The following is a 56603-nucleotide window of genomic DNA, read 5'->3' as shown; positions in this document are numbered from 1 at the left end:
GTCGCCCTCCACCGGCGTGGGGATGGTGCGCCGCGAGCGCGCGCTGCCGTTGGCGTAGACGCCGTGCAGGTACTGGTTCTCGTCGGCGGGCGAGATGTAGACGCCCACCTTGATGCCGTGCCGGCGCAGCGAGTCGGCGAACGAGCGCAGTACGTCGCCCTTCCCCTCCTGCCAACTGCTGCTCACCACACTGTGCTTGGTGTAGCGCGAGGGATAGAGCACGAAGCCGTCGTGGTGCTTGACCGTGAGGATGGCGAGCTTGAAGCCGCCGTCGCGCAGGGCCCGCGCCCACTGGTCGGTGTCGAGTCCTGACGGCTGGAAGACGTCGGGGTCCTCGTCACCCGTGCCCCATTCGAGGCCGGTGAAGGTGTTGACCCCGAAGTGCAGGAACGCGGTCTGCTCAAGGCGCTGCCAGGCGATCTGCCGTTCCGTCGGCCGGACTTGGGACGCCTTGGCGACGACCTCGTCCGGGGAGTCCTTGGAGCTGATCGGGATGCGGTAGGGCGGTTCGGGAGCGGCCACGGCGGCCCCGCCCCCGGAGCCGGGCGCCGCGAGCGCGAGGGAACTGCTCGACGCGGCGACCGCCGTGGTGACGGCGGCGGTCACGAAGAGACGTCTGCTGACAGTCATGGGGGTGCGGGTCTCCCTGTCGATTCTCTGGGCGATCTCTGGGCGATGGGATCTGATCCGGCCTGCTCTCTGGGCGCCGGGATCTGATCAGCCGGTGGTCAAGGTCCATGTCGCCGGCGTCCGTTGATCCGCCGGATACTGCTGAAGCCGCCCGTCATCGGCGACGTGCACGGACATCCGCGTGATCGCGTTCGTCAGCCGGTAGCCGCCCGCCGCCTTGTCCAGCTGCCACCGCTGCAGGGTGTTGGCCGCGTCGCACGTCTCCTGCGTGACCGAACTTCCGGGCTCCAGCGGCACGTTGAGCGTGATCTTGCCGCTGCGGGTCTCCAGGCAGGTGCCGTCCGCCGCGGACTTCAGCGTGACGTAGCCGTCCGCGGTGCGCTTGACCTCATAGGCGGCGGGCTCCGCATGCCCCTTGGTGTCCCGCAGGGTGTACGTTCCGTCCGCCACCGGCGCCTTCGTCAGGTCCCGCCAACCAGGCGCGTGTTCCACGGACTTGGCGCGTGCGGTGAAGTCGGCGTACGTCGGGTCCGGGTGCGCCGAACCCCAGGTGACCTGGGCGACATGGCTGAGCGGCATCGCCATGGAGGCCGCGACCTCGTTCTCGGTCTCGCCCTTGCCGTTGTCCGGCCACAGGCTGATCTTCGCCCCGGTGATGCCGTCCCGCGAAGCGAGCTTCTCGCCCTCGAAGCTGCGCGGGTCCCACGCCTTGTCGTACAGCGCCTTGGTGTCGGTGTGGAAGCCGCCGCGGACGAGGTAGAGGGAGTAGGCGGCGTTCTGCAACGGGTATCCCTGGCGGATGAGTTGGCTCGGCTTCGTCTTCACGTCGAGCCAGTGCTCCACGCTCGTACCCGCAGCGACCGGCACGGTGTTCGCGCCGGTCAGGCCGTCGTTCCAGATGCGCAGCTGCTTTCCCTTGCCCGCCGCGTAGGCGTGCACCCGGTTGATGAAGTCGACGAAGGCGTCCTGCGGGGTCGCCTTCTCGCCGTACTTCTTCTTCGCGTAGGCGAGGACGTGGGGGTACTTGGCGAAGTCGGAACCGAGCATGTACTCGTCGGCGCCCATGTGCCAGGACTTCGCGGGGAACACCTCGGCGTACTCGTCGATGAGGCTCGTGTAGTACGCGAAGGCCTCGTCCTTGGTGACGTCGAGGCGCGAGGGCTGCGGCTTGCCGTCGGAGTCGGTGAGCTGGAGGTCGGTGCGCTTCTCCAGCCAAGGGTCCATGTGGCCCGGCGAGTTGATCTCCGGGATGATCGTGACGTGGTACTTCTCGCCGAGCGCGACGAGACGGCGTATCTCGCTCTTGGTGTAGTAGCCCCAGGTGTTGGCCTCGGGGTGCTTCTCGCTCTTCACCTTGAGTTCGAGGAGCAGCTGGTTCTGTTTGTTGTACGCCATGTCGCGTACGAGGTTCTCGAGCCAGGGCGTCGAGACGTGGATGTAGCAGGCGCAGACGCCCACCCCGCGCTCCTTGTACTGCGGCACGTCGACCGTGTGTCCGGCCGGTACGCGGTCGCTGCGGGCGAGGAGCTGGAGGAGGGTGCGGGTCCCGTAGAAGGCTCCGGTCTCCGTCGCGCCGGTGATCTCCAGGCGTTCGCCGGCGCGCAGTTCGTACCCTTCGGCGCCGAGGGGCTTTCGTGCGGGAGCGACGTCGATCACGATGTCGCCGTCGCGCGGGGCGCCGCCGGTGACCGGCACCCTGCCCTCGCCCGCGGCGCGCAGATCGTCGGCGAGGGTGCGGGCGACCTCGCGCGCCGCCTGCCCGTGTGCGACGAGCCGGGTGCCGGGCCCGTACGTGTAACTCCCCTTGCCCGGCGTCCAGTCGGCGAGGGCGGGAACGGTGCGGGGCGGCTCCGACGCGGGCTGCGGTGTCCCGGCGGCCTGGGCCGCCGGGACGGGCGCCGCGAGCAGCAGCAGGGCCACTGCGGCGCCTCTCAGCCTGCGGAGCCGCGCACGGGGCGCGAGCATCATGCGCATGTCAGTCATGACATCCGATGATTCAAGCGCCCCGTGAGGGTGTCAATGCATTGTGCGCGGCAGGGACTTGGACATTTGCGCTGCCGCGCACCGACCCATCGGATGAATTCCGGGCCGCTTGTTCAGCCGGGCCAGACGTCTTCAGCCCGGCCAGATACCCGTCAACCGCCGTGTGGCTACAGCGCCGCCGCGGTCGACGGCCGCCTTGACCACGGCGAAGATCGCGCCCTGCAGAGTGGCCGCGAGTAGGATCTCGCCCCAGCCGCGGTCCTCATCGGTGGCATCGGGCGCGTCCTCGTCGTGTCCCGCCACCTTCCACGCCTGTTTGAACAGCCCGCCCGCGGCCACACCGGCCAGCGCACCGAGCGCCATGCCGACCGGCTTGTAGGCGATCTTCGAAGCCTTCACGCCGCGCTCCCGTGCTTGCGCCTGCGCCGCACCAGTACGTACGCGACCACCAGCGTCGCGCCACCCGCGAGGAAGGCGGTGCGGCGGCTGCGGACCTGCTCCGGCGCCTTGTCGTGCCACACCTCCGTCGCCTGTCCTGCCGCGGCCTTCACCTGCCCGGTGGCAGCGGCCGCCTTGTCCTTGACCTGGTCGGGCACCTTGTCCTGCAGCGCATGGGCGGCCTCGGTGGCCTTCGCCATCGCCTGACCGCTCAGCTCCGCGGCCTTCGTGGCCGTCTGGCCCTTGATCGCGACCGCCTTGTCCTGCGCGCGGGCCTTGACGTCAGCCTTGGCCGCCAGCGCCTCGACCGTCTCCCCCAGGTCCTGGCGGGTCTGCTCGACCTTGGCGCGCAGTTCCCCGGGGCCGGCCGTGTGCTTGTCGGGCTGGTTCATCGCTGTGCACTCTCCTTGATCTCTGCGACATCGGCCTTCACGCCGTCGATGGCCTGCTCGGGGATCGGCGGGGCGGCCCGGCCGACTTCCTTCTTGCCTGTCATGGCAAGCACCGCGGCGATCAGACCGAGGACGGCGGTGACGATCAGCCCCGCCGCCCACACCGGAAGCGGCACGGCGAGCGCCGCGATCGCGGTGGCGACGAGGGCCTGCAGGGTGAGGAAGCCGATGAGACCGGCTCCGCCGAACAACCCGCTGCCCTTGCCGTAGCGCCTGGTCTTCTCCTTCATCTCCGCCTGCGCCAGACGCATCTCGCCGCGCACCAGCTCCGTCAGCTGCTGCGACGCGCGCTGCACGAGATCACCCACCGGCTCATTGGCGGGGGCGGTCCGTCCGCCGCTGTCGCGGCCTGTGGTGTGCGGGCCTGTCTGGGCCATCGTCATCAACCTCCTGTCTGTTCTGCGGCCGAGTACCCCGATCCCCGGGATCGGCACATGGTCGAGGGCCGCGGTCCTGCCGGACGGCGGGGGCAGCCGGTGTCGGACGGTGTTCACTCCTCCATGCGCCGCCGGTCCTGCTCGTCCCACGCGCTGGTGTCGCGGGGCGGTACGTAGGGCTCCTCCTCAGGGGGAAGACCACCGGCGATGGCGCGCTGACGCGACAGCTCCGCGTCGAACTCCAGGCCGAGCAGGATCGCGATGTTGCTGATCCACAGCCACACGAGGAAGACGATCACGCCGGCCAGCGCGCCGTAGGTCTTGTTGTAGGAACCGAAGTTGCCCACGTAGAAGGCGAATCCGGCCGATGCGATCAGCCAGATCACCAGGGCGATCACGCTGCCAGGGGTGATCCACTTGAATCCGCGGCCCTTCACGTTCGGCGTCGCCCAGAACAGCAGCGCGATCATGGAGGTCACCAGCACGACGAGCACCGGCCACTTCGCGATCGACCACGCCGTCAGCGCCTGGTCCCCTACGCCCAGGGCCGACCCCACGGTCTCGGCGATGCCGCCCGTGAACACCACGATGAGCGCGCTGACGACCGCCAGCGCCAGGAGCACCACCGTCACGCCCACCCGGACCGGGAGCACCTTCCACACCGGCCGCCCCTCGGGCATGTCGTACACGGCGTTGGCGGTGCGGATGAACGCCCCCACGTACCCGGAGGACGCCCACACCGCGAGGACGATGCCGAGCACCGCCATCAGGGAGCCGACACCGCCCCGGCCCTCCAGCTGCCGCACGGCGTCGCCGATGATGTCCCGCGCCGAACCCGGCGCGAGCTCATCGAGCGTCTTGAGGAGCCAGTCGATGGCGGACTTCCCCACGACGCCGAGGAGGGAGACCACCACCAGAAGCATCGGAAACAGCGACAGGACCCCGTAGTAGGTCAGGGCCGCCGCCCGGTCGGTCAGCTCATCGTCCTGGAACTCCCGGATCACGCCGGTGAGCACTGCCCGCCATGACCGCTTCGACAACTGCGTCAGTTCATCCGGCGCGCGGTCCGCGCTGCGCTCGGCATCCGATGTCCCATTCATACTCCCCGGGGTAACCCGCATCCGCCCGGCCATGCGTTCGGGCCGGCGCCACTCCCCGCGGGGCCGCAAAACGCCGCGTGCCCCCAGCCGTGGTCGGCGGGGGCACGCGGCGAAGCGGAGGGATCAGTCGATACCGGGGAGGATGTGCGGCTCCGCGAGGTCGTCCTCGTAGCCGGCGAGGCGGATCGGTGCCGCCTTCGCCCACGAGTCCAGGTTGCTGAGCTTGCGTGGCCTGCCGGCCCGCTCGCCGCCTCGTTCCGCCGGTCGCTTTTCCTGCTTCGTCAAATCTGGTGTCACCGCGCACTCCTTTGTGTCGCGTAACGGAAGGACAAGGGCACTTCGGTCGCGGTGGCGCCGTTGTTCGGGCGGGATCGCGGCCACGGTTGCAAGCCTGTCCCAGGGCGGCATAGGGGTGCTTGTGGATCCCCTGAAGGCCGTCCGTTCGCCTCAGATTAACCAAATGAGCAGGCCCGCGCTCTATGGGTTCCGCCGAAGGGGTGGATTTCAGACAGTTGATGCCGGTGTGGGGGTGGCCGACGGGCCGGAATCTCCTCAACGGGTCGGGCCCATGGGCCTTTCCAGGCCTCCATGGGACCGTACGGAGATGACTTCTGCGCAGGCACGGGAGGGCGCGGTGGCTCTGGTGACCGGAGCCTCGCGAGGGATCGGGCTCGCCGTCGCGCGGGCCCTCGCGGAGTCCGGACATCGCCTTGTCATCACCGCCCGCGACCCGGACGCCCTCCAGGACGCGGTGGCCGCACTGCGCGCGGACGGCGCCGAGGCCCTCGGATGCGCGGGCGGCGTGGCTGATTCCGGTCAGGCGGAGGCGAGTGTGGCCCTCGCGATGCGCACCTTCGGGCGGCTCGACGTACTGGTGAACAACGCCGCCACGAACGCCCCTTACGGCGCGCTGATGGACGTCGACCTCGCCCGGTGGCGCGCCGCCTTCACCGTGAACGTCGAGGCCGCGCTGCGCCTGACGCAGCTCGCCTGGCGGGCCTGGATGGGCGAACACGGCGGCGCGGTGGTGAACATCTGCACCGAGGGCGCCTCCCATGTGGGCCCGAACGTGGGCGCGTACGGCACCAGCAAGGCGGCGCTCCTGCACCTGACCGCCCAACTGGCGGGCGAACTCGCACCCTTGGTGCGGGTCAACTCCGTGTCCCCCGGCCTCGTCCGCACCGAGATGGCCCGCTTCGTGTGGGACGGCGCCGAGGAGCAGCTCGCCGCGAGCCTGCCGCTCGGCCGCATCGGCGCACCGGAGGACGTCGCGCGGGCCGTCACGTGGCTGGTCTCGGATGCGGCCGAATGGGTGACGGGTGCCGATCTCCTGGTCGACGGCGGGACCAGGGTGCGCGCGGCGGCCGGCACCGCCGCGTACGCCGTGCACGACCAGCTGCGGTCGTCTGCGCCCGGCGAGGCCTGACGCCTACCACTTGCCGGGTGCGTAGTCCTTCATGAAGACGCCGTACAGGTCCTCGCCCGCCTCGCCGCACACGACCGGGTCGTAGACGCGGGCCGCGCCGTCGATCAGGTCGAGCGGGGCGTGGAAGCCCTCCTCGGCGAGGCGCAGCTTGTCGTAGTGCGGGCGCTCGTCGGTGATCCAGCCGGTGTCGACCGAGGTCATGAGGATGCCGTCGGTCTGGAACATCTCCTGGGCGCTGGTCCGCGTCACCATGTTGATCGCGGCCTTCGCCGCGTTCGTGTTCGGGTGGCCCGCGCCCTTGTAGCCGCGGCCGAAGACGCCCTCCATCGCCGAGACGTTGACGACGTAGGCGCGGCCGCTCGCCGCCTTCTTCGCGGCGTCGGCCATCGCCGAGCGCAGCGCGCTGATCAGGATGAACGGCGAGGTGTAGTTGCACAGCTGCGTCTCGAGGAGCTCCACCGGCGAGATCTGCTCGATGGTCTGCACCCAGGTGTTGCTGTCGACGACGTCCGGGACCAGGCCGCCCGCGTCGATGGCGGTGCCGTCCAGGTGCCGGGCGACGCTGGCGTTGCCCGCGACCAGGGCCAGGTCGGCGACCTGCTGCGCGTCCAGGCCGCTGGTGCCCGCGGGCAGCGCGGCGCTCTCGCCGAGGACACCCACCGCTCCCGAGTTGAAGTCGCCGATGACGGCGTGCGCGGGCAGCTCCCCGGCCGGCAGCGGCGCGCTCTCGCCCTCGACCAGGGCGGCGTACGCGGAGGGCAGGCGGCGCACGGTCTGCGTCGCGTTGTTGATCAGGATGTCGAGCGGCCCCGCGGCGGCGACCTGCTCGGCCAGCGCGACGGACTGGGCCGGGTCGCGCAGGTCGATGCCGATGACCTCGAGGCGGTGCAGCCAGTCCGCCGAGTCGTCCATCGCCTTGAAGCGGCGGATGGCGTCCTTGGGGAACCGGGTCGTGATGGTGGTGTGGGCGCCGTCGCGCAGGAGCCGCAGCGCGATGTACATGCCGATCTTGGCGCGGCCGCCGGTGAGCAGCGCGCGCTTGCCGGTGAGGTCGGCGCGAGCGTCGCGCTTGGACCGGTTCAGGCGGGCGCAGTCCGGACAGAGCTGGTGGTAGAAGTAGTCGACTTCCACGTACCGGGTCTTGCAGGTGTAGCAGGAGCGCGGGCGCTGGAGTATCCCCGCGAGCCGGCCCTCGTCGGTCTGCGACGAGGGCAGCAGGCCCTCGGTCTCGTCGTCGATCCGCTCGGCGGAGCCGGTGGCGGTGGCTTCCGTGACGGCCTTGTCGTGCGCGGTCTTGGCCGCCCGGCGCTCCTGACGGCGACGCTGCTTCACCGTCCGGTAGATCCCGGCCGTGGCCCGGCGCACCGCGATCGCGTCGGGGTGGTCGACGTCGAGCTTGTCCAGTTCGTCGAGCACGCTGAGGCAGACGGCGAGCCGGTCGGGGTCGATGCCGGGGCCATACTCGGCAGAACCGGCAGCCTCCAGGCTGTCCTCTGTCACCGTCATCGCCGCTGTCCTCGCGTCACTCATGCCGCGGCTGTCTGGGTGACCGCGGAAGCTCCAAAGAAGAGAACTTTACGTAGCGACGGCCCCCTCCACCAAACGCGGACGGTTCACGCACGCTTCGACGAGCCCCGCGAGCTCCTCCCGCACGCTGCGCGCGAGCACCTCCAGATCGGGCACGGCGGCCGCGTCCGCGACCAGACCGAAGTGCACCCGCCCCCGGTACGTCGACACCGCGACGGCGAGCGCCTGCCCCTGGGCGAGCGGCGCGAAGGGGTACACGGCGGCGAGCGGGCAGCCGCCGAGCCGCAGGCCGAGGCTGGGCAGCGGGACGCTGGTGACGAGGATGTCGAAGAGCAGCCGGGCGGCCTGCGCGACGACGGGGCCTCCGATGCGGTGGCCCAGCGACGGCACGTGATCGGCGAGCAGGGCGACCGCGCCCGCGCCGCGGCTGGGGCCCGCGTCCTTGTTGCGGTCCATGGCGGCCCGCACCGTCCGCAGCCGCGCGACCGGATCGGGCTCGCCGACGGGCAGCCGGACCAGATATCCGGAGAGCCGGTTGCCCGGGGGCTGTGCGCCGCGCGGCCTGCGCCGGGACACGGGGACCAGGGCGCGCGGCTCCACGCCCTCGCTGCCGTCGCCCCGCTCGTCGAGCCAGCGGCGCAGGGCTCCGGCGACCACGGCGATCAGAACGTCGTTGACGGTGCCGCCCACGGTCTTGCGCACGCGGTGCACGTCGTCCAGGTCGAGCAGTACCCCGGCGGTGCGCCGCGTGCCGGTGGCCCGGGACGTGAGGGCGGCGGACGACCGCACGCCCAGGGTGGCGCGGGCCACCGACGAGCCGATGTCCAGGGCCCGCCCCACGTCGCTGACGGTGTCGCGGACGAGGCCCGGCAGCTTGCGCGGATCGGGCAGCCAGGACCACCCCGAGGCCTCGGGCCCCACGGGCACCGGACGCGGGGCGGGCAGGTCCATGGGGTCCATGACCGCCGCCGCGAGCATCAGGGCGCGCAGCCCGTCCGCGAGGGCATGGTGGAACTTGAACAGCACGGCGAAGGAGGTGCCGTCGTCGCCCGGCAGCACATGCGCCTCCCAGGGCGGCCTGCCGCGCTCCAGAGGACGCTGCATGAGCGCGCCGGCCGCCGCGTGGAAGTCCCCCGCGGGCTCGGCGAGGCGGACGTGGTCCAGCGCGTCGAAGGCGGGCGCGGCCGTGCGGACGGCCCCGCCGACCGGCAGCCAGACCGAGCGGATCCGCAGCCGCAGGCCGGGCACGGCGGCCGCACGTGCGGCGAGGAGCTGGGCGGCGCGCTCGGCCGCGCCGGGCGATTCGGCGTCGAAGACGCCGAGGGCCCCCAGGTGCATGGGGTGTTCGGCGGACTCGATGTTCCAGAAGGCGAGGTCGAGAGGTGCGAGCAGGTCGGAGGACTCGGGGTTAGGCGTTTTCAACGGTCTGCTCTCGCGTCGAGGACGATGCGGGGGGGCGTGAACGTGCAGTCAATCGCCGTTGCGCGACTACGGTCAAGTACGATCAAGCTACGCACAGTTAACAACAGATTAAGGCCCGCCCCTCTGAGAAGGGCGGGCCTTGTGGTGCGCAAGTGGCGTATGTCCTACGTCACTTCACCAGCGGTCGGCGTACGTCACTTGAGCGCGGGCGGCGCCGCCTGCTCCGAGGTGCCCCACTCCGATGGCTTGTCGCCCACCGTGAAGGAGAGCTCGCGGGTGTCGCGGATGTCGTCGGTCGTCAGATACGTCTTGCCGTAGTCGGCGCCGTCCGTGCGCGCCGACTGGATGTACCGGGCGGTGTCCGACGTACCCGGCGCCTTCACCGTGAGGCGCCCCTTCGGGTAGTAGCGGCGGTCGAGGGTGAGGTCGACGCGCTCGAAGACGGGCGTCGACAGACCCCATGTGTCCGTGCCGGGCTGGACGGGGAAGACGCCGATCGAGGACAGGACGTTCCAGGCGGACATGGTGCCGAGGTCGTCGTTCCCCGTCATGCCGGTCGGGGTGTCCGTGAAGAGGGTGAGCGCGGCGTGCACCACGTCGGTGGTCTTCCACGGCTGCCCAGTCGACAGGTAGGTGTACGGGGCGATGAGGTCCGGCTCGTTCTGCGGGTTGTACTTGTCCGCGTTGTAGTAGTCGTAGGGACCGTTGACCCACACCTCGCGCGCGGTCTTCGCCGGGTCCTTCAGGAGCTGCTCGTACGCGAAGAAGGAGTCGAGGCGGTCGTTGGTGGCCTGCTTGCCGCCGATGAGGCCGACCATGCCGGGCAGGTCCTGCGGGACGAGCCACTGGTACTGCCAGGACGTGCCCTCGTGGAAGCCCTCACTCTTGGCCGGGTCGGCGGGCCCGGTGAAGGCACCCTCCGCGTCCCGGGCACGGAAGAACCCGGTCGATGCGTCGAAGATCTTCCGGTAGTTCTGCGCACGCTCCGCGTACCGCTTGGCGTCGGCGTCGTGACCGAGCTCGCCGGCCATCTCACCGAGCATCGCGTCCGAGAGGGCGTACTCGAGCGTCGCGGACGCACCATGGTCGTAGTCCGAGTCGCCGGGCTTGGCGTGCGGGCGGCCCTTGATGTACGGCGCGAAACCGTCGCTCAGATACTCCTTGTTGGCCTCGCGCCCTACGGGCGCCGAGTCGGCGGGCGGCACACCGTCGGCGTTCTTCTTCAGCGCGCGGTACGCCTCCTCCTCATGCCCCTTGAGCAGACCCTGCTGGTAGGCGTTGGTGAGGAAGGGGGTGACCGGGTCGCCGGTCATGATGTTCGTCTCGACCGTGCCGTAGCCCCACTTGGGCAGCCAGCCGCTCTCCTCGTCGATCTTCAGGACGGAGAGGGCCATGTCGCGGGACTCGTGCGGCGCGAGCAGGGAGAGGAGCTGCGCCTGGGTGCGGTAGGTGTCCCACAGGGACCAGTTCTGGTAGTACGTGAATCCCTTGGCGCGGTGGACCTTCTGGTCCCAGCCCGTGTACCGGCCGTCGACGTCACTGCCGATGTTCGGCGCGAGGAACGAACGGTAGAGGGACGAATAGAAGGTGCGGCGCACGGTCTCGCTGCCGCCCTGCGCCTTCACGTCGTCGAGCCGGTCTTCCCAGGCCCGCTGCGCCGCCTTCGCCACGTGGTCGTACGAACGCCCGCCCTCCGCGCGGAGATTGAGCGAGGCGCCCATGGCGTCGACGTACGAAAGAGCGGTGGTCGCCTCGACGGTGCGGTCCTTGGAGGTGTCGAACCGGACGTAGGCGCCGTTGCGCTCCTCGCCCGCCGACGACTTCTTGGAGCCCGCGGTGACGGTGTCGCCCTTCCAGGTGCCCGATGTCGTGAAGGGGCGGTCGAAGCGGGTGATCGTGTAGACCGTGTACGGCTTGGTGTCCTGGCAGAAGCCGCTGCCGGTGATCGCCGTGCGGACCGTACGGCTGTCGAGGATCTCGACCTTGGTGCTGCCCGTCTTGTGCAGCGACTGGCCCGCGTTGAGCAGGACGTTGGCCTTGTCCGTGGCGGGGAAGGTGTAACGCTGCACGCCGGTGCGCCTGGTGGCGGTCAGCTCGGCATCGATGCCGGACTTGAGGCCCACCTTGTATACACCGGGGCTCGCCTTCTCGTCGTCGTGGCTGAACTCCGCCGCGTACTTGGCGTAGTCCGTCTCCTTGACGTCGCCCGTGGTGGGAAGCACCGGCAGATCGCCGCCCAACCCGCAGCCCACCCCCGAGAGATGGACGGTCGAGAAGCCGCGGATGTGGGTGTCGGAGTGGTCGTAGCCGGTGTTGTGCCCGGTGTCGGGCGAGAACTGGACCATGCCGAAGGGCACGGCAGCTCCGGGGTAGGTGTTGCCCTCGTTCTCGGTGCCGATGAACGGGTTGACCAGGTCGGTCAGTCGACCGTCGCCTGCCGGGGCGGCCTGGGCCGCCGGTATGGCGAGGGCTCCCCCGAGGAGCGCGGCCGCGGCCACCGCCACCCCCGTACCGCGTAGCCGTTGGGTCCATCTCATAGGTGGGAACGCCTCCTTGGACAACGTTGTCAAAGCGCGGAACGCGATCATTCTTCGGGGGCGGCCTCGCATGCGTCAAGAGGTCGGAGGCCGCCGGCGCGGGGAGGACGCCCGTATATCAGCTTGATTTTATATAAGCCCCACGTGATACTCGACCCATGGACGTGTTCGAAGCTGTGGCCGAGCCCAGCCGCAGAGCCCTGCTCGACGCGCTCGCAGAGGGCGAACGGTCCGCGGGCGAGCTGGTCGAGCTGCTCCCGGAGCTGACGCAGCCCGCCGTCTCCCGGCATCTGCGGGTGCTGCGGGAGGTCGGCCTGGTCGAGGTGCGCGCGGACGCGCAGCGCAGGATCTACACGCTGCGCCCCGGCGGCCTCGCCGAGGTCGACGAGTGGATCGGCCGCTACCGCCGCTACTGGGCGGACCATCTCGGCGCCCTGGAACAGCACTTGGCGCGCACGCACAAGAAATCGGAGGGCCCCTCGTGAGCGATCGTCTCGGGGAACCGACAGGGGAACTTGCACTCGACGGAGGGCAGGCCGTCCTCACCTTCGTCCGACATCTGCCGTATCCGGTCGAGGCCGTCTGGTCCGCCATCGCCGACCCGGAGCAGCGGGCCGCCTGGTTCGGCAAGACACTCATCGAGGGCCGCGCGGGCGGTGTCATCGACATGGTGCCCACGGGTCCGGCCCACCCCGTCCAGGACAAGCGGATGACCGGCCGGATCCTCGTCTGGGATCCGCCGCATGTGCTGGAGCACGAGTGGAAGCAGGCCCTCGCCGAGGACGGCGTGGTCCGTTACGAGCTGACGCCCGACGGCCAAGGCACGGTGCTCACCTTCACCCACCGCGGCCTGAGCGTGCCCAACGCCAAGGAGTACGGGCCCGGCACGCACGCGTTCCTGGACCGCCTCGCCGCGCACCTGGCAGGGACGCGCGTCCCGGCATGGCACGAGCGCTATGCGGAAGTCGCCCCCGACTACCCGGCCTGACCCGGCCCAAGCCGACCCGACCCTGCCTGCTCTCACCCCACCGGACCCGGGACACACGAGGAGTCACACCATGCCTGACATAGACATCAACCGGCCCGGCGTCGTCGTCGCCCACCACTCGGGATGGGGGCACACCGCGGCCCTCGCCGATGCGGTGGCCGAGGGCGCTCGCCTGGCCGGCGCCACGGTCACCACGCTGGCCGTCGACCACATCACCGAGGAACAGTGGACCGTCCTCGACGAGGCGGACGCCATCGTCTTCGGCAGCCCCACCTACATGGGCAACGTCTCGGCGGGCTTCCAGACCTTCGCCGAGCTCTCCTCGCGCCGCTGCATGACCGGCGCGTGGCGGGACAAGGTCGCCGCGGGGTTCGTCAACTCCGGCTCCAAGAGCGGCGACAAGCTGAACGCGCTGATGTCCCTGGCCGTGCTCGCCGCCCAGCACCACATGCACTGGGTCAACCTCGGCCTCGTCCCTGGCTGGAACAGCTCCACCAGCAGCGAGCAGGACCTGAACCGGCTCGGGTTCTTCCTCGGGGCCGGAGCGCAGACCGACACCGACGTGTCGGCGGAGCACGTCCACAAGTCCGACGTGCTCACCTGCCGGCATCTGGGCGGCCGGGTGGCCGAGGTGACAGCGCAGCTCATCGCGGGGCGGGTCGCAGCGGCCTGAGAGCCCGCGTCAGCCGGTGTGCAGCCACACCCGCAGCGGTCCGATCGGCGTGAACCCCTGGCTCACCGCGGCGTCCAGGCTCTCGCCGCTCTCGTAACCGACGACGGGCAGGTCAGGCCAGAGCCGGGCGACCTCCGCCAGGCAGCCCGCCCAGGCCGACTCCTCGTCGGCCGATGTGAACAGGTTGGAGACACCGACCACCGACGTGCCGGGGCTCGCGATGGCGCCCGCCACGATCCGTCCCTCGGCGTAGGCAGCGAGGAAGGTCGTGCCGCCGGACAGCAGCCCCGGACGGAAGAGGCCCGTGCCCTCTTCGCCGTCGTTCCACGCCCTCTCCCACGCGGGCAGGGAATCGGGGCTCTTGATCGGCTCCCAATTGAGGCTAGTGGCAACGGGAGTTGGTCCCGCTTCCCGGCGGATCCACTGAGCCTCGAACAGCACCTCGAAGCCCCATGGCTCCAGATCGAGGCAGGCGAAGCTGTCCTTGACGGAGCAGCCCCGTGACGCCGTGTCGATCCGGGCCACCAGGTCGGCCGCCGACGCGTCGGGGGTGAGCGACACGGCATCGGGATACAGCGGCGGAGTCCGGCGCGCGCTGCTCCACGTCCCTGCGCCGAACTCCCCCCGCAGCCCGTGCGCGCGGCAGACCGCGTCGCACCACTCGGCGTTGTTGCGGGCCGCGGCCCCTGCCCACTCGCTGTCGATGATCACGGCGTGATCGTGTCAAGCGGGCAGGCCCGCGTCCACGGGTTACGTGCTCCGGCCCACCGGGCCGGAGCACATAACGCCTCGTCAGGAGCCGGAGCACCCTGCCGGGTCCGGCCGCGACGCGTCGCCGATCAGGGCCTCATGTGCTGCCTTGAGCCGCTTCACGTCGGGCTTGACGACCCTGCGGTCGTACGTCACCAGGCCGTTCAACTCGCCCTCCACATCGGAGATCTGCGTGTAGACCGCGCCGTTGCCGCCCTTGCAGGCCAGCTTGTGCACCTCGTCGAGCTTCGTGAGGTAGTCGTCCGTGTACGTCGCCGGGTCCACGTCGACGTAGCTCTGCTGGACCGACCAGGCATGGCCCGGTACCGCGAGTCCCAGACCGCCGTACTCCCCGTTGATCAGGGCCCGTTCACCGTCGGGCTTGGGTGGGAGTGCCGGGCTCGGGTAGCCGTGCTCGTCCATGATGTCGCCGGTTCCGCCGTCGGCACCGAGGTTGAGGCCCGACATGCCGTTGACCAGGCGGGTCGGGTCCCAGGACTTGGCCTGGGTGGCGATGCGGCCCTGGTCGTACTGGCCCCAGCCCTCGTTGAAGGTGACCCACATGACGATCGACGGGTGGTTCGCGTGCTCGTCGATCATCTGCTTCATCTCGCTCTCGTACTGAGCGCGAGCGGCCGTGCTCGGGTTGCGGTCCGAGCGCATCGAGGGCATGTCCTGCCAGACCATCAGGCCCAGCTTGTCCGCCCAGTAGAACCAGCGGTCCGGCTCCACCTTGATGTGCTTGCGCACCGAGTTGAAGCCCATCTCCTTGTGCATCTTGAGGTCGTACGCGAGTGCCTCGTCGGTCGGCGCCGTGTGCAGGCCGTCGGGCCAGAAGCCCTGGTCGAGCGTGGCCATCAGGAACTGCGGCTTGCCGTTGAGCATCGTGCGCGGGGTGCCGTTCACCTTCTCCACGGCGATGGTCCGCATCCCGAAGTAGCTCTTGACCTGGTCTCGGCCGACGGTCACCTTCAGGTCGTAGAGGAAGGGATCGTCCGGCGACCAGAGGCGCGGATCGGCGATCTTCAGCTTGAGCGGTGTGCCCGTGCGTCCGCTCGCCTCGGCGACCTTCTTCTTGCCTTCGTACGCGACCGCCTTGACCGGCACTCCGTCGCGTACGCCCTTCGGCTCGACGGTGACCTGCTTGGTGGCCACGTCGGGCGTGATCTTGAGCGAGTCGGCGTGGTCGGCTGCCACCGGCTCCATCCACACCGTCTGCCAGATGCCGGACGACGGGGTGTACCAGATGCCGCTGGGGTCCAGGCGCTGCTTGCCGACGGGCGGGTTCTCGCCGTCCTTGGAATCGGTCGGGTCGTAGACGCCGACGATCAGCTCCTGGGTCCTGCCCGGCTTCAGGGCGTCGGTGATGTCGGCGCTGAACTTGTCGTAGCCACCCTTGTGTTCGGCGACCTTCTTGCCGTTCACGAACACCTCGGACTGCCAGTCGACCGCGCCGAAGTTGAGCTTGAGGCGCTTGCCGTCGCCGACCTTCCAGCCCTCGGGGACGGTGAAGGTCCTGCGGTACCACATGCGGTCCTCGTGCCGTTCCAGGCCGGAGAGCTGGGACTCCACGGGGTAGGGCACGAGGATCTTCTCGGCGAGCTTCTTGCCGACCGGGGGCTTCTCGCCGGCCTTGGCGGAGGCGAACTGCCAGGAGCCGTTGAGGTTGCGCCAGGCGTCACGGGTCAGCTGGGGGCGCGGGTACTCGGGGAGCGCGTTGTCCGGGCCCACCTTGTCGGCCCACTTGGTGCGCAGCTGGTGCTCGGAGTGGTTGGGGCCGCTGCTCCAGAACGCGGCGACCGCTTTGCCGTCGTCGCCGCTCAGGCCGCCCTTGCCGTCGTAGCGCAGGTCGGCGGTGCCCTTCGCGGTGCCCGTCTTGTTGCCGACGACGGGTTCCTTCAGTCCCACGAGGAGCGCGCGCGGGTCCTTCGGGTCGGGCTTGACCGTGCTGATGGGCCACTTGGCGCCGCCGATGACCGCCTCGATGTGGGTGGCGAGATCACTCGGGGGCGCGGCCAGCTCCTGTGCGAAGTCGAGCTTCAGGGTCCGGCCGTCCTTGAGGACGGTGGCGGAGGTGGCTCCGTCGTACTCGAAGCCGTCGGGGAGGCGGAAGGCCGACTGCGGGACGGCCTCCTTGGTGCCGCCGGGCTCGGTCCAGCGCAGGTGGAGGTTGGAGCCGCCGTAGTGCTCGAAGTACTCGACCTTGATGTCGTAGGCCTTGCCCGCGGTCAACTCGACCGGCTTCGCGGTCTGTTCCTTGTCCCAGTCGTCGACCCAGTGGTCGATGGCGAGCTCGCCGTCGATCCAGAGCCGGAAGCCGTTGTCGCCGATCATGGAGAAGGTGTGGGATCCGGTCTTCTCCGGGACGACCTTGCCGGTCCAGCGGACGGTGGCGTCGTCGGCCTTCCCGGTGGCGAAGGTCAGGCGCGGGTCGAGATTGTCGAAGTCGATGCGCTGGTCGAAGCCGGTGGCCTTGAGCTCGTGGAAGTCGAAGGCTCCGGGGGCGGACTGCGTGTAGTACTCGCCCTTCAGGCCGTGGACCTCGGGGGGTTCGTCGGCGGCGGTCGCGGTCGGCACGGCGGTGAGTCCGGCGAAGGCGAGGGCGACGGTGAGCAGCAGTATCAGCTGCCTGCGGAGTCGTCTGTGACGGATGGGGCGCACGGATCCTCCTTTGCTTGAAGCGGTGCTCGAAGGCTGAGGAAGGGTGGCGGCTCGCCGCTCCAGTCGGTACAACGAGTCTGTACAACGTTGGAAGGAACGGCAGTTGGCATGACAGCACGCCCCTCGGCGCGCTGTCCAGGGCCATGACAAACACCCCAGCACCAGGGGTCCACGTCGACGCAGGGAGCTGCACGTGCGGGTTAGCCTCAAAGACGTCGCGGAGCACGCGGGCGTCTCCATCAAGACCGTCTCGAACGTGGTGAACAAGTATCAGCACGTCACCCCGGCGATGCGGGCGCGAGTCCAGGAGGCGATCGACGAGCTGGGCTACCGGCCGAACTTGACGGCGCGTCACTTGCGAAAGGGCCGTACGGGAATCATCGCGCTCGCCGTCCCCGAGCTCGGCAACCCGTACTTCGCCGAGCTGGCAGGCGCGGTCATCGACGCGGCGGCCGAGCACGATTTCACCGTCCTGCTCGACCACACCCGCGGCGAACGCGAGCAGGAGGTGCTGGTCAGCCAGGGTTTCCGGGCCCGGGTGATCGACGGTCTGATCCTGAGCCCCCTCGAACTGGAGGCGGCCGACCTGCTCGGCCGCGAGGACGACGTACCGCTGGTGCTGCTCGGCGAGCGCCAGTACGACCTGCCGTACGACCACATCGCGATCGACAACGTGGCCGCGGCCCGCATGGCGGTGCGCCACCTCATCGGCCGCGGCCGCTCCCGCATCGCGTATCTCGGAGCCCGCACGGACTCCGCGAACCGTCCCGCGAACCTCCGGCTCCAGGGCTGGCGCGAGGAGTTGACGCAGGCGGGGATAGCGGCGCCGGACAATCTGGTGGGCCCGGTCGGCGGCTGGAACCGCTGGGACGGTGCGAAGGCGATGGCGCGGATGCTGGACGCGGGAGTGCGGCCCGACGCGGTCTTCGCGTACAACGACCTGGTGGCGATCGGCGCCATGCGGGTGCTGCACGAGCGCGGTCTGCGCGTGCCGTGGGACGTGGCGGTGGTCGGCTTCGACGACATCGCCGAGGGCCAGTTCGGGGCGGTCACGCTGACCACGGTCTCGCCGGACAAGCAGGCCATCGCCCGTCTCGCGGTGGCCTCGCTGCTGCGCAGCCTGGAGGGCGCGGGCGAGCCCGAGGGCCGTGAACTCACCGCGGAATTCCGCCTGGTGGAGCGCGAGAGCACGCTGGGCCGACGCTGAGCACTCGGCGGTCTTCGCTTGCGCGGAGGGTTTACAGCCCCCTTCCAACGATGTAAAAAGCTCCCCGTACCGCCGAGTTGACCGTAAGTGCCGATCCTCCCGTGAGCGCTCTCAGCGCCGGGGCCGTGCCGTTTTGGGGACTCCATGAAGCCGACCACACGCCTTAGCCGCACCTCAGCCAGGACCCTCCTCGCCGCCGGTCTCGCCGCGAGCCTCGCGCTCGCCACCGGATGCGCCAAGTCCGAGGACGACGGCGACAAGAGCTCCGCGTCACAGGACCAGGGCGACTCGGGCCAGGTCGTCTCGGAGCCGAGCGAGGGCAGCGGCCCGACCTGCGCGATAGACGCCTACGGAGGCAAGAAGCTGGACCTCAAGTCCGCCACCGTCGGCTTCTCCCAGTCGGAGAAGGAGGCCAACCCCTTCCGCATCGCGGAGACGGCGTCCATCAAGGCCGAGGCGAAGAAGCGCGGCGTCAAGCTCCTCACCGCCAACGCCCAGTCGCAGTTCTCCAAGCAGATCAGCGACGTCCAGGACCTCATCGCCAAGGGCGCCGACCTCCTGGTCATCGCACCGCTGAACTCCGACGGCTGGGAGCCGGTCCTTCGCGCGGCCTCCGCCAAGCACATCCCGATCGTCACCATTGACCGCAAGATCAACGCCAAGGCCTGCAAGGACTACGTCAGCTTCATCGGCTCGGACTTCGTCGAGCAGGGCAAGCGCGCGGCCGACCAGATGATCAAGTCGACGGGCGGCAAGGGCAAGGTCGCGATCCTGCTCGGAGCGGCGGGCAACAACGTCACCACCGAGCGCACCAAGGGCTTCCAGGACCGCATCAAGGAGAAGGCCCCCGACCTGAAGGTCGTCTTCAAGCAGACCGGCGAGTTCGCCCGTGAGAAGGGCCAGCAGGTCACCGAGCAGCTCATCCAGTCCAAGCCGGACATCACCGGGATCTACGCCGAGAACGACGAGATGGGCCTCGGCGCCGTCAACGCCCTCAAGGGCGCAGGCAAGAAGGCCGGTGACGTGAAGATCGTGACGGTCGACGGCACGCGCAACGCCGTGCAGGGCATCGTCGACGGCTGGATCGACGGCGTCATCGAGTCGAACCCGCGCTTCGGCCCGCTCGCCTTCCAGACCCTGGACACCTTCACCAAGGGCACCAAGGTCTCGCAGGACATCGTGATCAAGGACAGCGCGTACACGAAGACCAACGCCAAGGCGGACCTCGGCAAGGCCTACTGAAATGCCTGACGTCCTCTCAGTGAGCCGTCTCACCAAGACATTTCCGGGAGTACGAGCCCTCGACGCGGTCGACTTCACCGCTCGCGCCGGTGAGGTGCACGCCCTGATCGGCGAGAACGGCGCGGGCAAGTCCACCCTGATCAAAGTACTCACAGGCGTCTACGCACCGGACACCGGCGACCTGACCTACAACAACCGCCAAGTCGCCTTCGCCACACCCCTGGAGGCCCAGCACGCGGGCATCTCCACCATCTACCAGGAGGTCAACCTCGTCCCCCTGATGAGCGTGGCCCGCAACCTCTTCCTCGGCCGCGAGCCGCGCGGCCGCCTGGGCCTCATCGACTTCCGCCGCATGCACCGCGAGGCCGACGAGGCCCTGCAACGCCTCGGCATATCCGTCGACGTACGCCGCCCCCTGCGCGAACTCGGGGTGGGAACCCAGCAGATGGTGGCCCTGGCACGCGCCGTCTCGGTCGACGCCCAGGTCGTCATCATGGACGAGCCGACGTCGTCCCTCGAACCGCGCGAGGTCCAGACCCTGTTCGGCGTCATCCGCATGCTGCGGGACCGCGGCATCGCGGTGATCTACGTCAGCCACCGCCTGGAAGAGCTGTACGAGGTGTGCGACACGGTCACGGTGCTCCGCGACGGCAAGCTGGTGCACACGGGCCCGATAGCAGAGCTCGACCGACTCCACCTCGTCTCCCTCATGCTGGGCCGCGAGGTGGGAGAGGTCCGCGAAGAGGGCGCGACCAAGTTCTCAGGAGACCACGCCCCGGACACCCGGCCCATCCTCCAGGCAGACAACCTCACCATGCGCCACCACCTCCACGACGTCTCGGTCGAGATCCGCCCCGGCGAAGTGGTGGGCCTGGGCGGCCTGCTCGGCTCGGGCCGCAGCGAGACGGCGAAGGCGATCGCAGGCGCGCTGACCCCCGACTCCGGCAACGTACTGATCGCCGGAGCCCCGATCCGCACCGGCTCACCCCCGGCGGCCATCCGTGCCGGGATCAGCCTCCTCCCCGAGGACCGCAAGGCGGAGGGCATAGTCCCCGGCCTCTCGGTCCGCGAGAACATCGCACTGGCCGCACTCCCCCGCCTCTCCCGCTTCGGCCTGGTGAACGAGGCAGCCATCGACTCGATCGTCGACACCTTCATGAAGCGCCTGCGCATCAAGGCCTCGGGCCCCCACCAGAAGGTGGGCGAACTGTCGGGCGGCAACCAGCAGAAGGTCCTCCTGGCCCGCTGGCTGGCCATGAACCCCAAGGTCCTCCTCCTCGACGAGCCCACCCGAGGCATAGACATCGGCGCGAAGGCCGAAGTCCAGAAGCTGATCGACGAGTTGGCCAACGACGGCCTGGCGGTGCTCCTCATCTCCTCCGACATGGAGGAACTCATCGAGGGCTCCGACCGAGTCATAGTCCTCAAGGACGGCACGGTGATCGAAGAACTGACGGGCCCCCAGGTCACAGAGGACGCCTTGATGCGAGCGATAGCAACAACGGGGAGCCCCAGTGACTAGCCCCCAACTCGCCTGCGGCCGCCGAGCCGACCGGAGGGGACGTGCCGGTATGTCCGCCCGGAGCACGGTTCGCGGCACTCCAGCAGCGAAGCAGCTACGCGGCCACCGGACGATGGCGAGGACGGACATACCGGCACGGCCCCGCCCCACAGACACGCCAAGGCGCACCCGACGCCCCGCCGCCGGCAGGCCCCCGCTCCCCCGGAGTACCCATGACTGACCTCGCCCTGGGAGGCAAAACAGCCGACCGCGAGCGCATCCTCCACTACCTCCAGTCCTACGGCGTCTACCTGGGCGTAGCCGTCCTCCTGCTCCTCAACATCGCCGTGACCCCCCACTTCCTCTCGGCCGAGAACTTCCGCACCCAAGCGGTCCAGGTGGCCCCGGTCCTCATCGTCGCCCTCGGCATGGCGCTCGCCATCGGCAGCGAAGGCGTGGACCTCTCCGTCGGCTCGGTCATGGCGCTCTCCACGTCCCTCCTCTCCCTCTACCTCGGCTACGGCACATGGATCGCGCTCATCGTCGCGATCATCGGCGGCGCGGCCATCGGCGTCGCGAACGGCTCCCTCATCGCGTTCATCGGCGTCCAACCCATCGTCGCCACTCTGGCGTTGATGGTCGCGGGCCGCGGCCTCGCCCTCGTGCTGCTCCCCCAGCTCAAGGACGTACGCGACCCGACCATGGCGTCCCTCGGCTCCGGCGACGTCCTGGGCATCCCCTACCTCGTCCTGATCGCGGCGGCACTCGCACTCCTCGTCGCCTTCGTCGTCCGCCGCACCACCTTCGGCCGCCAGCTCCTCGCCATCGGCGACAGCCGCCCGGCAGCCCGCCTCGCCGGACTCCCCGTACGACGTGTCCTGATCCTGGTCTACGTCTGCTCAGGCGCGCTCGCCGCCATCGCGGGCGTCCTGGCGACGGCCCGCCTCACCGCCAGCGACCCGACATCCCTCGGCAACCTGATGGAACTGTCCGCGATCACCGCGGTCGTGGTCGGCGGCACACCGCTCAGCGGCGGACGCGTACGGATCGGCGGGACCGTCGCGGGCGCCGTACTGATCCAGCTGCTCACCGCCACGCTCATCAAGCACGATCTGCCGCCCTCATGGACACAGATCGCCCAGGCCATAGTGATCATTCTGGCCGTCTACGCGGCACGGGAGAGGGGCAAGCGGTGACAGGCACCGTCCTATCCGAGGCGAACCCCATGAAGACGAGCGGCGACGACGAACCGACAGGCGCGACCCGCTCCGAGCGCATCAGCGCACTCGCCCAGCAGCACGGCGCCCTGGTCACCCTGGTGGTCGCCGTCATCGCGGCGTCGCTCAGCTTCGACACGTTCATGACCACCGACAACCTGGAGAACATGGCGGTCTCCTCCGCGTTCCTCGCGGTCGTCGCGCTCGGCATGACGTTCGTGATCATCACCGGCGGAATCGACCTCTCCGTGGGCTCGCTCTTCGCACTCGGCGGGGTACTCGCGGCGTGGGGCTCCCAGTACGGGACGGCGGTGGCCCTCCTCCTGCCCCTGGCCGTCTGCGGTCTCATCGGCCTCGTCAACGGCCTCCTCATCGCCCGCTCCCGCCTGGCCCCCTTCATCGTGACGCTGGCCGCGATGCTGGGCGCGCGCGGCATCCTCCTGTCCATCACCGACGAGGGCTCCAAGACCTACCTGGTCGACAAGGACTCCTTCTTCGCGACACTCGGCCAGGGAAAGCTCCTGGGCATCGGAGCCCCGGTCTGGATCACCCTCGCCCTGTTCGTCGCGGGCGCCGTGGTCCTGCGCCGCAGCCGCTTCGGCCAGTACGTGTACGCGGTCGGCGGCAACGAGGACGCGGCGGCCCTCATGGGCGCCCCCGTGGCCCGCACCAAGGTCACCGTCTACACCCTCTCCGGCCTCTGCGCGGGCCTCGCGGGCGCGCTCAACGCGGCCTGGCTGGTCTCGGGCGTCACCATCCTCGGCTCGGGCATGGAACTGGAGGCGATCTCCGCGGTCGTCATCGGGGGCACCCTGCTGACCGGAGGATTCGGCTTCATCAGCGGTTCACTCGTCGGCGTACTGCTCCTGAAGGTCATCCAGAACGTCATCAACCAGATCGGCTCGCTCGACTCCGCCTACCAACAGGTGGTCAGCGGCGCCTTCTTGGCGCTCGTCGTGATCGCCCAGACGTGGCTGGGCCGCAGACGCAGGGTCCTGTAGCGGACGGAGCCGCCGACGAAGGGCCGCAGACGAAGGGCTACATCGGAACGGCCTGCCCCTTCCCCAGCGCGATCACGCCGCCCTTCGACACCGTGTAGAGCTCTTCGTCCCGCTCCGGGTTGACCCCGATGGTCGCCCCGGGCGGGACGTCCACGTTCTTGTCCAGCACGGCACCCCGCACCACCGCGCCCCTGCCCACGCGTACGTTGTCGTGCAGCACCGAACCCTGCACGACCGCCCCGTCCTCGATCGTCACACCGGGAGACAGCACGGAGCGCGTGACCTGCCCCCGGATGACACACCCCGGGCTGACGACGGACTCGCTCGCGATGCCGGCCGCGCAGAACTTGGCGGGCGGCAGGCCGCCGGAGTTGGTGTAGATGGGCCAGCGCCGGTTGTCCAGGTTGAAGACCGGCTGGTCGGAGATCAGGTCCATGTGCGCTTCGTAGTACGCGTCGAGCGAGCCGACGTCACGCCAGTAGCCGTGATCGCGCGCGGTCTCCCCAGGCACGTGGTTGTCGTCGAAGTCGTACACCTGGGCCAGGCCCCGCTCGGTGAGCATGGGCAGGATCGAACCGCCCATGTCGTGCACGGAGTCGTCGTCCTCGGCGTCCTGCTGGATCGCGTCGACGAGGGTCTTCGTCGTGAAGACGTAGTTGCCCATCGAGGCGAACACCTCGTTCGGCGATCCGGGAAGACCCGGAGGGTCGGTGGGCTTCTCCAGGAAGCGGTCGACGCGTGTGCCGTCCCGCGCGGGCGTGATGATCCCGAAGGACGCCGCGTCCGCGCGCGGCACCTTGATCCCCGCGACCGTGACCCCGGCACCGCTCTCGAAGTGCTGGTTGAGCATCTGCCGGGGGTCCATGCGGTAGACGTGGTCGGCGCCGAACACCGCGATGTAGTCGGGCTGTTCGTCGTGCACCAGGTTGAGGGACTGCAGGATCGCGTCCGCGCTGCCCAAGTACCAGCGCGGGCCGAGGCGTTGCTGCGCGGGGACCGGGGTGACGTAGTTGCCGAGGAGGCTGGACATGCGCCAGGTGGTGGTGACGTGCCGGTCGAGGGAGTGCGACTTGTACTGGGTCAGTACGCAGATCCGCAGGATGTCGCCGTTGACGAGGTTGGAGAGCACGAAGTCGACGAGGCGGTACGTGCCGCCGAACGTGACCGCTGGTTTGGCCCGGTCGGCCGTGAGGGGCATCAGGCGCTTCCCCTCACCGCCCGCCAGGACGATTCCGAGCACCGAAGGTCCACCGCGCATCGCGCCGCCCCCTTAACTGGGATCACTTGGACTCGAGTAACTCCTCGTACAGGCCGGTCGTGCGTCGCGCGACCGCGTCCCAGCCGAACTCCCCGACGGCGCGGTCGCGCCCGGCCGCGCCCATGCGGGTCGCGGCGCGCGGATCGGCGGCCAGTTCGTTCAGGGCCTGCGCGAGCTGTGCCTCGAAGGCCGCCGGCTCCTTCTCCTCGTACGGGACCAGGAGCCCCGTGCTTCCGTGGTCGACGACCTCGGGGATGCCCCCGACGTCCGATGCCACGACAGGGGTGCCGCACGCCATGGCCTCTAGGTTGACGATGCCGAGCGGCTCGTACACCGAGGGGCAGACGAACACCCGCGCATGCGTGAGGAGTTGCACGATATGGGGGCGCGGAAGCATCTCCGGGATCCAGTGGACTCCCCCGCGGGACCGGCTCAGCTCCTCGAAGAGGGTGCGGAACTCGGCGTCGATCTGCGGGGTGTCGGGGGCTCCGGCGCAGAGCACGAGCTGGGTCGCCGGGTCCAACTCCTTGGCGGCGCGCAGCAGATGGGGCACGCCCTTCTGCCGGGTGATGCGTCCGACGAACAGGACATAGGGCCGCCCGGGGTCGATTCCCAGGTGTTCGAGGACGTCCGTGCCAGGGTCGGGGCGGTACAGGGCGGTGTCGATGCCGTTGTGGACGACGTGCACCTTCGCCGGGTCGATGGCGGGGTAGCAGGCGAGGATGTCGGCCCGCATGCCGCGCGAGACGGCGATCACGGCGTCCGCGGCCTCGACGGCGGTGCGCTCGGCCCAGCCGGAGAGGGCGTACCCGCCACCGAGCTGCTCGGCCTTCCAGGGGCGCAGGGGCTCCAGGGAGTGTGCGGTCATGACGTGCGGGATGCCGTGCAGGAGCTTGCCGAAGTGGCCCGCGAGGTTGGCGTACCAGGTGTGGGAGTGGACGAGATCGCACCCCGTGAGAGCGGCCGCCATGGAGAGGTCCACGGAGAAGGTGCGCAGGGCGTCGTTGGCGCCGTCCAGGGCGTCCCAGGCCCGGTGGCGCACGGTTCCGTCGGCGGCGGCGCCGTTTCCCCAGCAGTGCACGTCGACGTCGACGAGGGCCTCTAACTCCCGTGCGAGGAACTCGACATGGACTCCTGCGCCGCCGTAGACATCCGGCGGATACTCCCGGGTGAGCAGTCCCACTCGCACGCAGCACCCCCCGTCCGTCCGCCCCAGCCGCCGGTCGCCCGCCCCCTCATGGTCACCCAGAAGCGCCCGGTGGGGAAGAGCCACGCACCGACCTCTGGGGCGGCCGGTCGAAGCAGCAGTCCCCGCACACACCGCCGTCGGGACAGCGGTAGAAGAGGCAGCAGCTGCGGCGCCGGAACGCGGTGCCGCGCAGGGTTCCGGTGGAACGCAGGTCGGGATGGTCGAAGAGTTCGACCGCAAGGGCCCGTGCGCGCTCTCCCACGTCGGTACGTCCGTTGCGCCGCGCCCAGGTGTCCAGTTCGCGGGCCGCGCCGGCGAGCGCGGAGCCCGCGTTGCCCCACAGCAGTGCCGCGGAGATCCGGAACCGCGTGCGCAGGGCGTCGGCCAGGGGCGCCAGATGGGCGTTCTGCACGACGTCCCGGATGCTCGCGGCGTCGGCGGGCCGCGTCGTCAGCTCCGTCAGCCACAGGTCGTCGGGCGATGTGCCGTCCGCGTCCCAGTGCAGCAGCTCCGGGGCGAGGTCCGGCACTTCTCCGTGCAGCACGGCCGAGCCGAGCGTCACGGACCACAGCCGCGCCGCGAGCCCGAGCTGCGCCACGGACACGGCGATGCGCGTGTCGGGCGCTCCCAGCCGGGCGGCGACCTTGTCGACGCGGAACGCGAGGGGCCCGCCGTCCCCGGCGTACACCCGCGCCAGGGGCGCCACTTGGGCACCGCCCGGCGGCGCTCCCGTGCGCAGGGCGAAGAATCCGCCGACGGAACCGACTTCTGTCAGGTCGAGAGGGGCTTTCACGAGAGCAGAGCCTAGGCGTCCGGGCAGAGCCTGGGCGTCCCGGCGTATGAGCGGGCGAGGGTCGAGGGTCGAGAATGCGATCGGAAATCACAAAAGACCAGGTCAGACGGCATGGATGGACGTCCGCATGCGCGCGTTCGCGGAGACTGGAGCACACTGGAGGTGCAGCACCTCGTACGAGGCGCGCGCAGGCGCGTCCTCGCCGCGCCCAGTGGCCTGGACGGGGGCGTTCCGACGGGCCTTCACGTACGAATTTTCGAGACTCTGGATGATCCACCGAACCGCGGCGTAACCCACCCGGGGGAGGACATCTCCCGCGTCGTACTCCATCGGTAGTAGGACCCAATGCCTGCTGAGGTACGACGACGTGGAGCGAAATCCGCGAGATCGTAGTGAGTATGGAAGCCGACCGTTCGCCGCACCGGCCGCCCCGGGCCCGCCCGGGGGCGCAGCGCCAGCCGTGGAGCACCTCATGAGTGCCCTCACGCTGGCCGTGGTGCTCTCGATCATCTCCGCCGTGGCGTATGCGGGCGGGGCCATTCTGCAGGAGCGCGTCGCCGTCAGCACGCCGGAGCGGCGGTACGCCCCGCTGCGCCGCGGCGTCTGGTGGGTCGCGATCGGGCTCAACGGCCTGGGTGCGCTGCTTCACGTGGTGGCGCTCGCCTACGGACCGCTGAGCCTCGTGCAGCCCCTCGGCGCGCTCACCATCGTCTTCGCCCTGCCGATGGCCGCTCTCTTCGTGCGCCGCAAGGCAGGCGCCACCGCGTGGCGCGGCGCGATCATGGCGACGGTGGGCCTTGCCGGTCTGCTCTCGCTGACGCAGTCGGCCGACGCGCAGTCCCTGAACAACGCCGAGCGGGTCATGGTGGCGCTGGTGACCGCGGGCGCCGTGGTGACGCTCATGGTCGTGGCGCACGCGGTGCACCGGCACCCGGTGGTGCGCAGCGTGCTGCTCGCCAGCGCGGCGGGCGTCGCCTTCGGCATCGCCTCGGTCTTCACCAAGACGGTGGCGGTGGACTGGGAGGCGAACGAACCTCTGACGCACCAGGCGCCCAGCCTCGCCGTGATCGCGGTCCTGGCGGCGGCCGGTGTGCTGATCTCGCAGGCCTCGTACCGCGGCGCGGGCCTGGCGGCGCCGCTGTCGACGGTGACGGTCGTGAATCCGGTCGTGGCGGCCGCGGTGGGCCTCACGCTCTTCGGCGAATCGTTCCGCTACGGCTCGGCGGGCACCGCCGTGGCCCTGGGCTTCGGCGTCGTCGCGGCGGGCGGTCTGATCCTGCTGACCACGGAGCGCATCGGCGCGGCGCAGGGCGTTGCGACGCCGACGGTGACGGTGGCCAAGGGCGGCCCTGTGGCGGCGGACGCCGTGGCCCCCGAGGCGCGGCCGGACGAGCTGCCCGCGGTGCCCTCTCAGCCCCAGGCCGCGACCGGACCGCACCGGCGGGTGCTGTTCCGCCACGGCCACGGCCGCGAGCGCATCGGCTCCTGAAGCGCTCTGGAGCGAGCCGAGCACGTCCTGCTGAAGCCCCCGGGGAATCCCCAGGGGCTTCAGTCGTTCCCGAAGCGCTTCGTCCGCGTCAGATCCGGACGCCGCCGGCCCGCAGATACGCGAGCGGATCGACGTCGGAGCCGAACCCCGGCCCCGTCCGCACCTCGAAGTGCAGATGCGGGCCCGTGCTGTTGCCCGTGGACCCCGAGCGCGCGATGCGCTGCCCCGCGCCCACCTTCTGCCCGGTCTTCACGGTGAGCGCCGAGAGGTGGCCGTACTGGGAGTACTTTCCGTCGGCGTGCCGGATCACCACTTCGTAGCCGTACGAGCCGCCCCAGCCCGCCGACACGACCGTGCCCGCGGCGACCGACTTGACCGAAGTGCCGGTGGCCACGGGGAAGTCGACGCCCGTGTGGTAGCCCTTCGACCAGGATCCGCCCGCGGCGCGGTAGGGGGTGCTCGGCGATGCGGCCACCGGTGCGGAGAAGCCCTGCGCGGCCTGGGCGGGCTTCGCCTTCTTCGGCTCGGCCTTCTGCTGCGGCTTCGGCTTCGCCTGCTGCTTCGGCTCGGTCCGCTGCTTGGGCTCGGCCCGCTGCTTGGACTCCGTGCGCGGCTTGGGCGTGGCCTGCGGCTTCCCTGCCTTCTTCTGCGAGGCCTGCAGCGCGAGCCGCTGGCCCGGCGTGATCAGGTCGGGGTCGCCGCCGATCGCCTCGCGGTTGGCCTCGTACAGCTTCTGCCAGCCGCCGCTGACCCGGCGCTCGTCGGCGATCCCGGAGAGCGTGTCGCCGCGGACGACGGTGTACATCTGGCCGCGGCCCGCGGTGGACTGCGGGGTCACTTCCGGCTTGACGTCCTTGACGTCGCGCTGGGGGGCCTTCGGCGCCGCCTTCTTGGCCGCGCTCATCGGTGTGACGTCGGGGGCGTCGCCGCCCCGCGTCAGGCCCGCCCGCTCCGAGCAGACCGGCCAGGCCTGCGGGCCCTGTGCGTCGAGGACCTTCTCGGCGACGGCTATCTGCTGGTCCTTGGTCGCGCGGTCGGCGCGCGGTGCGTAGGCGGTGCCGCCGTACGCCTCCCAGGTGGACTGCTTGAACTGGAGCCCGCCGTAGAAGCCGTTGCCGGTGTTGATGCTCCAGTTGCTGGTCGACTCGCAGGCCGCCACCTTGTTCCAGGTGTCGACGTCGGCCGCCTCTGCCGTGCCGGTGCCGATCAGTGGCAGCGCCATCCCGGCGCCGCCCGCCGTGACGGTCAGCGACGCACGGTTGATCCGGTTCGGCTGATACCGGCGGTGCCGACCGCGTAAGGCCATGGGAGCCCCCTCCGTCACACACTTCACAGTCACGTCAGAACAGTCACGTCAGACACACGACAAGGCGGCAAGTTAGCCGCTCTGACCAGACCGTGACAAGAGTGCGTGACCGAGGGGGCTCCCGTTCGGTCAGCCCTTCAAGTGCTCCGGGATCCACCGGAGTTGGACACTCTGCTGGTAGGGGCCACCGCCCTCGTGATCGTTGAAGGAGTACACCTCCATCGAACGCTCCGACCCGGCATAGGAATTGTGGGCCGCGAACACGGTGGACGGCGGGCACGTCATGTCCTCGAGAGCCGCCGAGAAGAGCGCGGGCGCCGAGCCACGCGCCGCGAAGTGCACGCCGTCGAAGTAGGAGAGCGTACGGAAGACGCGCTCCTCGCAGCCGCGCTTCGCCTTCATGTAGAGCGCGATCTCCCGATAGGGCGGCCGGTCGGTGAGCGCCGCCGCGCGCGGGAAGTCGCACAGGAACGGCACGTCGGGCGCGATCGCCGCCAGGTCGTGGACGAGTCCGCCCACGGCGAGCGTGATCCCGCCGCCCTGGCTGCCGCCGACCGCGGCGACGCGCGAGGAGTCCACCAGCGGATGCGCGCGGGCCGCCTCCACGGCGCGTACGCCGTCGGTGAAGACGCGCCGGTAGTAGTACTCGTGCGGGTCCTCGATGCCGCGCGTCATGTAGCCGGGGTAGGCGGGCCCACTGCCGACCGGGTCGGGGGTGTCGCCCGCCGAACCGCCGCTGCCCTGCCCCCGGGTGTCCATCACGAAGTGCGCGAAGCCCGCCGCCGACCACAGCAGGTGCTCGTGCGGCAGTCCGCGGCCACCGCCGTACCCGATGTACTGCACGACGGCGGGCAGCGGCTCGGTCGTCCCCGCGGGCAATATCAGCCAACCTTTGACCGGATGGCCGCCGAACCCAGCGAAGGTCACGTCGAAGACGTCGACCGTGCTCAGGTGCGCGTCGACGGGAACGAAGCAGGCATCCAGATCGTGCTCACGTGCGGCCGAAAGGGTCTTCTCCCAGAAAGCGTCGAAATCCTCGGGCTCGGGCGCTTCGGGCCGGTAGCGGCGCAGTTCGTCCAGCGGCATGTCGAAATGAGGCACGGGCGGCTCCTCCGTCGGACACAGTGTCGGAATGTCACGCTACGCCGCGGGGCAATACTGGCGAACACCACCGGCACTTCCACTTCCAGGAGCCACGGCATGAGCAGCACGTCAGCCCAGATCGGTGTCACGGGCCTCGCGGTCATGGGGCGCAATCTGGCCCGCAACTTCGCACGCAACGGCTACACCGTCGCCCTGCACAACCGCACGGCGGCCAAGACGCAGGCATTGGTCGAGGAGTTCGGTCACGAGGGCGAGTTCATCGCCACCGAGACCGCCAAGGAGTTCGTCGCGGCCCTGGAGCGCCCGCGCCGCCTGGTCATCATGGTGAAGGCGGGCGAACCCACGGACGCCGTCATCAAGGAGTTCGCGCCGCTCATGGAGCCGGGCGACATGATCATCGACGGCGGCAACGCGCACTTCGCGGACACACGGCGCCGCGAGCGCGAACTGCGCGAGCAGGACATCCACTTCGTCGGCACGGGCGTCTCCGGCGGCGAGGAGGGCGCGCTGCTCGGTCCGAGCATCATGCCGGGCGGCTCGCAGGAGTCGTACGCCTCGCTCGGCCCGATGCTGGAGAAGATCTCCGCGAAGGCGAAGGACGGCTCCCCGTGCGTCACCCACGTGGGTCCGGACGGCGCGGGGCACTTCGTGAAGATGGTGCACAACGGCATCGAGTATGCGGACATGCAGCTGATCGCGGAGGCGTATCAGCTGCTTCGTGACGTGGCGGGCTACTCCCCCGCTCAGATCGCGGACATCTTCCGCACCTGGAACACCGGCCGCCTCGACTCCTATCTGATCGAGATCACGGCCGAGGTCCTGAAGCACGTGGACGCCGCGACGGGCAAGCCGTTCGTGGACGTGGTCCAGGACCAGGCCGAGCAGAAGGGCACCGGTCGCTGGACCGTGCAGATCGCCCTCGACCTGGGTGTTCCGGTGTCGGGCATCGCGGAGGCGGTGTTCGCACGCTCCCTGTCGGGCCACACCGAACTGCGGGCGGCGTCAAAGGAGTTGGCGGGCCCGACGGCGCGCGCGCTGAGCGAGGCCGAGGCCGGGGCATTCGCCGACCAGGTCGAGCAGGCGCTGTACGCCTCGAAGATCGTGTCGTACACGCAGGGCTTCCACGAGGTCGCCGCGGGCAGCGAGGAGTACGGCTGGGACATCGACCTGGGCTCGGTCGCCGCCATCTGGCGCGGCGGCTGCATCATCCGCGCCGCCTTCCTGGACCGCATCCGCGCCGCGTACGACACGCGCGCGGACCTGCCGAGCCTGCTCTCGGACAAGACGTTCGCGCAGGAGATCGGTGCGGCCCAGGACGACTGGCGCGCGGTCCTGGTCGCGGCCACCCAGCAGGGTGTCCCGACGCCGGGCTTCTCGGCGGCCCTCGCCTACTACGACGCACTGCGCGCGGACCGCCTGCCGGCCGCGCTCACGCAGGGGCAGCGGGACTTCTTCGGGGCGCACACCTATCGGCGTACGGACCGCGAGGGGTCGTTCCACACCCTGTGGGGCGCGGACCGCTCGGAAGTGCAGGCCTAGCAAGGACTGGCAAGGCCTGGCAAGGCCTGGCGAGGCCTGGCGCCTGTCTGCCTCTCCCGCCGTCAGACCGGCTTCGGCTCGGTCTCGGGTTCAGGTCCCGGCGGCGGGAGCGGGGACGGCGGCGGGGTCGGCGTGGGAGGACGCGGCACGGGGCCGGGGCCGGGACCCGGCACGGGACGCTCGGGGTCGGGCACCGGGCTCGGCCCGCCCGGGTCGGGGATCGGGCTGGGCGGCGTGGGTTCGGGGTACGGGACGGTCATGTCTCCTCCATCGAGTCGGAGATGGTCGTGACCACTCTCTCCCGCCTCGCGTGCCCACGCCTGCCGAGTCGACACGTCCCCGAGCCGTCCGGCTCAGTCCCGGGTGCGGCTGAGCCGCATGACGGGGATGTCGCGATCCGTCTTGGCCTGATAGTCCGCGTAGGGGGCGAACAACTCGACGAGGCCCGGCCAGACCCTGGCCTTGTCCTCGGCCGACAGGGTCTCGGCGCGGGCGTCGAACCGCTCCTCGGTGCCCACGCGGAGCCGTACGTCGGGGTTCGCGACGAGGTTGCGATACCACAGGGGGTGCTCGTCGGCGCCGCCGTTCGAGGCCACGATGAGGTAGTCGTCGCCGTCGCGGCCGTAGATGAGTACGGTGCGGCGCAGCTGCCCCGTACTCCGTCCGCGGTAGTCGAGCAGCAGGCAGGGGACACCTTGCACCCCGGTGCCCTTCGTGCCGCCCGACTCCTCGTAGAGCCGGGCCTGGTCGGCCACCCAGCCGGTGGGGCTGATGACGGCCTCTTCGTCCTGCTGCGCCATGTCCGCTCCTGTGGAGTCGAAGGGGTACGCGGGAGGTGAGCGATCACTCATCTCCCGCGCTCAGCCTACGACTTGACGTCCGCGCCGAACCGGAGAACGGCGGCGCGCAGCCCGGGGCGCGGGCTGGAGACGACCGGCACGGGCAGAGTGGTGCGGTCCGCGGCCCCGGCCATGGAGGCCTGGGCGAGGACCACGGAGTCGACGCCGTCCAGGGCGTCGACGGCGTCCGCGATCAGGCGTACGTGCCCTTCCCCGTCACCGGCCTCGAAGCGCTCCCAGGCGCCCTCCACCAGGACTGTCGTGACGTCGACGGTCCGCCCGGCACGGGCGGCCTCCTCCTCGACCAGGGCGCGGGTCGGTCCCAGGGTGCTCTCCAGGGTGGCGACGACGGCCACGGACCGCCCAGCGGCCACGGCGGCGGCCGCCATGGGCCGGTCCACCCGCACCAGGGGGATGCCGACGGCCGCGGCGCGGGCCTCGGTGACGGCGCCGATCGTCGAGCAGGTGCAGAGCACGACGCCCGCCCCCTCGGTGACGGCCGCCACCAGCAGCTCCTGGATGTCGTCGGCCACCGCCTCGGGCCCCTCGGCACGGGCCCGCGCGAGCAGGTCCTCGTGGACGAGGTGGCGCAGGGCGAGCCCCGGGTGGTCCTGGTCCCGCAGCCCCTCGAAGACGGGGACGTGCACGGGCGAGGTGTGCAGCAGGGCGAGCGTCGGGCTCACCATGCGGCCGGGTCCGACTTCACCTTGTCCAGGGCGGCGGCGACCAGCTCTCCGGAGGGGACGGGCGCCTCGTCCGGGTGCCGCTCGGCCCACTTCACGACGTACGGACACAGGGGCGCGACGGCGATGCCTTCCCGCGCCGCCATCGCGTACAGCTCCCTGGCCAGCGAACCCGCGATGCCCTCGCCCTCGTGCGCGGGCACGACTTCGGTGTGCACCGGGACGAGGGCGGGCTCGGGCCGGTCGAGCATGAAGTAGACGATCTGCCCGACGACCTCCCTGTCCGCCAGGGCTTCGAGGACGTGGCGCGCCCGGTCGTCACGGATCTCGATCCCACTGCTCATCGGCTCTCCTCAAGGGCTGGCACGGCCTGCGGGCTGCGCGCCATGTCATCGGCGCCCGGCACCGGCGCGGCCGCGTCGTCACCGAGGGCCACGATGCGATTGTCCGCGCCGTCGACGTGCACGACCTTGGGCCGCAGGGTGCGCGCCTCGGCGTCGTCGACCTGGGCGTAGCTGATGATGATCACCTTATCGCCGGGGTGGACGAGGTGCGCGGCCGCGCCGTTGATGCCGATGACGCCGCTGCCGCGTTCGCCCTCGATGGTGTAGGTCTCCAGGCGGGCGCCGTTGGTGACGTCGACGATGTGCACGAGCTCGCCGGGCAGCAGGTCGGCCGCGTCGAGGAGGTCGGCGTCGATGGTCACCGAGCCCACGTAGTGCAGGTCCGCCTGGGTGACCGTAGCGCGGTGGATCTTGGACTTGAACAGAGTACGCAGCATTTGGACTCCTGAAAGACGGCTCCCTGCCAGCTTTCTGCAGGTCAGGGGCGCCTTTCAATGTACATCGGCCAGCCTTCGAATCGAGGGCTTCCCGCAACATCGTGCGCCGCAGCGAACAGGCAGCACCCGAAAGCTCTCCTCAGCGGTCCACGCGCTTCTCGTGCGGTCCTGTGTCCGGGACCTCGCCCACCTCCGCCGCCGCAGGATCGAGTACGCGCGCCAGGAACGTCCGGGTCCGCTCGTGCTGCGGGTCGCCCACCACACGTTCGGGCGTGCCCTCCTCGACGATCACTCCGTCGTCCATGAAGACCACCCGGTCGGCGACCTCGCGCGCGAAGCTCATCTCATGGGTGACCACCAGCATCGTCATCCCCTCCTGGGCGAGCGAGCGCATCACCGCGAGTACGTCCCCGACCAGTTCGGGGTCGAGCGCGGAGGTCGGCTCGTCGAAGAGCATCAACTCGGGGTCCATGGACAGCGCCCGAGCGATCGCGACCCGCTGCTGCTGGCCGCCGGAGAGCTGCGCCGGATAGGACTGCTCCTTGCCGACGAGGCCCACCCGCGCGAGGTTGGTCCGCGCGATGCGCTGCGCCTCCTCCTTGCCGCGCCGCAGCACACGGCGCTGCGCGATGGTCAGGTTCTCCAGCGCCGTGAGGTGCGGGAAGAGGTTGAAGGACTGGAAGACCATGCCGATCCGACGGCGTACGCGATCGATGTCCACATCAGGGTCGGTGACTTCCGTTCCGGCCACCGTCACCGTGCCCGACGTGGGCTCTTCCAGGAGATTGACGCAGCGCAGCAGGGTCGACTTGCCGGAGCCCGAAGGGCCGATGACACAGACCACGTCACCGCGCCCGACCGTGAGGTCGATGCCCTTGAGCACCTCCAGATCGCCGAACGACTTGCGCAGCTCGCGCACCTCGATCGCCTGGCCCGAAGGCGCGGGCGCGTCGGGTGCCTTGTCCTGCTTCATGGCGCTCACCTGGCTTTCGCCGTACGGGCCTCGAGCCGCCGCACCAGATGGCCGAGCGGGAGGGTGATGACGAGATACAGCAGTCCGGCGATCAGGATCGGGGTCAGGCTCTTGTGTTCGTTCAGCGCGTCCCGGCCGAAGTTGGCCAGCTCGAACTGGCCGAGCGAGAGGCCGAGCAGATACACCAGCGAGGAGTCCTTGGTGAGCAGGATCAGCTCGTTGGTCAGCGGCGGCAGCACGATCCGGAATGCCTGCGGCATCACGATCGACACCATCGCACGCCCCGGTGACATGCCGAGCGAACGGGCCGCCTCCGTCTGCCCCTTGGGCACCGCCAGAATGCCCGCGCGGATCGTCTCGGCCATATAGGCGGCGCCCACCAGGCCCAGGGACAGCATCACGGTGATGTCCATGTCGAGCGCGACCTCGAAGGCCAGCGGCACACCGAAGCCGAGCGCGATGAACACCAGCAGGGAGGGAATGCCGCGGAAGAACTCGATATAGGCGATCGCGATCCAGCGGTACGGAGGCACCGTGGACAGCCGCATCAGCGCAAGCACGATGCCGAGCCCCAGGCCGAAGCCGAAGCCGAGCAGTGTGTAGTAGGCGGTGTTGACCAGCGCGGTGGTGATCACCTCGGGAAACAGCGCCTTGGCGATCTCCACGTCGAAGAACGCCTGGCGCAGTGTCCCCCAGTCGGCCACCAGCGCGAACACGGCTATGGCGACGATCAGCACGGCGTACTGGACGCCGCGGAACAGCCGTGCACGCCGCCGTCGGGACATGGACATACGTGCAGAACTCCTCTGGTCAGCCGTTTGAATGCTTGAGGTCAGCTCTGCGGAGTGGTGCCGAACCACTTCTTGTAGATCTTGTCGTAACTGCCGTCGGTCCGGGCTTCCTCGAGGACCTTGTTGACCTTCGTGCGCAGTGAGTCGTTGCCCGTGCGGAAGCCGATTCCGTACTTCTCACCGGTGTCGAACTCCGCGGTCACCTCGGTGTCCGGGTTGTCCTTGATGTATTCGAAGAGCACGCCGTTGTCGTTGATGCCCGCGTCGACTTTGCCGGCCTTGACCGCCGTGAGCAGCAAGCCGACGTCCTCGTACTCCACGAGCTCCATGTCGAGGCCCTTGCTCTCCTTCTTGGCGTAGATGCCGCCGGTGGTGGCCTTCTGATAGCCGAGCTTCTTTCCCTTGAGATCCTCGAAGGTCTTGTAGGGCTGCCCCTTCTTGGTGATCAGCGCCTGGGTGGCGTTGAAGTAGGGGTCCGAGAAGTCCATGACCTTGTCGCGCTCGTCGGTGATCGTCATGCCCGCGGCGGCCAGGTCGCACTTGCGGATGTTGAAGTCCTGGCCGGTTTCGATGCCCTCGAAGGGCGTGTTGACGATCTCCTGCTCGACCCCCAGCTCCTTGGCGACCAGGTCGACCAGATCCACGTCGAAGCCGACGATCTTGCCGTCCTTCTTCGACTGGAACGGCGGATAGGGCAGATGCGTGCAGGTCTTGATCTTGCCGGACGAGACGAGCTTGATCCCCGAGGCGCCCTTGTCGCCGTCGCTGTCGGACTTGGTGCTGGTGCAGCCCGCCATCAGCAGGCCGGCGACTGCTGTCAGGGCTATGACAGCCACCGGGGAACGAACGGACTTCTGGGGACGAGCGGACACAGGACCTCCAGGGCAGGCTCGAACCAGGGCGCAAGCGAGATCAACAGCGCTGTGTGCTGCGCAAGTTGCGGTGCATCCTGCCACCGGCCAGGGCTCTTGTCCTGCCCTCGGGATTGCGTATGGGTAACACACTCGATCTCCACTGCATCAAATCCCCTATGTGAACGGTCACTTGCTGTGCGTCAGCTTCCGAATCGACGCCGAGGGGCGGCCGGGGCGCCGAGAGGCCGCGCCCCCGCAGCGCCCGGCACGACGAGCCCCGAACATCCGGCTGACATGGGTCTTCACCGTCTCCTCGGTGACATGCGGCCGGTCGGCGATCTCCGGGTTGGTGAGACCTCGGCGATCAGTTGCAGTACCTGGCGCCGGAAGCCCGTCCACTTTGCGTGGAGGGCAGAGCGCCCTCTACGCTTTTCGGGTTCTGTCGGCTCCGCCTCTTCTGGACCCGGCCTTTCACATGTCGAGGAGAATCCGATCCGCCAGGCCCTGTAGCCGCTCGTCTTGAGGCTCTTTCCCAGTCGTCCGCCACGGCGGACCTCTGACGCATGCCTCGACAGCGGTGCCCTTCATGGCCTGGGCCCGTTGCACCCTCACCTGCTTCGACCTGTCGCGCTGCTCGCGGTCAGGGGCCTGCCCAGGCCCGCCTCTGTCCCGACCCTCCGCACGCGAACAGGAACCCTCCGTGTTCACCCATCGCCACACTCAGGTCGACCCGCGCCCCGCGAGGGCCGACCGCAGCACCACGGTCATTCTGGCCGTGGTGCTGATCGCCGAGCTGATGAACGCGCTCGACGCCTCCATCGTCTACACCGCATTGCCACTGATCCAGGCGGACACCGGCGCCTCCAGCGCCGCGATGCAGTGGATCCCCGCCGCTTACGCACTCACCTTCGCCCTCGGCCTGATCACCGGTGGACGCCTCGGCGACCTCTACGGACGCAAACGCGTCTTCCTCGCCGGGACCGCCGCCTTCACCCTGGCCTCCCTGCTGTGCGGGATCGCCACCGGGCCGGGCTTCCTGGTGTCGGCCCGCGCCCTGCAGGGCGTGGGGGCGGCGGTGATGGTGCCGCAGGTCCTGGCCACCATCGCGGTCACCTTCCAAGGGCCCACCCGTGCCCGCGCGTTCGGCCTGTACGGCATGGTCATGTCCCTCGGTGGAATCCTCGGCCCGGCCCTGGGAGCCGTACTCACCGCCGCCGACATCGCAGGACTGGGCTGGCAGATGATCTTCGCAGGAAGCATCTGGTACGGCATCGCCGCCCTGAGCGTGATGTGGGCCCTCATGTTCGCGCTGCCCAAACCGGCCAAGGCAACCTGACCAACCCACCCAACCTGCCCACCAAAGCCGGCCCGGGAGCGACGGATGCGGCACCCGGCCTACCAGGGAGGGGGAATTCGCCGGACCGCATCGGCCGGGTGGAGCCCCCGGGTCCGGCTGACTTGCGTGGTGCACATACGGGGCGGCGCGCCGGTAATTCACCGGCCCCGCCTGAGCGTTCTGCCCGTCCCGACCCCTCCAGCCGGGCCGGGGCGGGCAGCAGCCGACGGACCGACCGAGGTCTGCCGGGCTTCAGCCATCAGGATCAGGCGTCCTCGACGCCCACTACTCGCCGCACCGCCTGCTGGGCAGCGTAGAAGTCGGTGTCAGAGACTCCGGGGTCGTCCTCGACCTGGTCGAGCCATTCCGAGATCTCCTCAGCCGTCCAGAGGTCGAAACCCTTTGGAATGTCGAGCGTCGTCGTACTCCCCCGCAGTTCCTCGGCAACGGCCGCTTCCGTGACGCTGCGTGTGCTCACTTCGATCATCGTGACTCTCCCTTCGGAACGTGTGGGGCACCGGACGGGCGACCCTGCCAGAGGCCCGCCACCGATGTCCAACGCGTCGCTGTTGCGTTCGCACATCGCCGTACTGCACGACGGGGGACGACCGGACGATCCCGCGGTCCGCTACCACCCCGCCTCGGCATCTCCGGCGGCTGCCCCCCACGTCGACGAGACCGGCATCCCCAGCGATGCGCTCGGGTTCATCCACGCCACGCCGAGCGGTTGGTCCGTCATCGTCGCGCAGCCAACGCGACCAGTGGCGCGAACTCAACGTCCGCGCACGCGGCGTGTTCGCGGTGGCCGACTCCGGCGAATGGTCCGACGAGGCGTCCTCCGGCCGCAGACCGCGAAGGTCCTCGTCTTCTTCTGGGTGATCGACAGATTCCAGCTCCACGCTTCCTGAGGCGGTTGAAGGTGCGCCCTCTGTGCCGCAGGTCAACCGGCCGCTGAACTGGGCGAGCACGGAGCGCAGCCGCCGCGACCGCAAGATTGCGATCTGCGGAATCCGCAGATTTTTCCTCGATCTCGACGAAATCAGTTATTCAAAGGCTTCTCTTCTACTGGATACCATGCCGATCAGCGATTCCGCTTCTGAATCCGCATCCACTCGTGGGGGTTGGGCATGTCCAGATTCAGCGATCGAGAACTCGGTATGGGCGCGAGAATCACGCGGCGGGACTTCCTGGACGGTGTGGCGGTGGGTACCGCGGCAGTGGCTGCGGCGACCGCGCTGCCCGCAGCGGCACACGCGGCCGGCGGTCCTTCCACGCACCGAGGGCAGGCGGGCGCCCACCACGACACCACGGCCTACCCGCCCACCGAAACGGGCCTTCGGGGCCAGCAGCCGGGGGCCTACGACGTGGCGCACGCGGTGCGCGACGGTGAGTTCGACCCGGGCAGGATCAAGGACACGCGGGAGAGCTACGACCTGGTCGTGGTGGGCGGCGGACTCAGCGGCCTGGCTTCGGCCTACCTTTACCGCAAGGCCGCAGGGCCGCGCGCCCGCGTCCTGGTCCTGGACGCCCTGGACGACTTCGGCGGTCATGCCCGGCGCAACGAGTTCCACGTCGGCAGGACCCTCTTGCTCTCCAACGGCGGCACCGTCAACATCGACACCCCGAGCACCTGGTCCCGCCAGGCCCACGACCTGCTGACCAAAGACCTCGGCGTGAACCTGAAGGCGCTGGAAGCCACCGTCAAGGACGACGCGTACGCGCCCTACGGACTGCGCAGCGCCACGCTCTTCGACGCCGAACGCTGGGGCGAGGACCGGCTGGTGGTGCGGGAGCCCGGTGAGTCATGGGCTTCCTACGCCGCCAAGCTGCCGATGGGTGAGGCCAGCCGGGCCGCGCTGGTCCGCCTGTACACGACATCGGAGGACTTCTACCCCGGGCTGACGGACGCCCAGAAGAAGGAGATCCTCGCGCGGACTCCGTACGAGACGTATCTGCGCGAGAAGCTCGGCCTGGACGACGACGCACTGGAGGTCGTCAAGCGGGGCACCAACGGGCTGTGGGGTGTGAACGTGGACCGGGTCGCATCGGCCGACGCGTGGGCCACGGGCCAGCCGGGCTTCGACGGTCTGGGGCTGGCCTCGACCTCGTGGCCCGGCGCCGGACTCACCCCGCTCATGCACCTCAACGAGACAGAGGAAGACGGCAACTTCTACTTCCCCGAAGGCAACGCCTCCCTCGCCCGGCTCCTGGTCGCCCGGCTCATCCCGGACGTCTTCGACGGCCGACGGCCCGACTGGCGTGAGATCGTCACCGCGAAGGCCGACTACTCCCGTCTCGACGACCCCGACAACCGCGTCCGGATCCGCCTGTCGAGCAGCGCCGTCGACGTGCGCAACGAGGGACGGCACGGCGCCTTGGTGACCTACTCCAAGGGCGGACGGACCTACCGGGTGCGCGCCAAGGGTGTCGTCATGGCCTGCTGGAACTCGGTGTCCTCCTACGTCATGCCCGAACTTCCGCCGGAACAGGCCACGGCGATGCGGTACGGCGTGAAGGTGCCCCTGGTGTACGCGCGGGTGGCTCTCAAGAACTGGCGGTCCTTCGCCTCGGCCCGTGTGTCACGCGTGAGCACGCCCTCGGGATTCTTCAGCAGCTTCGGACTGCCGACCGTCACGGAGATCGGTGACTTCACGATGCCGCGCCGTCCCGAGCTGCCCACCGTGATCTCCCTGTCCGCGACGCCCAATCAGCCCGGTCTGATCTGCCGCGAACAGCACAAGGCCGGCCGTCGCACACTGATCAAGATGCCGTTCGAAGACTTCGAGCGGGAGATCCGGGACTCCATGGCCCGCTCGCTCGGCGACCACGGCTTCGACCCCGCACGCGACATCACCGCACTCACCGTGAACCGATGGGCGCACGGCTACGCCTACGAGTACAACTCACTCGACGATCCCGCCCTGTTCCAGCCGGAGTCCCAGCGGCCCTACAGCAAGGCCCGGCGTCCGGTCGGCCGGATCGCCATCGCCAACTCGGACACCGAGGCCTTCGGCTACACCCACGCGGCTTTCGACGCGGCCCACCGCGCCGTGGCACACCTGACCTGACACACCCGAACGCGCGGGCCCGGCCGCATGGGACGGCCGGGCCCGAGGGGAATGCGTGAAAGCGATCAGGATTCAAGAAGCGCCGGTCACCGGACCGCGGCTAGCGTCGACGACATGACCTCCATCGATTGCATCACCCTTGAAGTGGCGGACCCCGCGGCCGCCGAGCGCTTCTACTCGGACGCCTTCGGGCTTGACAAGCAGGTACGCCTGCGGGCCTCCGAGGCGGAGACGTCCGGCTTCCGCGGGTTCACCGTCTCGCTCGTGGTCTCCCAGCCCTCGATCGTCGACGGCCTGGCGGGCGCCGCACTGGACGCGGGGGCCACGGAGCTGAAGCCCGCCAAGAAGTCCATGTGGGGCTACGGCGGCGTCGTACAGGCTCCTGACGGGACGATCTGGCAGCTCGCGAGCTCGTCGAAGAAGGACACAGGGCCGGACAGCCGGCAGATCGACGAGATCGTCCTGCTCCTCGGCGTCTCGGACATGGCCGCGACCAAGCGGTTCTACGTCGACCGCGGCCTGACCGTCGCGAAGAGCTTCGGCAGCAAGTACGTCGAGTTCGACGGTTCGTCGAGTCGCGTGAAGCTGTCGCTGTACGGGCGTCGCGGGCTCGCCAAGGTCGCCGGTGTCTCGCCGGAGGGCGGCGGCTCGCACCGGCTCACGGTCTGCGGCGGCTCCGAGGCCTTCACCGACCCGGACGGATTCGCGTGGGAGCCCGCGGCATGAAGTTCCGGACGTACGTCGAGCCCCCCGAGCCCATGAAGGGCTTGGAGGTGCCTCCCGAGGTCGTGGAGGCTCTCGGTGGCGGGAAGCGGCCGCCGGTGATCATCACGGTCAACGGGCACACGTGGAAGAGCAGGGTCGCCATCATGCGCGGCCGCTGTCTGCTCGGCCTCAGCAAGGCCAACCGCCTTGCGGCGGGCGTCGGCCCCGGCGAGGAGGTCGAGGTCGACCTTCAGCTCGACACCGAGCCCCGCGTCGTCACCGAACCCGAGGACTTCAGCCGCGCGCTGGACGCCGACCCGGCTGCCCGCGCGGCCTACGACCGCCTGCCCCAGGGCCGGAAGCGGCAGCACGTGCTCGCCGTCGACGGCGCGAAGAGGCCCGAGACGCGAGCGCGGCGCATCGAGAGCGCCCTGGCCTCGCTCCGGGACGAAGCGGACCGTTAGCCGCGGGTCTCCCGCGGCACCCACCCGTTCGTGCTGTTCACCGCACGGTCAGTCGCTGTGCAGCGCCCCCCGCAGCTCGTCCTCTGCGGACCGCTTCGCCGCCTTGCCCGCCACCCGTGCGGCGGTGGTGTCGACGACCACCTCGTGCACGGTCCCCCGCCAGGGGAACGGGGGCCGGTAGTGCCCCGCATCGACCGGCAGCCCCCGGTCCTGGCCGACGCACAGCCCCGTGCCCCCGTGCTGGAAGGTGTACGGGAACGGGCCGCCGAGCGGGACCGTCGCCACGTCCTCGCCGTCCACCCTGAGGCTGAAGGTCCCGCTGCCACCCTCTCGATGCTCCGCGTCGAACCGCACGCCCACCTGGTGCCGCCCCGCGGTGAGCGGCTCGCTCGCCACCACGCGGTCCAGGTCCCCTGCCCGTGAGCAGGCGAAGGTGAGGCGGCCCTCCCGCGCGTACAGGACGAACCCGCCGTTGAGGTCGCCGAGCGCGCACAGCACCCCGGATGCCGCCGTGCCGTCCGGCACCTCGGCGTCGGCCGTCAGCGTGAATCCGCCGAAGAGCAGCGGCAGCGCCTCGTCGTGGACGGGTGTGCCGCCCGGCACATAGGCCGCGCGGGCGGGCGGCGGCCAGGCGGGCGGGATCATCGCGGTGAGGCGTTCCTGCATGCGGTCGTCCAGGGGCAGCACGCCGTTGCGTACGGCCTCCTCGTCCCACAGCGCGGCCAGCTTCCGTACGACGTCGGGGTGCTGATCCGCCACGTCGCGCGCCTCGGCGAAGTCGTCCGCGAGGCGGAAGAGCGACCAGCGGTCCGCCGCGAAGTCGCGGCTGCCGGGCAGGAGGCGTTCCTCGTCCGCGACTCCGCGGGAGACGTGGTCGGTGGTCGCCTTCCACTCGCCGTGCACGAGCGAGCGGGAGCCCAGCATCTCGAAGTACTGGGTGGGGCTCGGCGGTTGATGACCGGGGTCGTCCATGGCGGGCAGCAGGCTGCGGCCGTCCACCGGCTGCTGGGGCACGCCGTCGACCTCCGTGGGCACCCGGACCCCGCACGCGTCGAGGATCGTCGGCATGAGGTCGACGGCGTGCGCGAACCCGGAGCGGACGGCTCCCGGGTCCTGGACGCGGCGCGGCCAGTGGGCGATGAGCGGGGCACGGGTGCCGCCGAGCCAGGTGTAGCGCTTCCACAGCCGCAGCGGGGTGTTGCCCGCCCAGGCCCAGCCCCAGGCGTAGTGCGGGTAGGTCGCGGGGCCTCCCCAGTCGTCGAGCGCGGCGAGGTTGCGGGCGGCACTGTCGCCCGAACGGGCCGTGAAGCGGTGTTCGTTGAGGGTGCCGAGGCTGCCGCCCTCCGCGCTCGCCCCGTTGTCGGAGAGGACGAGGACGAGGGTGCTGTCGAGGCGCCCGGTGCGGCGCAGGAAGTCGGTCAGGCGCCCTATCTGGGCGTCGGTGTGGGTGAGGAACCCGGCGAACACCTCCTGCATGCGGGCGAAGACCCGCCGCTCGTCCCCGTCGAGCCCGCGCCAGTCCTGGATCCAGGGCGGGCGGGGCGAGAGCTCCGTGCCCTCCGGTACGACGCCGAGCGCGGTCTGCCGTGCGAACGTCTCCTCGCGCCAGCGCTCCCAGCCCTGGTCGTACCGGCCCCGGTAGCTCTCGCTCCAGGCGCGGGGCACATGGTGCGGTGCGTGTGTCGCGCCGAGCGGGAAGTAGAGGAAGTACGGCTTGTCGGGGGTGGCCTGCTTCTGGTCGAGGATCGTGCGGATCGCCGAGTCGGCCAGGTCCTCGCTGAGGTGGTAGCCGTCGTCGGGGCCCGCCGGGGGCTCGGTGTAGTGGTTGTCGCGCACGAGCTGCGGGGCGTAGTGGTTGGTGTCGCCCTGCAGGAATCCGTAGAAGCGCTCGAAGCCGTAGCCGAGCGGCCAACGGTCGAACGGCCCCGATGCCGTGCGCTCCCAGCGCGGGGTGAGGTGCCATTTGCCGACGGCGAGTGTGGAGTAGCCCGCGTCGCGCAGCAGTCGTGGCAGCGGCGCCGCGGACTTCGGCAGGCGCGCGGTGTAGCCGGGGTACGCGATCGGCAGGTCGACGAGGAAGCCCATGCCGACGGCGTGGTGGTTGCGGCCCGTCAGGACACTGGCGCGGGTCGGGGAGCACATCGCGGTGACGTGGAAGCGGTTGAAGCGCAGCCCGTCGGTGGCGAGGCGGTCCATGTGCGGGGTGGCCATGTCGGAGCCGTAGCAGCCGAGTTGGGCGAATCCCAGGTCGTCGAGGACGATGACGACGACGTCCGGGGAGCCCGGGGCGGGGCGGGGGGCGGCCGGGGGGACGGGGCCGAGCCTCGACGTACAGGGCCTGCGCGACGAAGTCACGTCGGCAAGTGTGGGCACCTTGCCCCGTCGACGCAAGTGCGCCGAAGACTGAACTCACGCTATTTCAAAGCGACTTGATGGACCGTCACTTGAGACAACGATGCGCTGGCTGAATGGGGCAGGGAACGGGACACGAAAGCGTCCTGCCCCGTCGTGGACCGACGGGGCAGGACCGGAGGAGCCGGAGATGAACCCGCGCGCCTACGCCGCCACCCCCGCCTTCTCCGCGACCGCGTTCACCGTCTTCTCCGCCTTCTCCGTCTCCTCCGTCTTCTCCGCCTTCCCCGCGAACTGCGTCCGGTACAGCTCCGCGTACCGGCCCTCCTCCGCGAGCAGTTCGTCGTGCGTCCCGCGCTCCACGATCCGCCCGGCCTCGACGACGAGGATCTGGTCGGCGGACCGCACCGTCGAGAGCCGGTGCGCGATGACGATCGCGGTGCGGCCCTCAAGGGCCTCGGCGAGCGCCTCCTGCACCGCTGCCTCCGAGGTGTTGTCCAGGTGCGCCGTGGCCTCGTCGAGGATGACCACCCGCTGCTGGGCGAGCAGCAGCCGGGCGATGGTCATCCGCTGGCGCTCGCCGCCGGAGAGGCGGTAGCCGCGCTCGCCGACCACCGTGTCCAGGCCGTCGGGCAGGGAGCGTACGAGGACTTCGAGGCGGGCCCTGCGCAGGACGTCCCACAGGTCGTCCTCGGTGGCATCGGGCCGGGCGAGCAGCAGGTTGGCGCGGACCGACTCGTGGAAGAGGTGGCCGTCCTGGGTGACCATGCCGAGCGTCTGTCGCATGGATGCCGCCGAGAGGTCGCGGACGTCGATGCCCCCGATGCGTACGGCCCCGCCGTCCGTGTCGTACAGCCGGGGAAGCAGTTGCGCGATCGTCGACTTGCCCGCGCCGGACGATCCGACGAGCGCCACGGTCTGGCCGGGCTCGGCGCGGAAGGAGAGGCCGTGCAGGACTTCGTCGCCGCCTCGGGTGTCGAGGGAGGCGACCTCTTCGAGGGAGGCCAGGGAGACCTTGTCGGCGGACGGGTAGCCGAAGCGGACGTCGTCGAACTCCACCGTCACCGGGCCCGAGGGAACCTCACGTGCGTCCGGCTTCTCGTCGATCAGGGGCTTCAGGTCGAGGACCTCGAAGACCCGCTCGAAGCTGACGAGCGCGCTCATGACCTCGACCCGGGCTCCGGCCAGGGAGGTCAGCGGCGCGTAGAGGCGGGTCAGGAGCAGGGCGAGGGAGACGATCGCGCCCGCTTCCAGGGTGCCGTTGAGTGCGAAGTAGCCGCCGAGGCCGTAGACGAGCGCCAGGGCGAGGGCCGACACCAGGGTCAGCGCGGTGATGAAGGTGGACTGCGCCATGGCCGTGCGGACGCCGATGTCCCGCACCCGGCGGGCCCGCGTCGCGAACTCCTCGGACTCGGCGCCGGGACGCCCGAAGAGCTTGATGAGCGTGGCGCCCGGAGCGGAGAAGCGCTCGGTCATGCGCGTGCCCATCGCCGCGTTGTGGTGCGCGGCCTCGCGCTGGAGCTTCGCCATCCGCGAGCCCATGCGGCGGGCGGGCACGATGAACACGGGCAGCAGGACGAGCGCGAGGAGCGTGATCTGCCAGGAGAGCGTCAGCATCACGGCCAGGGTCAGGAGCAGCGTCACCACGTTGCCGACGACGCCGGAGAGCGTGTTGCTGAACGCGCGCTGTGCGCCGATCACGTCGTTGTTGAGGCGGCTGACCAGGGCGCCGGTGCGGGTCCGGGTGAAGAAGGCGACGGGCATGCGCTGTACGTGGTCGAAGACGGCCGTGCGCAGGTCGAGGATGAGCCCCTCCCCCAGGTTCGCCGACAGCCACCGCCCCAGGAGGCCGAAGCCCGCCTCGGCGAGGGCGATGGCGGCGATGAGCAGGGCGTACCGGACGACGAGGGAGGACTCGCCGTCCGAGACGATCGTGTCCACGACGCTGCCCGCGAGGACGGGGGTCGCCACGGCGAGCAGTGCGGTGACGATGCTCAGGAGCACGAAGTGGACGATGCGGCGTTTGTGCGGGCGGGCGAAGGTGCCGATGCGGCGCAAGGTGGCGCGGGCGAAGGGGCGGCGGTCCTGCTCGGCGTGCATGACGCTCTGCAGCTGGGTCCAGGCTGTCGTTTCCATGCTCATGAGAAGAACGTAGAACCTCAAGTTTCCTTGAGGTCAAGCATCCGGGGAAAGACAGGCGCATGTTCGGAACAAGCGCCCCGCGCGTCCCTGCCGCATCCCTTGACCTGCATGTAACAGGAACGTACTTTCGCTTCAACTCTTGTGGCCATCACAGAGGTTGTCGACTTCCTGATGCGAGAAGGCGAACACATGCGAGAGCTACGAAGGCGTACTCTGCTGTCCGCGATCGGCGGCACTGCCGTCGCGGGAGGCGGCTTCACGGCCGCCGGCACCGGAATCGCCCAGGCCGCGCCGCAGCGCCCGAGCGCCCCGAACCCCCCGAGCCCTCTTGACCCGAAGATCAAGAAGCTGCTCGACCGTATGACTGTCGAAGAGAAACTGGGGCAGCTGCAGCAGCTCCCCTGGGCCGTCAGCACGGGTCCCGGCGGCAGCGAGACGAAGGACGTCGAGGACGCGGCGCGCGCCGGACGGCTCGGTTCGGTCCTGAACATCTTCGGCGCCAAGAGCAGCAACGCCCTGCAGCGCATGGCCGTGGAGGAGTCCCGGCTCGGCATTCCGCTGCTCTTCGGCCTCGACGTGATCCATGGCCTGTGGACGACGTTCCCGATTCCCCTCGCCCAGGCGTCGAGCTTCGACCCGGAGGTCACCAGGCTGGACGCCGAGGTGTCGGCGAAGGAGTCCCGCTCGAACGGCGTGCACTGGACGTTCTCGCCGATGATGGACGTCACGCACGAGCCGCGCTGGGGCCGCATCGCCGAGGGCTGCGGCGAGGACCCGTACCTCACGACGGCGTTCGCCGTGGCCAAGGTGGAGGGCTATCAGGGCGCGAAGGGTTCGGGTCTCGAAGCCAAGGACCGCATCGCCGCCTGCGCCAAGCACTTCGTCGCGTACGGCGGGGCCGAGGGCGGCCGGGACTACAACACGGTCGACGTCTCGGAGTCGCGCCTGCGCAACCACTATCTGCCGCCGTTCAAGGCCGCGCTGGACGCGGGCGTGGCCACGGTGATGGCCTCCTTCAACACCATCAGCGGCGTCCCGGCCCACGGCAACTCCCACACGCTGACCGACATCCTGTACAAGGAGTGGGGCTTCGACGGCTTCGTCGTCAGCGACTGGAACGGCGTCGACGAGCTGATCGCGCACGGCTTCGCCGAGGACGGCGCCGACGCGGCCCGCCTCGCCCTGAACGCCGGCGTCGACATGGAGATGGCCAGCACGGACCTGGCCAAGCACGGCAAGAAGCTGCTGAGCGGCGGCCGGATCAGCGAGAAGCGCCTCGACGAGGCCGTCGCACGCATCCTGCGCCTGAAGTTCGAGCTCGGCCTCTTCGAGCATCCGTACGTCGACGAGGACACCGCCATCGACAAGCCGTCCGCGGAGGCCCGCAAGGCCGCACGCGAGACCGCCGCCCGCTCGATGGTGCTCCTGAAGAACGACGGCAAGGCGCTTCCGCTCAAGAAGTCGGCCGGGTCGATCGCGGTCGTCGGCCCGTTCGGCGACTCCGAGGACCTCCTTGGCACATGGGCGTTCCCCGGCGCGGCGAAGAGCTTCCCCTCGGGCAAGGTCCTCGCCGCGGTGAAGGCGGCGGCTCCGCGGGCGAAGGTGACGTACGCGAAGGGCGTCGACCCCGAGGGCACGGACACCAGCGGTATCCCGGCCGCTGTCTCCGCGGCCAAGAGCGCGGACGTCACCGTCGTCGTGGTCGGCGAGCCCCCGGCGATGAGCGGCGAGGCGGCGGCGCGCAGCGACATCGGCCTGCCGGGCGCACAGGAGAAGCTGATCGAGGCGATCGCAGGGACGGGCAAGCCGTTCGTGGTGGTCCTGGTCAACGGGCGCCCGCTGACCGTCGGCGGCTGGCTGAAGTCGGCGCCCGCCGTACTGGAGGCCTGGCACCCGGGTCTCGAGGCGGGCAACGCGATCGCCGACGTGCTGTTCGGCAAGGTCAATCCGGGCGGCAAGCTGCCCGTGTCGTTCCCGCGCACGGTCGGCCAGATCCCCGTCCACTACAACCACGAGTCGACGGGCCGCCCCTACAACGCGGACAACAAGTACACGTCCAAGTACCTCGACCTGCCCCCGGACCCGCAGTTCGCCTTCGGCCACGGGCTCTCCTACACGGACTTCGAGATCGGCGAGCCGAAGCTGAGCCGCGACCGCGTGTCGGCGCGGGAGCTGCGCAAGGGCGACACCCTGGAGGTCTCGGTCACCGTCCGCAACACGGGCGGGCGCGCGGGCGACGAGGTCGTCCAGCTGTACGTCCACGACATCGCGGCGAGCATCGCCCAGCCGGTGCGCAAGCTGCGCGGGTTCCGCCGGGTGACCCTTGAGCCCGGCAGGTCGCGAACCGTCCGCTTCCGGCTCGGCGCCGACGACTTCGGGTTCTGGACGAACGCGGAGAACGGTGAGTTCCGTGTCGAGGAGGGGGCCGTGGACATCTACGTGGGCAACAGCTCCGAGGCCAAGGACAAGAAGAGGCTGACGATCACGTGACGACCGGAGACACCGGAGGCAGCTGAACGGGAGGGCCGGGTCCCGGTGGGGCCCGGCCCTCGCCTCCCTCAGCAGCGTTCGATCCTCAACCGCGTTCGATCCTCAGCCGCGTTCGGTCCTCAGCCGAGTTCGAGCGTGGTCACACCGAAGATCCGCTCCTGGGCCAGCTCCCGCACCGGGCCGGTGTACATACGGGCGGTCTCGAACGTGGGCTTCATGCCGCGCGTCTCGGCCAGGGCGACGGCGTGCGGCTGGGACTCGGGGACGTCGATGACGACGGGTACGCCGTCCGCATCCGCCGTCAGCGCGTCGAAGAGCTCCTCCGCGTCGGCGCGCGTATCGGCGAACAGGGGTCCGATGCGCAGGGCGCCGTGGGCCGGACGCAGCACGCCGTATCCGGTGATGCGGCCGTCGACGATACGGGCGAGCGCGCGGTGCCCGGGAGCGGTGAGCCAGGACTCCAGGAAGCGCGGGCGGTCGGCGGGATAGCTCTCGGCGTCGTACGCGGTGATCGCCCGCAGGCCCGCGGCCTCGACCGGCAGGATCTGCGGGGGGCGTGAGGCGCCTTCGGGCACGGTGCCCGCGTAGCGGATGGTGCGGTGGGCGAACTCGAAGCCCGAGCGGCGGTAGTTGTCCTGCTGGGCGACCACGCCGTCCAGGCCGACGGTACGGTTCCCCGCGTGGGCGAGCGCGGTCCGCCAGGTGGCGAGGCCGTGGCCGTGGCCGCGCAGGTCGGGGCGGACGAGATAGAAGCCGAGGAAGGCGTACAGCTCGCCGTAGTTCACGACCGAGATCGCGGAGACCGGCTCGCCCTCGATGCGGCCCAGGAAGAAGCCTTCGGGGTCCTGCGCGAAGAAGGACGGGCCGTCCCGCAGGCCCGGGTTCCAGCCCTCGTCCGCCGCCCATCCGCTGACGACCCGCCATTCGTCGGGCGTCGCCCGCGAGACGGTGAGCTCCCCAGGGACCGAATCTGTCATCGCTGCACCCTTCGTACGCCGGAGGGGACCGTCCCTCGCGCCGGAACCATCCTTCCCGACTCCTGTCCCCGCCACTCGAGACATAAGCGCTCCTTTCAGGGGTGCTTGGCTCCGGTATTGGGATGATTTGAGCCCGATTTCTGTTGTGGAGGCAATTCCCGGAACAGGCCTGGGACGGTGGTCCCAGGGTGCGGGGGCCCGTGTTCGTCCACTTCCGGCCTTTTCTCAACTTCCCTTGAAAAACGATGACTTGCGGTCATGGAACAACGCGAAGACGATCGGCGCCGAATGCCATCGCGGCAGCCACGAAAGACCGTTCTTCCAGGAGGTTCCAGTGAACGACCGGCTCGCACTCGGCCCGGATGCCGCACGGCAACTGGCGACGACCACCAAGACCACTCCGCAGATGCGCGGCATCACGCCGCGGTATCTGCTGCGCGCCCTGCCCTGGGTGGACGTCGAGTCGGGCACCTACCGGGTGAACCGCCGCCGGACGTTCGTGCTCGGCGACGACCGCATCACCACGTACGAGGAGAGCGGCTCGCAGCGGGTCGTGCCGGGCGACTTACGCGAGGTGCCCTACCTCCGCGACGCCGACGACGCGCTGCTCGCGGAGCTGGCCGGTGCCTTCACCGAGGTCACCTTCGAGGCCGGGCAGGTCCTCGCCCAGGAGGGCGACCCCGCCGACCGGCTGTGGGTGATCGTGCAGGGCAAGGCCGAGAAGCGGGTGACCGGGCGGTACGGCGAGGACGCACTGCTCGAAGTCGTCGGCGACGGCCAGTTCTTCGACCTCGGCGCGTGGACGCGGACCGCCGCGATGCCGTACCGCGTCAAGGCGCTCACCCCGGGTGTGGCACTCTGCGCCGACCGCAGCGCGCTCGCGGGGCTCGCCGACCGGGACGAGGCGCTGGGGGGTGCGATCACCGCGTACTGCGACGGGGACGGCATGACACCCGGTGCCGAGGTGCCGGTGGACCTGAGCGCCGGGCACGTGGGTGAGCCCGATCTGCCGGGGACGTTCGTCGACTACGAGGACGCGCCGCGTGAGTACCACATGACGCTCGCGCAGACGGTGCTCCGCGTGCACACCCGGGTCGCCGACCTCTACAACGGGCCCATCGACCAGACGCGCGCGCAGTCCAACCTGACCATCGCGGCGCTGCGGGAGCGGCAGGAGTCCTCGCTCCTCAACCACCCGGAGTACGGCCTGTTCCACAACGTCTCGGCCGGGCAGCGGGTCCAGGCGCGCACCGGCGCCCCCACCCCCGACGACATGGACGAGCTGCTGACCCGGGTCTGGAAGCAGCCCGGCTTCTTCCTGGCCCACCCGAGGGCGATCGCCGCCTTCGGCCGTGAATGTACGCGTCGGGGCGTGCCCCCGGTGACGGACAACCGCTTCGGCAGTCCGCTCCTGACCTGGCGCGGCGTTCCGCTGATCCCTTCGGACAAGGTGCGGTTCTCGAACGGCATGGGCGCCGGCGTCGGCACCACCGAGATCCTGCTGATGCGGACGGGCGAGGCCGAGCAGGGTGTCGTGGGTCTGCGTCCCGCGGGCGTCGCGGACGAGGTCGAGCCGGGCCTGTCCATGCGGAACATGGGCGTCGACCAGAAGGGCATCACGTCGTACCTGATGACGGCGTACTTCAACACGGCGGTCCTGGTCGAGGACGCCATCGCCGTCCTGCAGAACGTCGAGGTGTCGAACTACCATGACTACTCCTGACGTCACGGCGCGCGGGCTCGGCGTTCCGGGGCTTTCGGGTGTGACGGGGGTGCCAGGGGTGCCGGGTGTGCCGGGTGTGCCGGGTGTGCCGGGACCGTCCGGCATGGGTGCGGGTGCGGCTCCGACGGGGCTGCCGGGGTCGACGGGGTCGACGGCGGTGCTGCCGACGGCCCCCGCGGAACCCGCTTCCCCGGCCGCGGCCCCCGGTCCGGGCGCGCTCCCGCAGCTCCAACCCCCGGGGTTCTCGCCCGAGTCGGCGCGCCAGGACATCCCGATCCTGCACCGCACCGTGAACGGCCACCCCCTCGTCTGGCTCGACAACGGCGCCACCACGCAGAAGCCGCGCCAGGTCATCGAGGCGCTCGGCGCCTACTACGGCGCCGCGAACTCCAACATCCACCGGGGCGCGCACACCATGGCGCGCGAGGCGACGGAGATGTACGAGGCGGGGCGTTCGGCGGTCGCCCAGTTCCTGGGGGCCGGGTCGCCGGACGACATCGTCTTCGTACGCGGCACGACCGAGGCCATCAACCTGGTCGCCCAGAGCTGGGGGCGGGGCAACCTCGGTCCCGGGGACGACATTCTGGTGGCCACCCTCGAACACCACTCCGACATCGTTCCCTGGCAGTTGATCGCGAAGGAGACCCGCGCCAGGGTCGTCCCGATCCCCCTCACACCCGAGGGAGCGATCGACCAGGACGCCTACGCCGACCTCCTCTCGTCCCGCACCCAGCTCGTCGCCGTCAGCCACGCGTCGAACGTCCTCGGCACCGTCCCGCCCGTGAAGGAGATGACGGCCCTCGCCCACCGGTACGGCGCCAAGGTCCTGGTGGACGGGGCGCAGGCCGTCGCGCACTTCCCGGTCGACGTGCAGGATCTGGACGCCGATTTCTACGCCTTCTCGGGGCACAAGCTCTTCGCACCGACCGGCATCGGCGCGCTCTACGCGAAGCCGGAGATCCTGCAGGCCATGCGGCCCTGGCAGGGCGGCGGCAACATGATCGAGTCGGTCGACTTCACGCGGACCACGTTCGCGCCGGTCCCGCACCGCCTGGAGGCGGGGACGGGTCACATCTCGGGCGTGGTCGGCCTGCTGGCCGCGCTGAACTGGTTCACGTCCTTCGACCGGGACGCCGTCGCCGCGTACGAGACCGCGCTCATGACGTACGCCCAACAGGCGCTGGCCACGGTGCCGGGCCTTGAGGTCCTCGGTTCGGCGCCCGAGCGGATCGCGGTCCTCACGTTCACGCTCGCGGGCCACGACCCGGCCGGTGTCGCCGACTGGCTCGACCGCGACGGCATCGCCATCCGCGCGGGCCACCACTGCGCCCAGCCTGCGCTGGCCCACTACGGCCTGGAGTCGGCGGCCCGCGCGTCGCTCGCGCTCTACAACACGTCGGAGGAGGTGGATCAGCTGGTGGCGTCCTTGCGGCGGCTCCAGGAGGCGCCCGAGGCCGAGCAGCCTCAACGGCCCTAGCCGCGACGCCAGTCGCCGCGCACCATACAGGACGGGCCGGATGTTCCGGCCCGTCCTGCACGTCCGTCCCGTCCGGCACGCGCGGACCGGGGTGTCGGGGGCAGGGTTCATCGGGGTGTCCAGTTTCCGGGGAGCATGGTCGGATAGGCGACGTACATCGACTGAGCTTCAGGAGGCCGGATGTTCGTCCCGTTCGGGGCCCTTGATTTTCTGGACCGCGCCACGGCCGTGTACGGCGACCGGGTCGGCATCGTCGACGAGCCCGACCAGCCTGCCGAGCCCTGGACAGGTCTCACCTACCGGCGCGTGGGTGAGCTGGCGCGGGCACAGGCCGCCGGTCTCGACGCGCTCGGGGTGTCGCACGGCGCCCGGGTGGCCGTGGTCTCGCACAACAGCGCGCGGCTGCTGACCTCGTTCTTCGGCGTCAGCGGCCACGGCCGGGTCCTCGTGCCGGTCAACTTCCGCCTCTCGCCCGACGAGGTGAGCTACATCGTCGCCCGGTCGGGGGCGAGCGTGCTCCTTGTCGACCCCGAGCTGGAGGACCGCCTCTCGGAGGTGGCCTGCAAGCACCGCTTCACGCTCGGAGCGGAGGCCGACGCGGAGCTGTACCGGTTCGACACCGAGCCCGAGCCCTGGGAGCACGACGAGAACGCCACCGCGACCATCAACTTCACCAGCGGTACGACCGCGCGCCCCAAGGGCGTACAGATCACGCACCGCAACATCTGGGTGAACGCCCTGACGTTCGCGCTGCACGCCGGGGTCACGGACCGGGACGTCTATCTGCACACCCTGCCGATGTTCCACGCGAACGGCTGGGGCATGCCGTTCGCGATGTCCGGCATGGGCGCGCGCCAGATCGTGCTGCGCAAGGTGGACGGCGCGGAGATCCTGCGCCGCGTGGCCGAGCACGGGGTCACGGTGATGTGCGCGGCGCCCGCGGTGGTCAACGCGGTGCTCGCCGCCGCGCGTTCGTGGGAGGGGGAGATCCCGGGCCGGGACCGGGTGCGCATCATCGTCGCCGGGGCTCCGCCGCCCACCAAGACGGTCGAGCAGGTCGAGTCCGAGCTGGGCTGGGAGTTCATCCAGATCTACGGCCTCACCGAGACCTCTCCCCTGCTCACCATCAACCGCACCCGCGCCGAGTGGGACGACCTCACCTCGCAGCAGCGCGCGGAGAAGCTGGTCCAGGCCGGTGCCCCGGCCCTGGGCGTGACGCTGCGCACGTCGGACGAGGGCGAGGTGCTCGCCCGGTCGAACGTGATCCTGGAGGGGTACTGGGAGCAGCCCGAGGAGAGCGCGCAGGCCCTGGAGGGCGGCTGGTTCCACACGGGCGACGGCGGGTCGATCGGCGCGGACGGACATCTGACGATCAGTGACCGCAAGAAGGACGTCATCATCACCGGCGGTGAGAACGTCTCCTCGATCGAGGTGGAGGACGTGTTGTTCAGCCACCCCGCTGTCGCCGAGGTCGCGGTCATCGGAGTGCCGGACGAGAAGTGGGGCGAGACCATCAAGGCCCTGGTCGTCCTCGCCTCGGGCGCGCACGCCACGGAGGAGGAGCTCATCCGGCACTGCAAGGAGCATCTCGCCGGCTTCAAGGCGCCGACCTCGGTGGAGTTCCGCGCGGAACTGGCCCGCACGGCCACCGGGAAACTCCAGAAGTACAAGCTGCGCGGGCCCTACTGGGAAGGGCACGAGCGGGGCGTCAACTGATCGGCGGCACCACCACCTGCCGGAAGCGCTACCAGTCGACGCTCGTGTGCGTCTCGCAGAGCTCGAAGACGGCCTCCCCGGTCTCCGGATCGGACCCGGCCACGGGCCGCACACGCGCGCCGACCCACACCAGATGCGGTGAGGCGCCCACGACGCGGCAGCGGAACACGAACCCTTCGGGGAAGCGGACGAGGGACTCGTTGCGTGCGGTCCCCGTGTAGCGGTTGACCACGCTGGACTGGACGACGACGCCTTCGCCGTCGCTCTGCTCGGCCGCCAGATCGCTGGACGCGCACACCGGACACAGCATGCGCCGGAAGGACGCGGTGCCGCACCATCGGCAGCGCTGGTAGATCATGCCGGTTCGCTCGTGCTCTGTCGGAGCGATGCTCAATTCCTGCTGGGACATGACTCGACCCCCTGCATTGACCTGCACTCGGCTCGGATGCGCCGCGCTCGGCGTCGACGCATCCGCACCATATGGCACTGAGTGCCAGAAGGTAAAGGTACTGAGTGCTGCTTTGCTCAGTCCTGGCCGAGGGCCGACTCGACGCGCTGCACCACGCGCCACATGGGGGCGCGCTTCGAGACCACCATGACGACGACCTCGTCAGCGGCGTCGGCGTCCGCTCCCCCGCTGGTGGCGGCGCTCCCCCACCCGTCCCGCACGAGCCCGAGCGCGTGGTCCACCGCGGCCTCCGCGTCGCCGTCGCCGCCCGAACGCAGCCAGGAGCGCAGGGCGTTGTTGTGCGCGGCGACCACGGCGGCGGCGATCACCTCGGCGCGCAGGGAGCCGTCATCGGCGTCGGCGTAGCGAGCGCGGAGGTAGCCGGCCATGGTGCGTTCGTAGCGGCGCACCACGGAGAGTTCGTACGTACGCAGGCCGGGGACCTCCTGTGTGAGGCGGTAGCGCTGCACGGAGAACTCGGGGTTCGTGGCGTACATCCGGAGCACGATCCGGGCCGCGTCGCACACGGCGTCCACGGGATCGGCGCCGTCGGCCGCTTCCAGGAACGCCGTCATGTCGGCCAGGCAGCTCTCGTGGTCGGGGAAGACCGCGTCCTCTTTCGACGGGAAGTACCGGAAGAAGGAGCGGCGCCCCACACCGGCCCGCGCCACGATGTCGTCCACGGTGGTCTGCTCGAAGCCGCGCTCCAGGAACAGCTGGAACGCCGCCTTGGCGAGCACCTCCCGCATGGGGGCCTTCTTCGCTGCTCCGCGTGCCTCAGTCATGCGGGGAACGTAGCATCGTGAAGGCCTATCTGGCACTACGTACCTTTACAGGGGGTACTGAGTGCCATACCGTCGTCATAACGAACCGCACCAGGTAGGAGAGCCGGCGTGAGCTTGAGGATCGTTGTCACCGTGAAGTACGTGCCCGACGCCACCGGCGACCGGCACTTCGCCGATGACCTGACCGTC

At 70.0% G+C, this 56603-nt stretch carries 51 protein-coding genes and 2 pseudogenes (1 of these 53 running past the window's edge); 21 read left to right on the top strand and 32 right to left on the bottom strand.

What is annotated here, in order from left to right; genetic code table 11:
• The 7 genes from AC07AG_RS00265 to AC07AG_RS00235 form a co-directional block, all read right to left on the bottom strand.
• A protein-coding gene (locus AC07AG_RS00265; protein ID WP_478750296.1) for an alpha-L-fucosidase crosses the window boundary here: on the bottom strand, window positions 1-630 show its start. 1017 nt of this gene lie to the left of the window's left edge; only the first 630 of its 1647 coding nucleotides appear in the window; it begins with the start codon at window positions 628-630; its stop codon lies beyond the left edge, outside the window.
• A gap of 87 nt (window positions 631-717) precedes the next feature.
• A complete protein-coding gene (locus tag AC07AG_RS00260; RefSeq protein WP_478752140.1) occupies window positions 718-2604 on the bottom strand; it encodes a family 20 glycosylhydrolase in 1887 nt (628 codons plus the stop codon).
• 141 nt (window positions 2605-2745) lie between these two features.
• Entirely contained in the window at window positions 2746-3012 is a 267-nt protein-coding gene (locus AC07AG_RS00255; protein ID WP_478750294.1) for a DUF4235 domain-containing protein, read from the bottom strand.
• Window positions 3009-3443 carry a DUF3618 domain-containing protein gene (locus AC07AG_RS00250; protein WP_478750292.1) on the bottom strand — a complete coding sequence of 145 codons (435 nt, stop codon included), beginning with the start codon at window positions 3441-3443 and terminating at the stop codon, window positions 3009-3011. Before AC07AG_RS00250 ends, AC07AG_RS00255 begins: the two co-directional genes overlap by 4 nt.
• Window positions 3440-3880 carry a phage holin family protein gene (locus AC07AG_RS00245; protein ID WP_478750290.1) on the bottom strand — a complete coding sequence of 147 codons (441 nt, stop codon included), beginning with the start codon at window positions 3878-3880 and terminating at the stop codon, window positions 3440-3442. The genes AC07AG_RS00250 and AC07AG_RS00245 overlap by 4 nt, the downstream gene beginning before the upstream one ends.
• Before the next feature lie 113 nt (window positions 3881-3993).
• Window positions 3994-5001, bottom strand: coding sequence for a YihY/virulence factor BrkB family protein (locus tag AC07AG_RS00240; RefSeq protein ID WP_478750288.1), 1008 nt, complete (start codon window positions 4999-5001; stop codon window positions 3994-3996).
• Window positions 5002-5103: 102 nt separating this feature from the next.
• Window positions 5104-5277, bottom strand: coding sequence for a hypothetical protein (locus tag AC07AG_RS00235; protein ID WP_167828876.1), 174 nt, complete (start codon window positions 5275-5277; stop codon window positions 5104-5106).
• 307 nt (window positions 5278-5584) lie between these two features.
• On the opposite strand from AC07AG_RS00235, the gene AC07AG_RS00230 reads away from it, so the two are divergent.
• A complete protein-coding gene (locus AC07AG_RS00230; RefSeq protein ID WP_478750286.1) occupies window positions 5585-6406 on the top strand; it encodes an SDR family oxidoreductase in 822 nt (273 codons plus the stop codon).
• A gap of 3 nt (window positions 6407-6409) precedes the next feature.
• On the opposite strand, the gene AC07AG_RS00225 is transcribed toward AC07AG_RS00230, so the two are convergent.
• The 3 genes from AC07AG_RS00225 to AC07AG_RS00215 all read right to left on the bottom strand — a co-directional run bounded on the left by AC07AG_RS00225 (window position 6410) and on the right by AC07AG_RS00215 (window position 11892).
• Window positions 6410-7912 carry an SDR family NAD(P)-dependent oxidoreductase gene (locus tag AC07AG_RS00225; protein ID WP_478750284.1) on the bottom strand — a complete coding sequence of 501 codons (1503 nt, stop codon included), beginning with the start codon at window positions 7910-7912 and terminating at the stop codon, window positions 6410-6412.
• A 69-nt stretch (window positions 7913-7981) separates the two neighbouring features.
• Entirely contained in the window at window positions 7982-9355 is a 1374-nt protein-coding gene (locus AC07AG_RS00220; RefSeq protein ID WP_478750282.1) for a wax ester/triacylglycerol synthase family O-acyltransferase, read from the bottom strand.
• A gap of 194 nt (window positions 9356-9549) precedes the next feature.
• Window positions 9550-11892, bottom strand: a complete 2343-nt coding sequence (locus AC07AG_RS00215; RefSeq protein ID WP_478750280.1) for a GH92 family glycosyl hydrolase — start codon at window positions 11890-11892, stop codon at window positions 9550-9552.
• Between the two features lie 158 nt (window positions 11893-12050).
• On the opposite strand from AC07AG_RS00215, the gene AC07AG_RS00210 reads away from it, so the two are divergent.
• From AC07AG_RS00210 to AC07AG_RS00200, 3 genes are all read left to right on the top strand, one after another.
• Complete coding sequence (locus AC07AG_RS00210) at window positions 12051-12377, top strand: ArsR/SmtB family transcription factor (protein WP_478750278.1); 327 nt, start codon at window positions 12051-12053, stop codon at window positions 12375-12377.
• Window positions 12374-12880, top strand: a complete 507-nt coding sequence (locus AC07AG_RS00205; RefSeq protein WP_478750276.1) for an SRPBCC family protein — start codon at window positions 12374-12376, stop codon at window positions 12878-12880. The genes AC07AG_RS00210 and AC07AG_RS00205 overlap by 4 nt, the downstream gene beginning before the upstream one ends.
• Window positions 12881-12950: 70 nt before the next feature.
• Window positions 12951-13553: a flavodoxin family protein gene (locus AC07AG_RS00200; protein ID WP_478750274.1), complete on the top strand. Its 603-nt coding sequence runs from the start codon at window positions 12951-12953 to the stop codon at window positions 13551-13553.
• A 9-nt stretch (window positions 13554-13562) separates the two neighbouring features.
• Here AC07AG_RS00200 and AC07AG_RS00195 read toward each other — a convergent pair whose 3' ends face one another.
• On the bottom strand, window positions 13563-14264 hold the full coding sequence (locus tag AC07AG_RS00195; protein WP_478750272.1) for a hypothetical protein: 702 nt from the start codon (window positions 14262-14264) through the stop codon (window positions 13563-13565).
• Between the two features lie 81 nt (window positions 14265-14345).
• Window positions 14346-16955, bottom strand: coding sequence for a PA14 domain-containing protein (locus AC07AG_RS00190; RefSeq protein ID WP_478752138.1), 2610 nt, complete (start codon window positions 16953-16955; stop codon window positions 14346-14348).
• Window positions 16956-17157: 202 nt separating this feature from the next.
• On the opposite strand from AC07AG_RS00190, the gene AC07AG_RS00185 reads away from it, so the two are divergent.
• The 5 genes from AC07AG_RS00185 to AC07AG_RS00165 all read left to right on the top strand — a co-directional run bounded on the left by AC07AG_RS00185 (window position 17158) and on the right by AC07AG_RS00165 (window position 23132).
• Window positions 17158-18171, top strand: a complete 1014-nt coding sequence (locus AC07AG_RS00185) for a LacI family DNA-binding transcriptional regulator (RefSeq protein ID WP_478750270.1) — start codon at window positions 17158-17160, stop codon at window positions 18169-18171.
• A 144-nt stretch (window positions 18172-18315) separates the two neighbouring features.
• A complete protein-coding gene (locus AC07AG_RS00180) occupies window positions 18316-19413 on the top strand; it encodes an ABC transporter substrate-binding protein (protein WP_478750268.1) in 1098 nt (365 codons plus the stop codon).
• A 1-nt stretch (window position 19414) separates the two neighbouring features.
• Entirely contained in the window at window positions 19415-20935 is a 1521-nt protein-coding gene (locus AC07AG_RS00175) for a sugar ABC transporter ATP-binding protein (RefSeq protein WP_478750266.1), read from the top strand.
• Between the two features lie 212 nt (window positions 20936-21147).
• Window positions 21148-22110 carry an ABC transporter permease gene (locus tag AC07AG_RS00170; protein WP_478750264.1) on the top strand — a complete coding sequence of 321 codons (963 nt, stop codon included), beginning with the start codon at window positions 21148-21150 and terminating at the stop codon, window positions 22108-22110.
• 29 nt (window positions 22111-22139) lie between these two features.
• Entirely contained in the window at window positions 22140-23132 is a 993-nt protein-coding gene (locus AC07AG_RS00165; RefSeq protein ID WP_478750262.1) for an ABC transporter permease, read from the top strand.
• Window positions 23133-23169: 37 nt separating this feature from the next.
• Here AC07AG_RS00165 and glgC read toward each other — a convergent pair whose 3' ends face one another.
• The 3 genes from glgC to AC07AG_RS00150 are packed head-to-tail and all read right to left on the bottom strand — an operon-like array spanning window position 23170 to window position 26372.
• Window positions 23170-24390, bottom strand: a complete 1221-nt coding sequence (gene glgC / locus AC07AG_RS00160) for a glucose-1-phosphate adenylyltransferase (protein WP_478750260.1) — start codon at window positions 24388-24390, stop codon at window positions 23170-23172.
• A 22-nt stretch (window positions 24391-24412) separates the two neighbouring features.
• Entirely contained in the window at window positions 24413-25579 is a 1167-nt protein-coding gene (glgA, locus tag AC07AG_RS00155) for a glycogen synthase (protein ID WP_478750258.1), read from the bottom strand.
• Between the two features lie 52 nt (window positions 25580-25631).
• Window positions 25632-26372 carry a (2Fe-2S)-binding protein gene (locus AC07AG_RS00150; RefSeq protein ID WP_478750256.1) on the bottom strand — a complete coding sequence of 247 codons (741 nt, stop codon included), beginning with the start codon at window positions 26370-26372 and terminating at the stop codon, window positions 25632-25634.
• A gap of 472 nt (window positions 26373-26844) precedes the next feature.
• Here AC07AG_RS00150 and AC07AG_RS00145 point away from each other — a divergent pair, with 472 nt between their 5' ends.
• On the top strand, window positions 26845-27861 hold the full coding sequence (locus AC07AG_RS00145; protein ID WP_478750254.1) for a DMT family transporter: 1017 nt from the start codon (window positions 26845-26847) through the stop codon (window positions 27859-27861).
• A gap of 88 nt (window positions 27862-27949) precedes the next feature.
• Here the strand turns inward: AC07AG_RS00145 and AC07AG_RS00140 are convergent, their stop codons facing one another.
• Together AC07AG_RS00140 and AC07AG_RS00135 are read right to left on the bottom strand one after the other, a co-directional pair.
• Window positions 27950-29167, bottom strand: a complete 1218-nt coding sequence (locus AC07AG_RS00140) for a transglycosylase family protein (RefSeq protein ID WP_478750252.1) — start codon at window positions 29165-29167, stop codon at window positions 27950-27952.
• A 129-nt stretch (window positions 29168-29296) separates the two neighbouring features.
• Complete coding sequence (locus AC07AG_RS00135; RefSeq protein WP_478750250.1) at window positions 29297-30268, bottom strand: acetylxylan esterase; 972 nt, start codon at window positions 30266-30268, stop codon at window positions 29297-29299.
• A gap of 99 nt (window positions 30269-30367) precedes the next feature.
• On the opposite strand from AC07AG_RS00135, the gene gndA reads away from it, so the two are divergent.
• Entirely contained in the window at window positions 30368-31810 is a 1443-nt protein-coding gene (gene gndA, locus AC07AG_RS00130; protein WP_361040999.1) for an NADP-dependent phosphogluconate dehydrogenase, read from the top strand.
• A 62-nt stretch (window positions 31811-31872) separates the two neighbouring features.
• Here the strand turns inward: gndA and AC07AG_RS00125 are convergent, their stop codons facing one another.
• From AC07AG_RS00125 to AC07AG_RS00085, 9 genes are all read right to left on the bottom strand, one after another.
• A complete protein-coding gene (locus AC07AG_RS00125; protein ID WP_478750248.1) occupies window positions 31873-32070 on the bottom strand; it encodes a hypothetical protein in 198 nt (65 codons plus the stop codon).
• Between the two features lie 93 nt (window positions 32071-32163).
• A complete protein-coding gene (locus AC07AG_RS00120) occupies window positions 32164-32610 on the bottom strand; it encodes a nitroreductase family deazaflavin-dependent oxidoreductase (RefSeq protein ID WP_478750246.1) in 447 nt (148 codons plus the stop codon).
• A 65-nt stretch (window positions 32611-32675) separates the two neighbouring features.
• Entirely contained in the window at window positions 32676-33335 is a 660-nt protein-coding gene (locus AC07AG_RS00115; RefSeq protein WP_478750244.1) for an aspartate/glutamate racemase family protein, read from the bottom strand.
• Window positions 33329-33676 carry a GNAT family N-acetyltransferase gene (locus AC07AG_RS00110; protein ID WP_478750242.1) on the bottom strand — a complete coding sequence of 116 codons (348 nt, stop codon included), beginning with the start codon at window positions 33674-33676 and terminating at the stop codon, window positions 33329-33331. The genes AC07AG_RS00115 and AC07AG_RS00110 overlap by 7 nt, the downstream gene beginning before the upstream one ends.
• Complete coding sequence (gene panD / locus AC07AG_RS00105) at window positions 33673-34113, bottom strand: aspartate 1-decarboxylase (RefSeq protein WP_478750240.1); 441 nt, start codon at window positions 34111-34113, stop codon at window positions 33673-33675. Before panD ends, AC07AG_RS00110 begins: the two co-directional genes overlap by 4 nt.
• 139 nt (window positions 34114-34252) lie before the next feature.
• A complete protein-coding gene (locus AC07AG_RS00100) occupies window positions 34253-35086 on the bottom strand; it encodes an amino acid ABC transporter ATP-binding protein (RefSeq protein WP_478750238.1) in 834 nt (277 codons plus the stop codon).
• A gap of 5 nt (window positions 35087-35091) precedes the next feature.
• Complete coding sequence (locus tag AC07AG_RS00095; protein WP_478750236.1) at window positions 35092-35877, bottom strand: amino acid ABC transporter permease; 786 nt, start codon at window positions 35875-35877, stop codon at window positions 35092-35094.
• A 41-nt stretch (window positions 35878-35918) separates the two neighbouring features.
• Window positions 35919-36674: an ABC transporter substrate-binding protein gene (locus AC07AG_RS00090; protein WP_478752136.1), complete on the bottom strand. Its 756-nt coding sequence runs from the start codon at window positions 36672-36674 to the stop codon at window positions 35919-35921.
• A 243-nt stretch (window positions 36675-36917) separates the two neighbouring features.
• Window positions 36918-37130, bottom strand: coding sequence for a LuxR C-terminal-related transcriptional regulator (locus AC07AG_RS00085; RefSeq protein ID WP_478750234.1), 213 nt, complete (start codon window positions 37128-37130; stop codon window positions 36918-36920).
• Between the two features lie 301 nt (window positions 37131-37431).
• On the opposite strand from AC07AG_RS00085, the gene AC07AG_RS00080 reads away from it, so the two are divergent.
• Entirely contained in the window at window positions 37432-38067 is a 636-nt protein-coding gene (locus AC07AG_RS00080; RefSeq protein WP_478750232.1) for an MFS transporter, read from the top strand.
• A gap of 265 nt (window positions 38068-38332) precedes the next feature.
• Here the strand turns inward: AC07AG_RS00080 and AC07AG_RS00075 are convergent, their stop codons facing one another.
• Window positions 38333-38554, bottom strand: a complete 222-nt coding sequence (locus tag AC07AG_RS00075) for a hypothetical protein (RefSeq protein ID WP_478750230.1) — start codon at window positions 38552-38554, stop codon at window positions 38333-38335.
• A gap of 163 nt (window positions 38555-38717) precedes the next feature.
• Between AC07AG_RS00075 and AC07AG_RS00070 the strand changes: the two are divergent.
• The 4 genes and pseudogenes from AC07AG_RS00070 to AC07AG_RS00055 all read left to right on the top strand — a co-directional run.
• Window positions 38718-38910 (top strand): annotated as a pseudogene (locus AC07AG_RS00070) (alkaline phosphatase family protein); the annotation flags it as partial.
• Between the two features lie 284 nt (window positions 38911-39194).
• The gene (locus tag AC07AG_RS00065) at window positions 39195-41135 is read left to right on the top strand and encodes an NAD(P)-binding protein (protein WP_478750228.1); all 1941 of its coding nucleotides are present in this window, start codon (window positions 39195-39197) and stop codon (window positions 41133-41135) included.
• A gap of 114 nt (window positions 41136-41249) precedes the next feature.
• Window positions 41250-41861, top strand: coding sequence for a glyoxalase (locus tag AC07AG_RS00060; RefSeq protein WP_478750226.1), 612 nt, complete (start codon window positions 41250-41252; stop codon window positions 41859-41861).
• Complete coding sequence (locus AC07AG_RS00055; RefSeq protein ID WP_478750224.1) at window positions 41858-42304, top strand: YdeI/OmpD-associated family protein; 447 nt, start codon at window positions 41858-41860, stop codon at window positions 42302-42304. The genes AC07AG_RS00060 and AC07AG_RS00055 overlap by 4 nt, the downstream gene beginning before the upstream one ends.
• 48 nt (window positions 42305-42352) lie before the next feature.
• Here AC07AG_RS00055 and AC07AG_RS00050 read toward each other — a convergent pair whose 3' ends face one another.
• Window positions 42353-44659: an arylsulfatase gene (locus AC07AG_RS00050; RefSeq protein WP_478750222.1), complete on the bottom strand. Its 2307-nt coding sequence runs from the start codon at window positions 44657-44659 to the stop codon at window positions 42353-42355.
• Window positions 44660-44860: 201 nt separating this feature from the next.
• A complete protein-coding gene (locus tag AC07AG_RS00045) occupies window positions 44861-46792 on the bottom strand; it encodes an ABC transporter ATP-binding protein (protein WP_478752135.1) in 1932 nt (643 codons plus the stop codon).
• A gap of 195 nt (window positions 46793-46987) precedes the next feature.
• Here AC07AG_RS00045 and AC07AG_RS00040 point away from each other — a divergent pair, with 195 nt between their 5' ends.
• On the top strand, window positions 46988-49288 hold the full coding sequence (locus AC07AG_RS00040; RefSeq protein ID WP_478750220.1) for a glycoside hydrolase family 3 N-terminal domain-containing protein: 2301 nt from the start codon (window positions 46988-46990) through the stop codon (window positions 49286-49288).
• A 119-nt stretch (window positions 49289-49407) separates the two neighbouring features.
• Here AC07AG_RS00040 and AC07AG_RS00035 read toward each other — a convergent pair whose 3' ends face one another.
• A complete protein-coding gene (locus AC07AG_RS00035) occupies window positions 49408-50265 on the bottom strand; it encodes a GNAT family N-acetyltransferase (protein ID WP_478750218.1) in 858 nt (285 codons plus the stop codon).
• 334 nt (window positions 50266-50599) lie between these two features.
• Between AC07AG_RS00035 and AC07AG_RS00030 the strand changes: the two genes are divergently transcribed.
• The 3 genes from AC07AG_RS00030 (at window position 50600) to AC07AG_RS00020 (ending at window position 55181) form a co-directional block, all read left to right on the top strand.
• Complete coding sequence (locus tag AC07AG_RS00030) at window positions 50600-51988, top strand: family 2B encapsulin nanocompartment shell protein (RefSeq protein WP_478750216.1); 1389 nt, start codon at window positions 50600-50602, stop codon at window positions 51986-51988.
• The gene (locus AC07AG_RS00025; RefSeq protein ID WP_478750214.1) at window positions 51975-53465 is read left to right on the top strand and encodes a SufS family cysteine desulfurase; all 1491 of its coding nucleotides are present in this window, start codon (window positions 51975-51977) and stop codon (window positions 53463-53465) included. Before AC07AG_RS00030 ends, AC07AG_RS00025 begins: the two co-directional genes overlap by 14 nt.
• 180 nt (window positions 53466-53645) lie before the next feature.
• Window positions 53646-55181, top strand: coding sequence for an AMP-binding protein (locus AC07AG_RS00020; protein ID WP_478750212.1), 1536 nt, complete (start codon window positions 53646-53648; stop codon window positions 55179-55181).
• Between the two features lie 28 nt (window positions 55182-55209).
• On the opposite strand, the gene AC07AG_RS00015 is transcribed toward AC07AG_RS00020, so the two are convergent.
• The gene (locus AC07AG_RS00015; protein ID WP_478750210.1) at window positions 55210-55590 is read right to left on the bottom strand and encodes a Zn-ribbon domain-containing OB-fold protein; all 381 of its coding nucleotides are present in this window, start codon (window positions 55588-55590) and stop codon (window positions 55210-55212) included.
• Between the two features lie 116 nt (window positions 55591-55706).
• Window positions 55707-56414: a TetR family transcriptional regulator gene (locus AC07AG_RS00010; RefSeq protein ID WP_478750208.1), complete on the bottom strand. Its 708-nt coding sequence runs from the start codon at window positions 56412-56414 to the stop codon at window positions 55707-55709.
• A 108-nt stretch (window positions 56415-56522) separates the two neighbouring features.
• Between AC07AG_RS00010 and AC07AG_RS00005 the strand changes: the two are divergent.
• Window positions 56523-56603, top strand: a pseudogene (locus tag AC07AG_RS00005) (electron transfer flavoprotein subunit beta); the annotation flags it as partial.

The sequence above is a fragment of the Streptomyces sp. NPDC044044 genome (assembly GCF_056434405.1).
The sequence above is the reverse complement of the archived record's forward strand: the minus strand, read 5'-3'. Positions and strand labels throughout refer to the sequence as shown.

What these genes read in the sequence shown, in the direction of transcription:
- AC07AG_RS00075 (WP_478750230.1), bottom strand. Translation starts at nt 38,554, where the DNA reads ATGATCGAAGTGAGCACACGCAGCGTCACGGAAGCGGCCGTTGCCGAG.
- AC07AG_RS00230 (WP_478750286.1), top strand. Translation starts at nt 5,585, where the DNA reads ATGACTTCTGCGCAGGCACGGGAGGGCGCGGTGGCTCTGGTGACCGGA.
- AC07AG_RS00240 (WP_478750288.1), bottom strand. Translation starts at nt 5,001, where the DNA reads ATGCGGGTTACCCCGGGGAGTATGAATGGGACATCGGATGCCGAGCGC.
- AC07AG_RS00180 (WP_478750268.1), top strand. Translation starts at nt 18,316, where the DNA reads ATGAAGCCGACCACACGCCTTAGCCGCACCTCAGCCAGGACCCTCCTC.
- AC07AG_RS00035 (WP_478750218.1), bottom strand. Translation starts at nt 50,265, where the DNA reads ATGACAGATTCGGTCCCTGGGGAGCTCACCGTCTCGCGGGCGACGCCC.
- AC07AG_RS00115 (WP_478750244.1), bottom strand. Translation starts at nt 33,335, where the DNA reads ATGGTGAGCCCGACGCTCGCCCTGCTGCACACCTCGCCCGTGCACGTC.
- gndA (WP_361040999.1), top strand. Translation starts at nt 30,368, where the DNA reads ATGAGCAGCACGTCAGCCCAGATCGGTGTCACGGGCCTCGCGGTCATG.
- AC07AG_RS00065 (WP_478750228.1), top strand. Translation starts at nt 39,195, where the DNA reads ATGTCCAGATTCAGCGATCGAGAACTCGGTATGGGCGCGAGAATCACG.
- AC07AG_RS00055 (WP_478750224.1), top strand. Translation starts at nt 41,858, where the DNA reads ATGAAGTTCCGGACGTACGTCGAGCCCCCCGAGCCCATGAAGGGCTTG.
- AC07AG_RS00025 (WP_478750214.1), top strand. Translation starts at nt 51,975, where the DNA reads ATGACTACTCCTGACGTCACGGCGCGCGGGCTCGGCGTTCCGGGGCTT.
- AC07AG_RS00015 (WP_478750210.1), bottom strand. Translation starts at nt 55,590, where the DNA reads ATGTCCCAGCAGGAATTGAGCATCGCTCCGACAGAGCACGAGCGAACC.
- AC07AG_RS00110 (WP_478750242.1), bottom strand. Translation starts at nt 33,676, where the DNA reads ATGAGCAGTGGGATCGAGATCCGTGACGACCGGGCGCGCCACGTCCTC.
- AC07AG_RS00010 (WP_478750208.1), bottom strand. Translation starts at nt 56,414, where the DNA reads ATGACTGAGGCACGCGGAGCAGCGAAGAAGGCCCCCATGCGGGAGGTG.
- AC07AG_RS00060 (WP_478750226.1), top strand. Translation starts at nt 41,250, where the DNA reads ATGACCTCCATCGATTGCATCACCCTTGAAGTGGCGGACCCCGCGGCC.
- AC07AG_RS00045 (WP_478752135.1), bottom strand. Translation starts at nt 46,792, where the DNA reads ATGGAAACGACAGCCTGGACCCAGCTGCAGAGCGTCATGCACGCCGAG.
- AC07AG_RS00260 (WP_478752140.1), bottom strand. Translation starts at nt 2,604, where the DNA reads ATGCGCATGATGCTCGCGCCCCGTGCGCGGCTCCGCAGGCTGAGAGGC.
- AC07AG_RS00210 (WP_478750278.1), top strand. Translation starts at nt 12,051, where the DNA reads ATGGACGTGTTCGAAGCTGTGGCCGAGCCCAGCCGCAGAGCCCTGCTC.
- AC07AG_RS00090 (WP_478752136.1), bottom strand. Translation starts at nt 36,674, where the DNA reads ATGGCGGGCTGCACCAGCACCAAGTCCGACAGCGACGGCGACAAGGGC.
- AC07AG_RS00225 (WP_478750284.1), bottom strand. Translation starts at nt 7,912, where the DNA reads ATGACGGTGACAGAGGACAGCCTGGAGGCTGCCGGTTCTGCCGAGTAT.
- AC07AG_RS00170 (WP_478750264.1), top strand. Translation starts at nt 21,148, where the DNA reads ATGACTGACCTCGCCCTGGGAGGCAAAACAGCCGACCGCGAGCGCATC.
- AC07AG_RS00125 (WP_478750248.1), bottom strand. Translation starts at nt 32,070, where the DNA reads ATGACCGTCCCGTACCCCGAACCCACGCCGCCCAGCCCGATCCCCGAC.
- glgC (WP_478750260.1), bottom strand. Translation starts at nt 24,390, where the DNA reads ATGCGCGGTGGACCTTCGGTGCTCGGAATCGTCCTGGCGGGCGGTGAG.
- AC07AG_RS00250 (WP_478750292.1), bottom strand. Translation starts at nt 3,443, where the DNA reads ATGAACCAGCCCGACAAGCACACGGCCGGCCCCGGGGAACTGCGCGCC.
- AC07AG_RS00215 (WP_478750280.1), bottom strand. Translation starts at nt 11,892, where the DNA reads ATGAGATGGACCCAACGGCTACGCGGTACGGGGGTGGCGGTGGCCGCG.
- AC07AG_RS00040 (WP_478750220.1), top strand. Translation starts at nt 46,988, where the DNA reads ATGCGAGAGCTACGAAGGCGTACTCTGCTGTCCGCGATCGGCGGCACT.
- AC07AG_RS00020 (WP_478750212.1), top strand. Translation starts at nt 53,646, where the DNA reads ATGTTCGTCCCGTTCGGGGCCCTTGATTTTCTGGACCGCGCCACGGCC.
- AC07AG_RS00145 (WP_478750254.1), top strand. Translation starts at nt 26,845, where the DNA reads ATGAGTGCCCTCACGCTGGCCGTGGTGCTCTCGATCATCTCCGCCGTG.
- AC07AG_RS00100 (WP_478750238.1), bottom strand. Translation starts at nt 35,086, where the DNA reads ATGAAGCAGGACAAGGCACCCGACGCGCCCGCGCCTTCGGGCCAGGCG.
- AC07AG_RS00200 (WP_478750274.1), top strand. Translation starts at nt 12,951, where the DNA reads ATGCCTGACATAGACATCAACCGGCCCGGCGTCGTCGTCGCCCACCAC.
- AC07AG_RS00095 (WP_478750236.1), bottom strand. Translation starts at nt 35,877, where the DNA reads ATGTCCATGTCCCGACGGCGGCGTGCACGGCTGTTCCGCGGCGTCCAG.
- AC07AG_RS00245 (WP_478750290.1), bottom strand. Translation starts at nt 3,880, where the DNA reads ATGGCCCAGACAGGCCCGCACACCACAGGCCGCGACAGCGGCGGACGG.
- AC07AG_RS00140 (WP_478750252.1), bottom strand. Translation starts at nt 29,167, where the DNA reads ATGGCCTTACGCGGTCGGCACCGCCGGTATCAGCCGAACCGGATCAAC.
- AC07AG_RS00175 (WP_478750266.1), top strand. Translation starts at nt 19,415, where the DNA reads ATGCCTGACGTCCTCTCAGTGAGCCGTCTCACCAAGACATTTCCGGGA.
- AC07AG_RS00120 (WP_478750246.1), bottom strand. Translation starts at nt 32,610, where the DNA reads ATGGCGCAGCAGGACGAAGAGGCCGTCATCAGCCCCACCGGCTGGGTG.
- AC07AG_RS00165 (WP_478750262.1), top strand. Translation starts at nt 22,140, where the DNA reads ATGAAGACGAGCGGCGACGACGAACCGACAGGCGCGACCCGCTCCGAG.
- panD (WP_478750240.1), bottom strand. Translation starts at nt 34,113, where the DNA reads ATGCTGCGTACTCTGTTCAAGTCCAAGATCCACCGCGCTACGGTCACC.